The 56,936-nt window shown below is 60.3% G+C and carries 56 protein-coding genes and 1 tRNA gene (1 of these 57 running past the window's edge); 48 read left to right on the top strand and 9 right to left on the bottom strand.

Going from position 1 to position 56,936, the window contains the following annotated elements:
- The 3 genes from EDC26_RS18180 to EDC26_RS18170 form a co-directional block, all read right to left on the bottom strand.
- On the bottom strand, positions 1-159 hold the beginning of the coding sequence (locus EDC26_RS18180) for a cation:proton antiporter domain-containing protein (protein ID WP_132585422.1). Its footprint begins 2,418 nt before the window's first position; only the first 159 of its 2,577 coding nucleotides appear in the window; it begins with the start codon at positions 157-159; the stop codon falls past the left edge of the window.
- Between the two features lie 521 nt (positions 160-680).
- Complete coding sequence (gene rpoH / locus EDC26_RS18175; RefSeq protein WP_132585419.1) at positions 681-1,565, bottom strand: RNA polymerase sigma factor RpoH; 885 nt, start codon at positions 1,563-1,565, stop codon at positions 681-683.
- Between the two features lie 112 nt (positions 1,566-1,677).
- Positions 1,678-2,112, bottom strand: coding sequence for a MarR family winged helix-turn-helix transcriptional regulator (locus EDC26_RS18170; protein WP_132585416.1), 435 nt, complete (start codon positions 2,110-2,112; stop codon positions 1,678-1,680).
- Positions 2,113-2,317: 205 nt separating this feature from the next.
- Here EDC26_RS18170 and EDC26_RS18165 point away from each other — a divergent pair, with 205 nt between their 5' ends.
- The 11 genes from EDC26_RS18165 (at position 2,318) to EDC26_RS18115 (ending at position 15,752) form a co-directional block, all read left to right on the top strand.
- On the top strand, positions 2,318-4,519 hold the full coding sequence (locus tag EDC26_RS18165; protein WP_132585413.1) for an indolepyruvate ferredoxin oxidoreductase subunit alpha: 2,202 nt from the start codon (positions 2,318-2,320) through the stop codon (positions 4,517-4,519).
- Positions 4,520-4,528: 9 nt separating this feature from the next.
- Complete coding sequence (locus EDC26_RS18160; protein WP_132585410.1) at positions 4,529-6,067, top strand: indolepyruvate oxidoreductase subunit beta family protein; 1,539 nt, start codon at positions 4,529-4,531, stop codon at positions 6,065-6,067.
- Positions 6,064-7,041, top strand: coding sequence for a PDR/VanB family oxidoreductase (locus EDC26_RS18155; protein WP_132585407.1), 978 nt, complete (start codon positions 6,064-6,066; stop codon positions 7,039-7,041). Before EDC26_RS18160 ends, EDC26_RS18155 begins: the two co-directional genes overlap by 4 nt.
- Positions 7,042-7,050: 9 nt before the next feature.
- Entirely contained in the window at positions 7,051-8,373 is a 1,323-nt protein-coding gene (locus tag EDC26_RS18150; RefSeq protein ID WP_132585404.1) for an aromatic ring-hydroxylating dioxygenase subunit alpha, read from the top strand.
- Entirely contained in the window at positions 8,370-8,864 is a 495-nt protein-coding gene (locus EDC26_RS18145) for an aromatic-ring-hydroxylating dioxygenase subunit beta (protein ID WP_132585401.1), read from the top strand. The genes EDC26_RS18150 and EDC26_RS18145 overlap by 4 nt, the downstream gene beginning before the upstream one ends.
- 10 nt (positions 8,865-8,874) lie before the next feature.
- Positions 8,875-10,515 carry an AMP-binding protein gene (locus EDC26_RS18140; RefSeq protein WP_132585398.1) on the top strand — a complete coding sequence of 547 codons (1,641 nt, stop codon included), beginning with the start codon at positions 8,875-8,877 and terminating at the stop codon, positions 10,513-10,515.
- Positions 10,512-11,687, top strand: coding sequence for a thiolase family protein (locus EDC26_RS18135; protein ID WP_132585395.1), 1,176 nt, complete (start codon positions 10,512-10,514; stop codon positions 11,685-11,687). The genes EDC26_RS18140 and EDC26_RS18135 overlap by 4 nt, the downstream gene beginning before the upstream one ends.
- Positions 11,684-12,928 (top strand): SDR family NAD(P)-dependent oxidoreductase, encoded by a 1,245-nt coding sequence (locus EDC26_RS18130; RefSeq protein WP_132585392.1) that lies wholly within the window; start codon positions 11,684-11,686, stop codon positions 12,926-12,928. Before EDC26_RS18135 ends, EDC26_RS18130 begins: the two co-directional genes overlap by 4 nt.
- Before the next feature lie 13 nt (positions 12,929-12,941).
- Entirely contained in the window at positions 12,942-13,745 is an 804-nt protein-coding gene (locus EDC26_RS18125) for a cyclase family protein (RefSeq protein WP_132585389.1), read from the top strand.
- Complete coding sequence (locus tag EDC26_RS18120; protein WP_132585386.1) at positions 13,738-14,466, top strand: SDR family NAD(P)-dependent oxidoreductase; 729 nt, start codon at positions 13,738-13,740, stop codon at positions 14,464-14,466. The genes EDC26_RS18125 and EDC26_RS18120 overlap by 8 nt, the downstream gene beginning before the upstream one ends.
- A 137-nt stretch (positions 14,467-14,603) precedes the next feature.
- Complete coding sequence (locus EDC26_RS18115) at positions 14,604-15,752, top strand: ABC transporter substrate-binding protein (RefSeq protein ID WP_132585382.1); 1,149 nt, start codon at positions 14,604-14,606, stop codon at positions 15,750-15,752.
- Between the two features lie 483 nt (positions 15,753-16,235).
- Here the strand turns inward: EDC26_RS18115 and fghA are convergent, their stop codons facing one another.
- On the bottom strand, positions 16,236-17,093 hold the full coding sequence (gene fghA, locus EDC26_RS18110; RefSeq protein ID WP_132585379.1) for an S-formylglutathione hydrolase: 858 nt from the start codon (positions 17,091-17,093) through the stop codon (positions 16,236-16,238).
- Positions 17,093-18,199 carry an S-(hydroxymethyl)glutathione dehydrogenase/class III alcohol dehydrogenase gene (locus tag EDC26_RS18105; protein ID WP_132585376.1) on the bottom strand — a complete coding sequence of 369 codons (1,107 nt, stop codon included), beginning with the start codon at positions 18,197-18,199 and terminating at the stop codon, positions 17,093-17,095. Before EDC26_RS18105 ends, fghA begins: the two co-directional genes overlap by 1 nt.
- Positions 18,200-18,336: 137 nt before the next feature.
- Between EDC26_RS18105 and EDC26_RS18100 the strand changes: the two genes are divergently transcribed.
- The 26 genes from EDC26_RS18100 to tatC all read left to right on the top strand — a co-directional run bounded on the left by EDC26_RS18100 (position 18,337) and on the right by tatC (position 41,772).
- Positions 18,337-19,026: a hypothetical protein gene (locus EDC26_RS18100; protein ID WP_132585373.1), complete on the top strand. Its 690-nt coding sequence runs from the start codon at positions 18,337-18,339 to the stop codon at positions 19,024-19,026.
- A gap of 457 nt (positions 19,027-19,483) precedes the next feature.
- Entirely contained in the window at positions 19,484-24,211 is a 4,728-nt protein-coding gene (locus tag EDC26_RS18095) for a glutamate synthase-related protein (protein WP_132585370.1), read from the top strand.
- Positions 24,212-24,221: 10 nt separating this feature from the next.
- The gene (locus EDC26_RS18090; RefSeq protein WP_132585367.1) at positions 24,222-25,685 is read left to right on the top strand and encodes a glutamate synthase subunit beta; all 1,464 of its coding nucleotides are present in this window, start codon (positions 24,222-24,224) and stop codon (positions 25,683-25,685) included.
- 67 nt (positions 25,686-25,752) lie between these two features.
- Positions 25,753-26,328 (top strand): chromate transporter, encoded by a 576-nt coding sequence (locus EDC26_RS18085; RefSeq protein WP_132585364.1) that lies wholly within the window; start codon positions 25,753-25,755, stop codon positions 26,326-26,328.
- Positions 26,325-26,849: a chromate transporter gene (locus EDC26_RS18080; RefSeq protein WP_132585361.1), complete on the top strand. Its 525-nt coding sequence runs from the start codon at positions 26,325-26,327 to the stop codon at positions 26,847-26,849. The genes EDC26_RS18085 and EDC26_RS18080 overlap by 4 nt, the downstream gene beginning before the upstream one ends.
- A 326-nt stretch (positions 26,850-27,175) precedes the next feature.
- Positions 27,176-28,012, top strand: a complete 837-nt coding sequence (locus EDC26_RS18075) for an ABC transporter ATP-binding protein (RefSeq protein ID WP_132585358.1) — start codon at positions 27,176-27,178, stop codon at positions 28,010-28,012.
- Positions 28,009-28,797 carry a lipid asymmetry maintenance ABC transporter permease subunit MlaE gene (gene mlaE, locus EDC26_RS18070; protein WP_132585355.1) on the top strand — a complete coding sequence of 263 codons (789 nt, stop codon included), beginning with the start codon at positions 28,009-28,011 and terminating at the stop codon, positions 28,795-28,797. Before EDC26_RS18075 ends, mlaE begins: the two co-directional genes overlap by 4 nt.
- 18 nt (positions 28,798-28,815) lie before the next feature.
- A complete protein-coding gene (mlaD, locus tag EDC26_RS18065) occupies positions 28,816-29,349 on the top strand; it encodes an outer membrane lipid asymmetry maintenance protein MlaD (RefSeq protein WP_132585352.1) in 534 nt (177 codons plus the stop codon).
- A 37-nt stretch (positions 29,350-29,386) separates the two neighbouring features.
- Complete coding sequence (locus EDC26_RS18060) at positions 29,387-30,211, top strand: MlaA family lipoprotein (protein WP_132585349.1); 825 nt, start codon at positions 29,387-29,389, stop codon at positions 30,209-30,211.
- Positions 30,212-30,223: 12 nt separating this feature from the next.
- Positions 30,224-30,871 (top strand): MlaC/ttg2D family ABC transporter substrate-binding protein, encoded by a 648-nt coding sequence (locus EDC26_RS18055; protein WP_132585346.1) that lies wholly within the window; start codon positions 30,224-30,226, stop codon positions 30,869-30,871.
- A gap of 72 nt (positions 30,872-30,943) precedes the next feature.
- Positions 30,944-31,735, top strand: coding sequence for an ABC transporter ATP-binding protein (locus EDC26_RS18050; protein WP_132585344.1), 792 nt, complete (start codon positions 30,944-30,946; stop codon positions 31,733-31,735).
- On the top strand, positions 31,732-32,523 hold the full coding sequence (locus EDC26_RS18045) for an ABC transporter permease (RefSeq protein WP_132585341.1): 792 nt from the start codon (positions 31,732-31,734) through the stop codon (positions 32,521-32,523). Before EDC26_RS18050 ends, EDC26_RS18045 begins: the two co-directional genes overlap by 4 nt.
- A 4-nt stretch (positions 32,524-32,527) precedes the next feature.
- Positions 32,528-32,776 (top strand): BolA family protein, encoded by a 249-nt coding sequence (locus EDC26_RS18040; RefSeq protein ID WP_132585338.1) that lies wholly within the window; start codon positions 32,528-32,530, stop codon positions 32,774-32,776.
- Complete coding sequence (gene murA / locus EDC26_RS18035; RefSeq protein WP_132585335.1) at positions 32,769-34,037, top strand: UDP-N-acetylglucosamine 1-carboxyvinyltransferase; 1,269 nt, start codon at positions 32,769-32,771, stop codon at positions 34,035-34,037. Before EDC26_RS18040 ends, murA begins: the two co-directional genes overlap by 8 nt.
- The gene (hisG, locus tag EDC26_RS18030; protein WP_132585332.1) at positions 34,034-34,702 is read left to right on the top strand and encodes an ATP phosphoribosyltransferase; all 669 of its coding nucleotides are present in this window, start codon (positions 34,034-34,036) and stop codon (positions 34,700-34,702) included. Before murA ends, hisG begins: the two co-directional genes overlap by 4 nt.
- 32 nt (positions 34,703-34,734) lie before the next feature.
- Complete coding sequence (hisD, locus tag EDC26_RS18025; RefSeq protein WP_132585329.1) at positions 34,735-36,057, top strand: histidinol dehydrogenase; 1,323 nt, start codon at positions 34,735-34,737, stop codon at positions 36,055-36,057.
- Positions 36,058-36,059: 2 nt separating this feature from the next.
- Positions 36,060-36,647 (top strand): imidazoleglycerol-phosphate dehydratase HisB, encoded by a 588-nt coding sequence (gene hisB / locus EDC26_RS18020; protein WP_132585326.1) that lies wholly within the window; start codon positions 36,060-36,062, stop codon positions 36,645-36,647.
- An 18-nt stretch (positions 36,648-36,665) separates the two neighbouring features.
- Positions 36,666-37,319, top strand: a complete 654-nt coding sequence (hisH, locus tag EDC26_RS18015; RefSeq protein ID WP_132585323.1) for an imidazole glycerol phosphate synthase subunit HisH — start codon at positions 36,666-36,668, stop codon at positions 37,317-37,319.
- A gap of 44 nt (positions 37,320-37,363) precedes the next feature.
- A complete protein-coding gene (gene hisA, locus EDC26_RS18010; protein WP_132585320.1) occupies positions 37,364-38,107 on the top strand; it encodes a 1-(5-phosphoribosyl)-5-[(5-phosphoribosylamino)methylideneamino]imidazole-4-carboxamide isomerase in 744 nt (247 codons plus the stop codon).
- Entirely contained in the window at positions 38,104-38,910 is an 807-nt protein-coding gene (hisF, locus tag EDC26_RS18005) for an imidazole glycerol phosphate synthase subunit HisF (RefSeq protein WP_132585317.1), read from the top strand. Before hisA ends, hisF begins: the two co-directional genes overlap by 4 nt.
- Complete coding sequence (hisI, locus tag EDC26_RS18000; protein WP_132585314.1) at positions 38,907-39,311, top strand: phosphoribosyl-AMP cyclohydrolase; 405 nt, start codon at positions 38,907-38,909, stop codon at positions 39,309-39,311. Before hisF ends, hisI begins: the two co-directional genes overlap by 4 nt.
- Positions 39,308-39,661 (top strand): phosphoribosyl-ATP diphosphatase, encoded by a 354-nt coding sequence (locus EDC26_RS17995; RefSeq protein WP_132585311.1) that lies wholly within the window; start codon positions 39,308-39,310, stop codon positions 39,659-39,661. Before hisI ends, EDC26_RS17995 begins: the two co-directional genes overlap by 4 nt.
- A 15-nt stretch (positions 39,662-39,676) precedes the next feature.
- Positions 39,677-40,045, top strand: coding sequence for a histidine triad nucleotide-binding protein (locus EDC26_RS17990; RefSeq protein ID WP_132585308.1), 369 nt, complete (start codon positions 39,677-39,679; stop codon positions 40,043-40,045).
- 17 nt (positions 40,046-40,062) lie between these two features.
- Positions 40,063-40,293, top strand: coding sequence for a Sec-independent protein translocase subunit TatA (tatA, locus tag EDC26_RS17985; RefSeq protein WP_132585305.1), 231 nt, complete (start codon positions 40,063-40,065; stop codon positions 40,291-40,293).
- 58 nt (positions 40,294-40,351) lie between these two features.
- Positions 40,352-40,981: a Sec-independent protein translocase protein TatB gene (gene tatB, locus EDC26_RS17980; protein ID WP_132585302.1), complete on the top strand. Its 630-nt coding sequence runs from the start codon at positions 40,352-40,354 to the stop codon at positions 40,979-40,981.
- Complete coding sequence (gene tatC, locus EDC26_RS17975; protein WP_132585299.1) at positions 40,978-41,772, top strand: twin-arginine translocase subunit TatC; 795 nt, start codon at positions 40,978-40,980, stop codon at positions 41,770-41,772. Before tatB ends, tatC begins: the two co-directional genes overlap by 4 nt.
- A gap of 224 nt (positions 41,773-41,996) precedes the next feature.
- On the opposite strand, the gene EDC26_RS17970 is transcribed toward tatC, so the two are convergent.
- Positions 41,997-43,130: a S1C family serine protease gene (locus EDC26_RS17970; RefSeq protein WP_132585296.1), complete on the bottom strand. Its 1,134-nt coding sequence runs from the start codon at positions 43,128-43,130 to the stop codon at positions 41,997-41,999.
- Positions 43,131-43,147: 17 nt separating this feature from the next.
- Between EDC26_RS17970 and EDC26_RS17965 the strand changes: the two genes are divergently transcribed.
- Complete coding sequence (locus EDC26_RS17965) at positions 43,148-43,924, top strand: Nif3-like dinuclear metal center hexameric protein (protein WP_132585293.1); 777 nt, start codon at positions 43,148-43,150, stop codon at positions 43,922-43,924.
- Between the two features lie 112 nt (positions 43,925-44,036).
- On the opposite strand, the gene mscL is transcribed toward EDC26_RS17965, so the two are convergent.
- A complete protein-coding gene (gene mscL / locus EDC26_RS17960) occupies positions 44,037-44,486 on the bottom strand; it encodes a large conductance mechanosensitive channel protein MscL (protein ID WP_132585290.1) in 450 nt (149 codons plus the stop codon).
- Positions 44,487-44,610: 124 nt separating this feature from the next.
- Here mscL and petA point away from each other — a divergent pair, with 124 nt between their 5' ends.
- From petA to EDC26_RS17925, 7 genes are all read left to right on the top strand, one after another.
- The gene (gene petA / locus EDC26_RS17955; protein ID WP_132585287.1) at positions 44,611-45,255 is read left to right on the top strand and encodes a ubiquinol-cytochrome c reductase iron-sulfur subunit; all 645 of its coding nucleotides are present in this window, start codon (positions 44,611-44,613) and stop codon (positions 45,253-45,255) included.
- Positions 45,256-45,332: 77 nt separating this feature from the next.
- Positions 45,333-46,721 (top strand): cytochrome b, encoded by a 1,389-nt coding sequence (locus EDC26_RS17950; RefSeq protein WP_132585284.1) that lies wholly within the window; start codon positions 45,333-45,335, stop codon positions 46,719-46,721.
- A 23-nt stretch (positions 46,722-46,744) separates the two neighbouring features.
- Complete coding sequence (locus EDC26_RS17945; RefSeq protein WP_207915197.1) at positions 46,745-47,578, top strand: cytochrome c1; 834 nt, start codon at positions 46,745-46,747, stop codon at positions 47,576-47,578.
- A gap of 137 nt (positions 47,579-47,715) precedes the next feature.
- On the top strand, positions 47,716-48,324 hold the full coding sequence (locus EDC26_RS17940) for a glutathione S-transferase N-terminal domain-containing protein (protein ID WP_132585278.1): 609 nt from the start codon (positions 47,716-47,718) through the stop codon (positions 48,322-48,324).
- Positions 48,325-48,328: 4 nt separating this feature from the next.
- Entirely contained in the window at positions 48,329-48,763 is a 435-nt protein-coding gene (locus tag EDC26_RS17935) for a ClpXP protease specificity-enhancing factor (RefSeq protein WP_132585275.1), read from the top strand.
- A gap of 308 nt (positions 48,764-49,071) precedes the next feature.
- Positions 49,072-49,147: transfer RNA gene (locus tag EDC26_RS17930), tRNA-Thr, on the top strand.
- 158 nt (positions 49,148-49,305) lie between these two features.
- Positions 49,306-51,402, top strand: a complete 2,097-nt coding sequence (locus EDC26_RS17925) for an AsmA family protein (RefSeq protein ID WP_132585272.1) — start codon at positions 49,306-49,308, stop codon at positions 51,400-51,402.
- A gap of 140 nt (positions 51,403-51,542) precedes the next feature.
- On the opposite strand, the gene EDC26_RS17920 is transcribed toward EDC26_RS17925, so the two are convergent.
- Both EDC26_RS17920 and EDC26_RS17915 read right to left on the bottom strand, forming a co-directional pair.
- Complete coding sequence (locus EDC26_RS17920) at positions 51,543-52,751, bottom strand: NAD(P)/FAD-dependent oxidoreductase (RefSeq protein ID WP_132585269.1); 1,209 nt, start codon at positions 52,749-52,751, stop codon at positions 51,543-51,545.
- A 21-nt stretch (positions 52,752-52,772) separates the two neighbouring features.
- Positions 52,773-53,750, bottom strand: coding sequence for a Bug family tripartite tricarboxylate transporter substrate binding protein (locus EDC26_RS17915; RefSeq protein ID WP_132585266.1), 978 nt, complete (start codon positions 53,748-53,750; stop codon positions 52,773-52,775).
- Between the two features lie 185 nt (positions 53,751-53,935).
- Between EDC26_RS17915 and EDC26_RS17910 the strand changes: the two genes are divergently transcribed.
- Genes EDC26_RS17910 through EDC26_RS17900 form a run of 3 tightly spaced genes read left to right on the top strand, consistent with a single transcriptional unit; the run spans position 53,936 to position 56,623 of the window.
- Positions 53,936-54,943, top strand: coding sequence for a dipeptidase (locus tag EDC26_RS17910; protein ID WP_132585263.1), 1,008 nt, complete (start codon positions 53,936-53,938; stop codon positions 54,941-54,943).
- Positions 54,944-54,945: 2 nt separating this feature from the next.
- Complete coding sequence (locus EDC26_RS17905; protein WP_165931066.1) at positions 54,946-55,821, top strand: carbon-nitrogen hydrolase family protein; 876 nt, start codon at positions 54,946-54,948, stop codon at positions 55,819-55,821.
- A 1-nt stretch (position 55,822) separates the two neighbouring features.
- Positions 55,823-56,623, top strand: coding sequence for an IclR family transcriptional regulator (locus tag EDC26_RS17900; RefSeq protein WP_165931065.1), 801 nt, complete (start codon positions 55,823-55,825; stop codon positions 56,621-56,623).
- The last annotated feature ends 313 nt before the right edge of the window (positions 56,624-56,936 follow it).

Below are 56,936 nucleotides of genomic sequence, written 5' to 3'. Positions count from 1 at the left end.
CGGCGCCCAGGCATGGACGTGGACCACTAGGCCCAGGGCAAATCCCACAATGGCCAGCAATACCGAATAAGGCAGGCGCAGCCGGCCGGCCAGCGGCGGCATGAAGCACACCAGCGCCAGCAAGCCCGATAATCCGAATACCCAAAACCCTATCTGCATGATTCGATCCCTTAAGTCATGCGCCAGCGGCCCGACCGCACGCTCCTGTAGCGGTCCATCGCCTGAGACTTAGGATAGCGGGTTTTTGGCCAATTTTTTTGCCGCGGCGATATTTTTTTGTAGCGGGGATATTTTTTGCAATGGCGATTTTTTTGTAGCGGTCGTTTTTGTAGCAGCACCCCTTGTGGGTGCCATTTTCGATAAACAGTGTGCAGGTTATTGCGTAAACGGCAGCCACAAGGGCTGCCGCTACATAACGTGAAGATATCCCCAAAATCACGCAGGCAAAAAAAAGGGACTCGAGGCGAGTCCCGGGAACATCCGTTTCAAAAGGGAGGGGAAAAGAGGAGAAGCCGAAACGGACGACAAGAGCCTGAACCCGGCAACGGGTGCCAAATTCGCGGTCTATGGGGATTAGTCCGGCTGAGCTTTAATTAGTTCGCCATTTTGCATGGCGACCTTGTATCAAAATATGTCTAACGCAGATAACTCGAAAACAGCCTTAAAACACGGCTGGCGGCTTAAGCCGCCAGCGCCACCCGCATTTTCTTGAATGCGGCCACTTCAATCTGCCGCACTCGCTCGGCCGAAACGCCCAGCTCGGCGGCCAGTTCGTGCAAGGTCGCACCGCCTTCGTCCTGCAGCCAGCGCGCTTGGACGATGCGCCGCGAGCGTGCGTCCAGGCCGTCAAGGGCGGCAATCAGGCCAGGGCCTTGCAGGGCATCGTGCGCACGGCGCTCGAGCACCCTGGAGGGCTCCTGCTGGCCCTCATCGGACAGGTAGGCAATGGGCGCATAGGCGTCGTCATCGTCGCTTTGGCTATCTAAGGCCATCTCTCTGCCGGACAGGCGCACTTCCATTTCGCTGACGTCTTCGGGCCGCACATTCAGCTCTTGCGCAATCGCACTAACCTGGTCGGGATCAAGCGTCTGGCCGTCGGGACGCATCCTGCGCAAATTAAAGAACAGTTTGCGCTGAGCCTTGGTCGTGGCCACTTTCACCATACGCCAGTTACGTACGACATATTCGTGGATTTCGGCTTTTATCCAGTGCACGGCAAACGACACCAGGCGCACTCCCCGGTCGGGGTCAAAGCGCTTTACAGCCTTCATCAGGCCCACATTGCCTTCCTGAATCAGGTCGGCGTGCGCCAAACCATACCCCAGGTACTGGCGCGCCACGGATACCACCAGGCGCAAATGCGAAATAATCAGCTGGCGCGCCGCGCCCAGATCGGCGTCGTCGCGCAAGCGTCGGCCCAGCTCCGTTTCTTGCTCCTGGGTAAGCAGAGGCACGCGGTTGACGGCCGCAATATAGGCCTCGATCGTACCCAGAGCGCCAGGATTGGAGATGGCCATGGCCAAGGCGTTGTTGGACAAAGCCAACGACTGTGAATTTTGTGTCATCAGGCAGCAGACCCTTCAAGAAGAATAAGCACGGTTTCCATGTTAGCACTCTGGCAGCGAGAGTGCCAATATTAAGACGGCCTACGGGTGTAAAAGTTCCGTTTTGTCAGGATCAGGGGGCGATGATGGCGCGCAGCATGGCGACCAGGCGATCGGCGTGGTCGCCATCGAGCTTTTCAAGCACGCGCTGCTGGTGCTGCATGGCGCGGTCGCACAAACCACGAATCAGCCGGGTGCCCTTGGGGGTAATTCGAACCAGGGTCTGGCGCCGGTCGGCCCGCATGCTTTGCATGGTGACATAGCCCTGGGCGGCAAGCCGCGGCAACACCTTGCTAAGCGTAGGTTGTTTGGTTACCGCCAGCTCGGCCAGATCGCCCACGGTTTCACCCTCTCCCTCGATAAGGCTGCCCAGCACGCGCCATTCGGTCACGGTCAGGCCCGCCTTTTTGACCTCGACGTGAAATTCGGCCGAAATACGATGGCTCGCCCGGGCCAGCACCGAAGCCAGATAGCGATGTACAAAACGAGTCGGCTCTTGGGTCGCCATGAAAGTATCCTTGCTGCAGCAAAAAATCGTAGCCGATGCGCCTTTCCACGTCAATATAATGGTTTGCACGGATATTCAAATGACTGTTATCACTATTAAATTTTGCATATACATGAATTTTCATGTTTTTAATTGACAAGCCGGTGCTTCAACCCTAAAGTATTTAAAAACCGCCCGTGCGACATGGGCGCGCCCAGGAGGAACCATGGCCGAACGTTCATTTAAAAAAGAAGTTCAGCAACTACGCATCGGCGCGGGCGCCGAGTTTCGCGGAGAAGGCATCCTGGCCGTCACCAAGGGTCTGCTGCAATCCGGCGTGGCATACGTGGCGGGCTACCAGGGTTCGCCCATCTCCCACCTGATGGATGTGCTGGCCGATGCCCAGGACATCCTCGAAGAACTGGGCGTGCACTTCGAAGCCAGCGCTTCCGAAGCCGCCGCGGCGGCCAGCCTGGCGGCTTCGGTCATGTATCCGATACGCGGCGCCGTCACCTGGAAATCCACCGTGGGCACCAACGTGGCCTCGGATGCGCTGGCCAACCTGGCCTCGGGCGGGGTGACGGGCGGGGCGCTGGTGATCGTGGGCGAAGACTACGGCGAAGGCTCCTCGATCATGCAGGAACGCACCCACGCCTTTGCCATGAAGTCGCAAATCTGGCTGCTGGACCCGCGCCCCAATCTGGAGAGCATGGTCAAAGCCGTGGAGGACGGCTTCCAGCTCTCCGAAGCCAGCAACACGCCTGTCATCCTGCAGTTGCGCATTCGCGGCTGCCACGTGCACGGCCGCTTTACCGCCAAAGACAACCGGCGGCCCGCCGTCAGCCTGAAGGATGCGCTGGAAAACCCTGCGCGGGATGTCGATCGCATTGTGTTGCCTCCCGCATCGTTTCTGCATGAACAAGAAAAAATCAAGACTCGCTGGCCGGCCGCCGTCAAGTTCATCAAAGAGAAAAAACTCAACGAATTTTTCGCAGGCGAGGTCGCGGATCTGGGTCTGATCCTGCAGGGGGGCCTGTACAACGGCGTGATGCGCGCGCTGCAACTGCTGGGCCTGGCCGATCACTTCGGCAATAGCCGTATCCCGCTATATGTCATGAACGTCACCTACCCGGTGATCGACGATGAAATCAACGATTTCTGCCGGGATAAAAAAGCGGTGCTGCTGCTCGAAGAAGGCCAACCCAATTACCTGGAGCAAAATCTGAACACCATTTTGCGCCATGCGGGCATCGCCACCGTGCTGTCGGGTAAGGACCTGTTGCCCGTTGCCGGCGAGTACACCACCGCCGCCATGCGCGACGGCCTGCAAAGTTTCTTTGCCCGCCACCGCCCTGATGTCCTGCCGAAAATCGATGCCATGCCGGAACCGCCGCCCCCTCAAATGGAAATCAGCCAGGTGGCACGGCCCGTTAAAGAACAAGCCATTACTTTCCAGCGCCATGCCAAAGAGCTGGCCGATATCGTGCCGCCCCGGCCCGCGGGCTTTTGCACCGGCTGCCCCGAACGGCCCATTTTCTCGGCGTTGACCCTGGCGCAGGAAACATTGGGCGAACACCACATTGCCTGCGACATCGGCTGCCACCTGTTTTCAATTCTGCCGCCCTTCAATCTGGGCGCCACCACCATGGGCTACGGCCTGGGCGCATCGAGCACAGCGGCCTTCAACACGCCGTCTTCCAAACGGCCCATCTCCTTCATGGGCGACGGCGGCTTCTGGCACAACGGCCTGGCTTCGGGCATAGGCAACGCGGTCTTCAACAAACATGACGGCGTCATCGTCATTGTCGATAACTTTTACTCGGCTGCCACCGGGGGCCAAGACGTTTTGTCGTCGCGCGCGGAGAACGCCCGCCGATCCACCAACAACCCCATCGAAAACGCGGTGCGCGGCGTCGGGGTCAAGTGGATCCGCACCATCGACCACACCTACGATGTCGGCAAAATGCGCGCCACCATTGAAGAGGCATTGACCACGCCCGAATCCGGCCCCAAGGTCATCATCGCCCAATCCGAGTGCATGCTGAACAAGCAGCGCCGGGTCAGGCCCTTGTTCAACAAGGCCGTGAAAGAAGGCAAGCGCATGGTTAAAGAGCGCTTCGGCGTCGACCCCGATGTGTGCACCGGCGACCACGCCTGCATACGGCTTTCGGGCTGCCCATCGCTCACGGTAAAGGAAAGCGCCGATCCGCTGCGCGAAGACCCCATCGCCCATGTCGACAACAGCTGCGTGGGCTGCGGCCATTGCGGCGAAGTGTCGCACGCCGCGGTGCTTTGCCCCTCGTTTTACCGGGCCGACATCGTGCACAACCCCAGCCGCTGGGACCAGTTCAAGGCCCGAATGCGCACACGCGTCATCGGCTTCCTGCAAGGGCGGCGCGCCGCCCACTTGCGCCAATATTCCTTGTAGGCGACAGACATGAGCACTGTGTTTCATGCCGGCACGCCCATCAAGATCGCCATCCTGGCCATGGGAGGCCAAGGCGGCGGCGTGCTGGCCGACTGGATCGTCGATATGGCCGAGCAGGCCCACTGGTGGGCGCAGACCACCTCGGTCCCCGGCGTTGCGCAGCGCACCGGCGCGACCATTTATTATCTGGAGCTCTTGCCCGAATCGGCCGTGCAAGCGGCCGGCAGCCCACCCACGCTGGCCATGATGGCGACCCCGGGCGATGTGGATCTGGTGATTGCGGCCGAACTCATGGAGGGCGGGCGCGCCATTTATCGAGGCCTGGTCACGCCCGAGCGCACCGTGCTTATATCGTCTTCTCACCGCAGTTATGCGATCGGCGAAAAATCGGCGCGCGGCGACGGCATCGCCGACCCCAACAAGGTCATCGAAGCGGGCAAAGAAACGGCCAAGCGGTTCCTGTGTTTCGACCTGCAAGCCCTGGCCGACCAGGCCGGCAGCGTCATCAGCGCGAGCCTGTTTGGCGCCATTGCAGGCAGCGGCGCCTTGCCGTTTACGCGCGAGGATTACGAAGCCACTATTCGCCGCGCCGGCGTAGGCGTCAACGCCAGCCTGAAGGCCTTCGCCGCCGGTCTGGAGGCGGCCGCGCAGGCGCCCCAGGCGCCGGCGCGCATCGATACGCGCCGCCCGGTTCCCACCGTGCCGGCCACTGCGGCGCACCCCAAGGTGCGCCAGTTGCTGGAGGATATCAAGCAAAATTTTCCGGCACAAGCCCAGCCCATGCTGGTGGCGGGCTTGCGCCGTGCACTGGAATTTCAGGACCTGCGCTATGGCAAAGAATATCTGGAACACATGCGCGATCTTTGCAAGCTCGATGCGCAATTCGGCGGCGCGGCCAAGTCATGGGAGCTCACCTCGGCCGCCGCGCGTTATGTGGCCGTGGCCATGGCCTACGACGACGTAATACGCGTGGCCGACCTGAAAACCCGTGGCTCACGCTTTGAGCGTGTACGCCAGGAAGTGGGCGCACGCGACGACCAGTTGGTCTACACCACCGAGTACATGAACCCGCAAGTTGCCGAAATCTGCGGCACCCTGCCTGCGTTTCTGGGAAGGCGTATCGAAAATTCCAAAGGGCTGAGCCACTTCATCGGCCGCTTTTGCCGCAAGGGGCGATTCCTGCAAAGCGGCACCCTAAGCGGCTTCCTGATGCTGTATGCGCTTTCGGGCATGCGCCGTTTGCGGCGCAGCACGCTGCGCCACCAGATCGAAGCCGCCAGCCTGAACCACTGGCTCAAGCTTATTTCCGATACGGCGCATCATGATTACGACCTGGCGGTCGAAGTGGTGAACTGCCGCCGGCTGGTCAAAGGCTATAGCGACACTCATGCCCGCGGCACCAGCAAATACCAACGTCTGACCCTGGCAGCCAGTCATTTGCTGGGCCAGCCCGACGCTGCGGCGCGGCTGGCCAAATTACGCACGGCCGCCCTGGCTGACGATGACCAGGGCAGCCACCTCGACCAACTTCTAGGCTCCCTGTCGTGACCGCCCTGACCCTTACCGTATCGGCCGTACAGATCGAAACGCCGCTCATTCGATCCCTTGTCCTGACATCGCCGGGCGGAGAGGCATTGCCCGCCTTTACCGCCGGGTCGCATCTGAAAATCCATATCCCCGGAAAACAAGAGCCGCGCTGTTATTCGCTGGTCTGCCTGGAAACCGATCGCCTTCTGTTCGAGGCCCCCACGGCCTACAGGCTGGGCGTACGTATCGAGGACCCCAGCACCGGTGGGTCGCAATACATGCATCAGCTCAAAGTGGGTGACACGCTTGACGTGGAAGGGCCCAAAAACGACTTTCCGCTGCATGCTCCAGAGGCGAACGAAGACCCCATCATCCTGATCGCCGGCGGCATCGGCATTACCCCGGTAGCCTCCATGGCGGCTACGCTCAGGTTGCAACAACGGCTCTACGAGCTTCATTATTACGGGCGCAGCCGCGACCAGATGAGCTTTGTGCGCGAACTCGCCGCACAGCATGGCAGCGCCTTGCGCCTCCATGCCGATGACGATGCGGCCACCCTTCTGCCACTGCCCGCCTTGCTTACCCCGCTCACGCCCGAACAGCATTTATACGTCTGCGGGCCGAAAGGGCTGATCGACGCGGTAATCGAACAGTCCCACGGAAAACATTGGCCGCACTCGCACGTGCATTTCGAATTGTTTGCCAATGCCGCGCCACAGGCGGGGGACCAGGCCTTCGAGGTGGAGCTGCGCCAATCGGGCCGGACATTGCTTGTCCCGCCCGACAAAACCATACTTGAAGTCCTTGAAGACGCAGGCTGCGACCCGCTCTTCGATTGCAGGCGCGGCGAATGCGGCGTGTGCCAGGCAACCGTTCTGGAAGGCACGCCCGACCATCGCGACTATTACCTCTCCGATGACGAACGGGCCGGCGGCCAGGTCATGCAAATCTGCATCTCCCGCAGCCACTCGGCGCGTCTGGTTCTGGATCTATAGGTGACCTCCATGAGTTATCGCAACAACCCCACGGCCGTCCAGGCGCTGGTGCGCCCCGCCGAAGTCCACAAAGACCTGTTCATCGATGAGGAGATCTTCGCCCTGGAAATGGAGCACCTGTTTGCCAACACCTGGGTGTACGTCGGCCACGGCAGCCAGGTCCCCAACGCGGGCGACTTCATCACCACGACGATCGGCGATCAGCCCGTGATCATGGTCAGGCACACCGACAAGACGGTGCGCGTTTTGCACAACCGCTGCCCGCACAAGGGTGTGATGGTGGCCGGCGACACCTGCGGCAACACGGGCAAATTTTTTCGCTGTCCCTATCATGCCTGGACCTTCAAGACCGACGGCGCGCTGCTCTCGATACCGCTCAAGAAAGGCTACGATTCGGCCGTCCTGCAGCAGTGCGAGGCCAGCCACGGCATGGCGCCGGTTGAAAATGTGCGCGATTATCGGGATTTCATTTTTTGCCGCCTGAACCCCGAGGGGCTTTCGTTCGAGGAATTCTTCGGTGAATCGCTCTCGACCATCGACAACATGGTCGATCGATCACCCGAGGGCCGGCTAGAAGTGGCCGGCGGCGTGCTGCGCTATCTGCACGACTGCAACTGGAAAATGCTGGTCGACAACCAGACCGATACCTGTCACCCGATGGTGGCGCACGAATCGTCGGCCGGCACGGCAGTGCGGGTCTGGGAAGATGCCCCCGAGGGCACGCCCAAACCGATGGCGGTGGAACAGTTCGCGCCTTTTATTTCGCCCTACGAATTTTTTGAAGGAATGGGCATCCGCGTCTGGGAAAACGGCCACGGCCATACGGGCGTGCACAACTCGATCCACGCCGCCTATTCGTCCGTGCCGGGCTACATGGAGGCCATGGTCGCCGCCTACGGCGAAGAGCGCGCCCACCAAATCCTGGCCGACACGCGCCACAACACCATCTACTTTCCCAACATCATGGTCAAGGGGCCAATTCAAACCCTGCGCCTCTTCAAGCCGCTGGCGGCCAACCGGACGCTGGTCGAATCCTGGACTTTCCGCCTGGTGGGCGCACCGGACCTGCTGCTTGAGCGCACGCTGATGTACAACCGCCTGATCAATGCGCCCACCTCGGTGGTCGGCCACGACGATCACGAGGTCTACCAGCGCTCGCAGCGCGGGCTGCATTCACGCGGCCGCGACTGGGTCAACGTGGCGCGCCTTTACGAACCGACCGAACCGGAGCGCAAAAACGAAGCCGTCAACGGCACGAGCGAATGGCAAATGCGCAATCAGTATCAAGCCTGGGCACGGTTCACCACCGCCAGCATGAAGGAGCACGCATGAGCCCGTTCCAGCCTCAACAACTCATCGACTTCGTTTATGCCGAAGCACGGCTGCTCGACGAGCAGCAATTCGACGCGTGGCTCGCGCTCTTTACCGACGACGGCCATTACTGGATGCCGCTCACCCCAGGCCAGACCGACGCGCGCCTGCAGGCGTCGCTGATGTATGAAGACACGCTTTTGCTGAAAATCAGGGTCGAACGGCTGTCGGGCCAGCGCACCTATTCGCAACAACCCAAAAGCCGCAGCCATCATCTGCTGCAGCAGCCCACCATCGAAGCCCAGCATCCCTGGCACAATCCCGAACAAGGCCACTATGCAGTGCGCGCCGCCTTTCATTACGTAGAGACGCGCATCGACGAGCAGGCGCTGTATGCCGGCTGGGCCACCTACGAATTGATCGCGCAGGGGCAGGAGCTGCGCATCCGGCAAAAACGCGTCGACCTGGTCAACTGCGACTCGGCTTTGCGCAGTATTCAACTGTTTATGTAAGGGGCGGTTCTTGTCCAGCACATCCGACACCGTCTACGGAGCCTTTAGCGAAAGCGCGCAAAAATGGCCGCAACATTCCTTTCTGTGCGTCACGCCCGAAACGGCAGACATCTATCGGATCAAGGCCGGGGAAATCAGTTATCAGGACTTTCATGAGCGCATCGAACGGCTCAAGGCCGCCTACCAGGCGGCCGGCTATGGCCATGGACATCGCGCCGGCCTGCTGCTGGAAAATCGCCCCGCCTTTTTGCTGCACTGGTTTGCTCTGAACGCACTGGGCGTGTCGGTCGTGCCTATCAACGCCGACCTGCGCGCCGCCGAGCTTGAATACCTGATAGGCCACTCGGAAATCGAGATCGCGATTGCGCTCGAGAGCCATCATGACTCGCTTCACGCCGCCGCCCGTGCGGCGAACCGCTCTCTGGCGATCATCGGCCCCGACAGCCTGCCCGAGCCGGCCGCCAGCGCTGCTCCCCTGGTCCACCGAGCGATCGACAGCGCCACCGAATGCGCCCTGCTGTATACCTCGGGCACCACCGGCCGGCCCAAGGGCTGCATCATCCCCAACGAGTATTTTCTGCACGCCGGGCGCTGGTACGCCAAAATCGGCGGTCTCGCCGCCTTACGCAACGGCGCCGAACGCATGCTGACCCCGCTGCCCCTGGTTCACATGAACGCCATGGCCTATTCGGTGATGGCCATGGTGCTGACGGGTGGATGTCTGATCCCGGTCGACCGCTTCCATCCCAAAACCTGGTGGGACACCGTGCGCGCTTCAGGCGCGACAGTGCTGCACTATCTGGGGGTCATGCCCGCCATCCTGATGAAGGCCGAGCCCGGCAAAGAGGACACCGAGCACCAAGTGCGTTTCGGTTTCGGAGCAGGCATCGACCGAACATTGCACGCGCCCTTTGAAAAACGCTTCGGCTTCCCGCTGCTCGAAGCCTGGGCCATGACCGAAACCGGCGCGGGCGCCGTGATCATCGCCAATCGTGAGCCGCGTTTCATCGGCACCGGCTGTTTCGGACGGGAAGAGCCCGACGTGCTGGTGCGTCTTGTCAACGACGCGGGCGGCCCGGCCCAGAGCGGGGAAAATGGCGAGCTTCTGGTCAAACACAAGGGCGCCCACCCGCGCCTGGGGTTTTTTGCGGGCTACTTAAAAGACGAGGCGGCAACCACCGACGCCTGGCGGGACGGGTGGTTTCACACGGGCGATATCGTGCGCCGCGGCGAAGCCGGACATCTGCATTTTGTCGACCGCAAAAAGAATGTGATCCGGCGTAGCGGAGAAAACATCGCCGCGGTAGAAGTCGAAGGCGCGCTCGTGCAACATCCGGCCGTCAAAGCCGTTGCGGTCGCCGCCGTGCCCGACCCGGTGCGCGGCGACGAAGTCCTGGCCTGCGTGGTCTGCAATACACCGCCTACCCCCCACGACGCCACCGCCCTGGCGCAAGATATCGTTGCCTGGAGCCTGACGCAATTGGCTTACTATAAGGTGCCCGGTTATGTGGCCTTTGTCGAGGCCCTGCCGCTAACCGCCACCAACAAAATCCAGCGCGGAGAGTTGAAAAAACTTGCACTCACCCTACCCGGCACCCCTCTATGCATCAATACCTGCGCCATGAAAAGGCGCCAGGAGCTTCGCTCATGAAGCCGGCGCGGCGCGGCTACGAGGGCATTGTTGCAACGGCCCCCGTCACCATCCCTTATGTGCGCTACTCCATCTACAGCGCGCACTGGTGGCTGGGCAAGGCATTGGGCGCTCTGGTGCACAAGGCGGGCATCGCCAAAACCGATATCGACGGCCTGTGCGTCTCCAGCTTTACACTCGCGCCCGATACCGCAGTAGGCCTGACCCAGCATCTGGGCATGAGCCCACGGTGGCTCGATCACATCCCCATGGGCGGGGCCAGCGGCGTCATCGCGCTGCGCCGCGCGGCCCGGGCCGTACAGGCAGGCGACGCCGATATCGTTGCCTGCCTGGCCGGCGACACCAATCACGTGGACTCGTTCCGGCATACCCTGAGCCAGTTTTCACGCTTTGCCCAGGACGCCGTCTATCCCTACGGCGCGGGCGGCCCCAACGCCAGCTTTGCTCTGCTGACCAAAAACTACATGCGGCAAACGGGCGCGACCCGCGAAGATTTCGGCAAGCTGTGCGTGGCGCAGCGCGCCAACGCCTTGCGCTTTCCTCATGCGCTCATGAAAAAGCCCCTGAGCCTGCAGCAGTACCTCGATGCGCGGCCCATCACCGAGCCCATCCATCTGTTCGATTGCGTCATGCCCTGCGCGGGCGCCGATGCCTTCCTGGTGATGCGCGAGGAAAAAGCGCAGGCGCTCGAGCTGCCTTATGCGCGCATCCTCTCCACCATCGAACGGCACAATGCCTGGATCGACGACCCGATGCAGATGCGCGGCGGCTGGTCCGTAGACCGGGACGCGTTCTACGAGCATGCCCAAGTCAGTCCTGCCGATGTCGATTTTTTGCAGGCCTACGACGATTACCCGGTCATCAATATGATGCAGATCGAAGACCTGGGTTTTTGCGAAAAAGGCGCGGCGCCGCAATTCGTGCGCGAGCATACCTTCACCACCGACGGCAGCTTTCCGTTCAACACCAATGGCGGTCAACTGTCGGTGGGCCAGGCGGGCGCCGCGGGCGGCTACCTGGGCATGGTCGAAGCGCTGCGCCAGCTTACCGACCAGGCGGACGCAACCCAGGTCGCACACGCCCGGATCGGACTGGTGAGTGGCTTTGGCATGATCAATTACGACCGCGGCATCTGCACCGCGGCGGCCCTGCTTGCAAGGAGCCAGGCATGACCGAAGCCCTGCGCCGGCCGCCTAAAAAGAATCCGGTTGCACGCACGCGGCAGGTGACCTTGCCGCCCGGCACGCGCAGCCGTTGCGCGCTGGGCCTGACCGCGGCGGCGGCGCTCGGCCGGTTCGAACTCCAGGTCTGCCCGCAATGCCGGACCGTGCAATACCCGCCGCGCGAAGTATGCGGCCATTGCCTGTCCGACCAGCTTGCCTGGCGGGCCGTGAGCCCGCTGGGCACGCTGCTGGCTTCAACGGTTTTGCATCACAGCAACGATCTGTATTTCCGCGAGCGCCTTCCCTGGCGCATCGGCACGGTTCATTTGGCGGCCGGCCCGGCCATCGTGGCGCACGTGCATGGCGACTGCGTGGACGGCGACGCGGTCCGAATGACCCTTAAACTTGATCGTAGCGGCCAGGCCGTGATGATCGCTCTCCCCGAACAGGCGACCCCGAATATGGAAGACGACCGCACTTTGCGCGAAACATCCTGCAACCCCAGGCTTAGACGCGCCCTGGTCACCGACGGCAAAACGGCGCTGGGCATGGCCATGATTACGGCACTGCTCGACGCTGGCGCCGGCACGGTCTTCGCGGGCGACCCGGAAACCTGGAAAAAATCGGCGGAATTCAACGCGCTATGCAAAGACCCACGCATCCAGGTGCAAGCACTCAATGTCACCGACTCCGACTCGGTCGAACGCATCTCGCGTTCCATCGGCGGCAAGGTGGAAATTCTGGTGAACACAGCCGAATACGAACGCGACGGCGGCGTGCTGTTCAATCGCGATCTGAACCGCGCGCACGACGCGCTGGACGTCAACTGCATGGGCCTGTTGCGGCTGGCGCAGCATTTTGGCCCTGCCATGGCCGGCCGCGCCGCCGACGGCGTGAACAACGCCGTAGCCTGGGTCAACATTCTATCGATCTACGCCCACGTCAGCCTGCCCTCGCGCGGCATCTGGTCGGCCTCCAAGGCCGCCGCGCTATCGGTGGCGCAATGTCTGCGCAACGAGCTGCGCCCATCCGGGGTGCGGGTCATCAACGTCTTCCCCGGGCCTATCGACCAGGAGTGGGAGCAACTGACGCCGCCGCCGCGGATCAACCCCAAAGCCGTTGCCGGCGCCATCGTCAAAGCATTGCAAGAGGGCGTCGAGGACGTGTATGTGGGCGATGTGGCCCAGGAATTCATGGCCCGCCTGCGCGACAACCCCAAGGGGCTAGAGCGCGAGCTGGGAAATGCTTGAACAGGGAAACACCATGACCACACCAGTATTAGCCCAGTTCATGTCGGAACTGATATCGGGAAACATCAAGATCGTGGATCTGACCGAGACCCTGGCACCCGAGTTTCCCACCATCGTGCTGCCGCCGGAGTTTGGCCAGGCATGGCCCTTTCGCATCGAAGAGATTTCGCGCTACGACGAACGGGGGCCCGCCTGGTACTGGAACAATTTTTCCTGCTCGGAGCATACCGGCACGCACTTTGACGCGCCGGTGCATTGGGTCAGCGGCAAGGATCAGCCCAACAATACGGTGGACACCATCCCCATCGACGCCTTCATCGCCGAAGCCGCCGTCATCGATTGTTCGGCGCAGTCCCGCGACAACCCGGATTTTCTGCTGACCATCGATTTCGTCAAGCAATGGGAAGCCGAGCACGGCCGCATCAAGCCGCGCTCCTGGGTATTGATGCGTACCGATTGGTCGCGGCGCGCCAAGCCCGACGATTATCTGAACATGGACGACGAGGGCGCCCACTCACCCGGGCCGGACGCGCAAGTCGTGCCCTGGCTGATCAAAACACGTGACGTGCACGGATTCGGCACGGAATCGGTGGGCACGGATACGGGCCAGGCGCAGCACCTGGATCCGCCCTTCCCGTGTCACTACTTCATGCACGGCAATAATCGCTACGGGCTGCAATGCCTGACCAACCTGGACCAGTTGCCCGCCACCGGCACGGTGATCTTCGCCGCGCCGCTGAAGATCCGCAGCGGTTCGGGCAGCCCCTTGCGCGTGCTGGCCCTGGCCCCTCGCCTGGCGGAGGGCCGTCATGCCTGATTCATACACCGCCGTCGTCACCGGCGGCAGCGCCGGGATCGGCGCCGAAATCTGCCGCCAGATGCTCGATGCCGGCTACAGCGTAATTTCTATGGCCCGCCGCGCACCCGATTTCAGCCATCCCAAACTGCAGTCGGTCAACGTCGACCTGCTCGATGCCCGCGCCACCACGCAGGCCTGCGCCGAGGTGGCCGCAAAGCATGAGATTACGCACGTCATTCACAATGCGGGCGTGATCTGGCCGCACCTGCTGGCCGACGTCACACTCGACGAGTTGCAGGGCTTGACGCAAATCCATCTGGGTTCCGCGATTTCACTGGTACAGGCCTGCCTGCCGTCGATGCAGGCGCAAAAATTCGGCCGCATCGTCATGATGTCCTCGCGCGGCGCGCTGGGCCTGCAAACCCGCACGGCCTACTCGGCCACCAAGGCCGGCATGATAGGCATGGCGCGCACCTGGGCGCTGGAACTGGCCCCGCAAGGCATCACCGTAAACGTTGTGGCGCCCGGCCCCATACAGACCGATATGTTTTACGAGGTGATTCCCGCGGGCAGCGAGCGTGAACGGAACATTGCCAAAGGCATTCCGGTGCAGCGCCTGGGCCGCGCCGACGATGTTGCCCGCGCCGTCATGTTTTTTTCAAACCCGGCCAACGGCTTCATTACCGGCCAGACCCTGTATGTATGCGGCGGGGCCAGCATAGGCTCGATCACCATCTGATTTGCACCACGCTTTAAATTTGCCGCTTCATCGGCAAGCGCTCTTTTGTTTTAGATATAGACTATTTATACTTGAACCCGGCCGCGGCATGGCTGGACTCAACAGATAATTTTGCGACACTCATGGGAGACAACAATATGTTATTTAAAAAGCTTGCAACGGCCGTTGCCGTCGTTTCGGCGCTCGGCGCCGCACCCGCGATGGCCCAGGTCAAAATCGGCGTGGTTGCGTCATCCACCGGGCCCACCGCGCTCATCGGCATCCCGCAAAAGAACACGGTGCCACTACTGCCCAAAAAAATCGGTGACCTGTCGATCCAGTATATTTCGCTCGACGATGGCAGCGATCCGGCGCAAACCGTCACCAACTTCAAGAAACTGATTACCGAAGACAAAGTCGACGCAATCATCGGGCCTTCCGGGTCTCCCAACGCGATGGGTGTCATCCAGTTTGCGGCCGAATCAGGCACACCGATGCTCGCTCCGGTCGGGACGGCGGCCGTTGTCCTGCCCATGACGGATCAGAAGAAATGGGTTTTCAAAACCACCCAGAACACCGATATCATTGCCCGCGCGCTCGTCGGGCAAATGGTCAAAACCCATGTCAAGACCGCCGGCTTCATCGGCTTGAATGACGCCTATGGCGAAGACTGGCTGAAGGTCTTCACCCAGTTGGCCAAAGAGCACCATATCAAGATCGTCGCCACTGAGCGGTATCAACGTTCGGACAGCTCCGTCACCGGCCAGGCGCTGAAAGTGCTGGCCGCCAAACCCGATGCCGTGCTGATCGCCGGCACCGGCGCCGCCGCCGTTCTGCCCGAAGTCACATTAGCCAAACAAGGCTACAAAGGCACGTTTTACCAAACCCACGGCGCGGCGCTGCCGGCGTTCCTGAAGCTGGGCGGGAAAGACGTCAACGGCACCGTACTGGCCGCGAGCCTGATGCTGGTGCTGCCGGAGATTGCCGATAGCAATCCTTCGAAAAAAATCGCCGAGCACTATATAGACGAGTACAAAAAAATGTATGGCGAGAAACCGGCGACATTCGGCGCCAACGTCTATGACGCCGGGATGCTGCTGGAACGCGCCATCCCGATTGCCGAGAAATCGGCCAAGCCAGGCACCAAAGAGTTTCGCAGCGCTTTGCGCGATGCACTGGAAAAAACTCATGAGCTGATTGCCACCCAAGGCGTCTACAACATGAGCCCCGCCGACCACAGCGGCTTCGACGACCGCGGCCGCGAACTGATCACGGTCAAGGATGGGCAGTGGAGGTTGCTGAAGTAATTCGTAGCGGCTGCCTTTGTTTGTAACGGTACCCCTTTGTAGCGGCACCCCTTGTGGGTGCCATTCTTGCTATGGCGGCCATTGTTTATTTGCTTTTACCTGGGTTCTTGCCAAAACGGCGACGGCGGCCCAGGCGGGCAGGCTCACATCGTCCGGTCCTGGCGTTGCCAGGACTACCTGCGTCGAGTACCTGGCTTGGGGCGGTGCGCAAACTCGCAACTTGACCCGTCCACTGGACGGGTCAAAAGCCGTTGCTCAAACAGTGCGCCCCTTGCCTCCCCAATCCAGGCGCTCGACGCAGCGGACTCAAGCTCGCCCGCCCGCCTGGGCCGCCGTCGCCTTGGGTGGATTTGCGGCGCTGATTTTGTAGGTGCTGTCTTGTCTTTGCGGATTTTGGTAGCCACAAGGGCCGCCGCTACATGATTCACGGATACGTATTTGTAGCGGCAGCCCTTGTGGCTGCCATCCCCGCAAACACACCTCCTACGCCTTCAAACGCTCCGCGTGAAACGCAATATGGTCCTGGATAAAGCTGGCGATAAAATAATAGCCATGATCGTAGCCTTCATGGCGGCGCAGCGTTAGCGGTTGTTGCGCCTGGACGCAGGCGGCTTCGAAGACTTCCGGATACAGTTGCTCGGCCAGGAATCCATCGGCCAGGCCCTGATCGACCAATATGCCATCGGGAAACGGACAATGCGATGCGGCCATCAGACGCGATGCATCGTAAGCGGCCCAGCCTTCCTGATCCGGCCCCAGATAGCCGCCCAAAGCTTTCTTCCCCCATGGGCAAAGCGACGGCGCCGCGATGGGCGCAAACGCCGATACCGAACGGAACGTATCGCGGTGACGCTGCGCCAACACCAGGGCCCCATGACCGCCCATGGAGTGGCCGAAGATGCCTGCGCGCCGCGCGTCGCCCGGCAAGGTGCCGGTGCTTATCCTGAACAATTCGTCCGTGATGTAGCTTTCCATGCGATAGCGGGCGCTCCATGGCGCCTGCGTCGCGTCCAGATAGAATCCCGCCCCGGTGCCAAAATCCCAGCTATCGCCTTCACCGGCGATATCAGCGCCGCGCGGACTGGTGTCGGGGGCCACCAGCATCAGGCCATGTTCGGCCGCGAAGCGCTGCGCATTGGCCTTGACCATAAAGGTTTCTTCATTGCACGTCAGCCCTGCCAGGAAAAACAGAACCGGCACCCGCTGTTCTTCGGCCTGGGCAGGGATAAACACCGAGAAACGCATGGGCAAGCCAATCACCGTCGACGCATGGCGATAAAAACGCTGCCAGCCGCCGAAGCAGCGGTGCTCGCTTACGAGCTCAAGTAAACCGAGCGCCATCAGTACATCACCACTGAACGTATCGATTCGCCGCGCTGCATGAGGTCGAATCCATCGTTGATTTTTTCAAGCGGCAGGATATGCGTGATCAGGTCATCGATATTGAGCTTGCCATCCATATACCAGTCGACAATTTTAGGAACATCGGTGCGGCCGCGCGCGCCGCCAAACGCCGTACCCTTCCATTGCCGACCCGTTACCAGCTGGAACGGCCGGGTGGAAATTTCGGCGCCCGCGTCGGCCACCCCGATGATGATGGATTGCCCCCAGCCCTTGTGACAGCATTCCAGAGCCTGGCGCATGACCTTGGTATTGCCTATGCATTCAAACGAATAGTCCGCCCCCCCATCGGTGAGCTGAACGATATGGTCGACCACATTGTCGACTTCGGACGGGTTGATGAAGTGCGTCATGCCGAACTGACGCGCCAGCGCTTCGCGCCTGGGATTGAGATCAACGCCAATGATTTTATCGGCTCCGACCATCTTTGCACCCTGAATCACATTCAGGCCTATGCCCCCCAAACCGAACACCACCACATTGGCGCCGGCTTCGACCTTGGCCGTGAACACCACCGCGCCGACACCCGTCGTCACACCGCAGCCGATATAGCAAACCTTGTCGAACGGAGCATCATCGCGGATTTTCGCCAGGGCAATTTCCGGCACCACCACATGATTGGAGAACGTCGACGTCCCCATATAGTGGTGAACAGATTTACCGCCCACCGTGAAGCGCGACGTGCCATCCGGCATCAGGCCCTTGCCTTGCGTGGCGCGTATCGCCTGGCACAGATTGGTTTTGCGCGACAGACAGAACTTGCACTGCCGGCATTCGGGCGTATACAACGGAATGACATGATCCCCCGCCTTGATGCTCGTAACCCCCGAGCCGGTTTCCAGCACCACACCGGCACCTTCATGCCCCAGTATGGCCGGAAAAAGCCCTTCGGGATCGGCGCCCGACAAGGTGTAATAATCCGTATGGCAAATGCCCGTCGCCTTGATTTCGACCAGCACCTCGCCCGCCCGAGGGCCCGCCAGCTCCACCTCTTCAATCGTCAGCGGGGCACCCGCCTTCCAGGCTACTGCGGCTTTGGTTTTCATGTTGAGCTCCTAGTCTTGGATCAGGTATTGGGGCTTGCCGGCCGGGTTGGCCTAATTGGCATGGACAATCTCTATTATGCCGCAGCCGCCTGCGAGTAGAATCGAGACTCACTGCACTTGCTCTCCAAGCTAAAACCATGGCCAGATTGCCGCGCCTTTACGCCCCCCACATTCCGCAACTGGTACAAGCCCGCTTCGCGCAAACGCTGGCCGGGCCTGCAGACCCAAGCCCAGCCGCCGAACTCGACCAACTATTGACCTGGCTAAAAGAAAGCGCCACCGAGCACCAAGTTGCCGTGCACGGCTGGTCGCTCGTCAACGATCGCATTACCCTGCTCGCCACTCCGCCAGGCCAAGGCAATCTATCCAGGCTGATACAAGCCCTGGGGCGGCGCTTCGCCGCACACCGGCACGGCCGGGTTTTTGCGGAACGCTATCGCAGCACACTGGTCGAGCCAGGCCTATGGGTACTGCCCGTACTCATCTGGCTGGAATCACTGCCCGTGCACCTGTCCTACGTCGATCACGCCGAGCACTGGCCCTGGTCCTCGGCCGCCTACCATACGGGCACCAAGGCAACACCCGCCACATGGGTAAACGACCACCCCGACTACTGGAAAGACGGCAACACACCCTTCGACCGGCAAGCCCGCTATCGGGAACGACTGAATAGCGGCCTCTTGCTCAGCCAGCGCCAACAGATCGAGCAATCCCTCTTCGGCCAATGGGCACTGGGAAGCGCCTCATTTTTACAACAGCTGGAAACCCGAGCCAGCCGCCGCCTAGCCCCCGCAGCGCGAGGACGGCCGAGAAAAAACCCGGTCTAAACGGATGGCACCCACAAGGGGTGCCGTTATCTGAGCAGCGGGTACGTTTTTGTAGCGGCAGCCCTTGTGGCTGCCAAAATCTTTGATAATCGCGACCGTATTAGATATAGACGCCGATGGCAGCCACAAGGGCTGCCGCTACAAGCGATGGCCGCGTCAACCAAATTCACCAACGACCCCACAAACATCCACCACACGATGCGGGGCTAGAAGGTTCTGGGCAAGATCAAATTAATGCGAAAGGATGAATGCCACCCACAAGGGGTGGCGCTACAGGCCGCTGCAAAACGCTGTAATATCATACTCAAATCCGTCCCCTATTTAATTGAATAAATATAATAGTTAATAAATAAAGGGACGCACCCCTAATAATTTCCTTGCCAAGCCCGCCTGTCCGCAGTATGGTGTACCTTGCATCGCACCATTTCCACGGCGCAGAGTTCTGCGGAGTACATTTATGCCCTCTACCTCAATCCCCCCCAGCTCACCCGACATCGCGGCCACCACGGTGCGCACCGACCCGCCGCAGGCTCAAGGGCTGTACGACCCGCAAAACGAGCACGACTCCTGTGGCGTCGGGTTTGTCGCCCACATCAAAGGCCGCAAAAGCCACTCCATCATTCAGCAAGGGCTGAAGATTCTTGAAAACCTCGACCACCGGGGCGCAGTGGGTGCCGACGAGCTCATGGGCGATGGCGCCGGCATCCTCATCCAGATACCGGACGCCCTTTACCGCCAGGAACTCGCCGCCCAGGGCATCGAACTGCCCGAGCCCGACGAGTACGGCGTCGCCATGGTGTTTCTGCCCAAGGAAACCGCCTCCCGCCTGGCCTGCCAGCAAGAACTGGAACGCGCCGTGCGCGACGAAGGCCAGGTGGTCCTGGGCTGGCGCGACGTACCCGTAGACAACGACATGCCCATGTCGCCCACGGTGCGTGCCTGCAAGCCCGTCATACGCCAGCTCTTTATCGGCCGCGGGCCCGACATCATGGTGCCCGATGCCCTCGAACGCAAACTGTACGTAATACGCAAAACGGCCAGCCACGCCATTCAACACATGCACCTGGCCCACGGCCAGGAATATTTCGTGCCCTCGATCTCCGTGCGCACGGTCGTCTACAAAGGCCTGCTCCTGGCCAGCCAGGTGGGCAGCTATTACCGCGACCTGGCCGACACCCGCACTGTTTCGGCGCTGGCCATGGTGCACCAGCGCTTTTCCACCAACACCTTCCCGGCGTGGCCCCTCGCCCACCCCTATCGCATGATTGCGCACAACGGCGAAATCAACACGGTCAAAGGCAACTTCAACTGGCTGCGCGCCCGCGAAGGCGCCATGCAATCCGCTGTGCTGGGCTCAGACCTGCCCAAGCTCTACCCGATCGTGTACGAAGGGCAATCCGATACCGCCACCTTCGACAACTGCCTGGAACTGCTGGTCATGTCGGGCTATTCGCTCGCGCACGCCATGCTGATGATGATCCCCGAAGCGTGGGAGCAGCACACGCACATGGATGAACACCGCCGCGCCTTTTACGAATACCACGCGGCCATGATGGAACCCTGGGACGGCCCGGCGGCCATTGCCTTTACCGACGGCCGCCAAATCGGCGCCACGCTGGATCGCAACGGCCTGCGGCCGGCGCGCTACCTGATCACCGATGACGATTTGGTCGTACTGGCTTCGGAAGCCGGCACCCTGTCCATTCCGGAACATCGCATCGTCAAGAAATGGCGCCTGCAGCCGGGCAAAATGTTTCTCATCGACCTGCAGCAAGGCCGCATTATCGACGACGCCGAGATCAAGTCGCAGCTGGCCAACAGCCGGCCCTATCGCCAGTGGATCGAGCGCCTGCGCCTGAAGCTGGAGACATTGCCCGCACCCAAAGCCGAAAACCTCCCGATACCGACGGCCTCTTTGCTCGATCGTCAGCAGGCTTTCGGCTGGACTCAGGAGGACTTCAAGTTCATCCTTGAACCCATGGCCCGCAACGGCGAAGAGGTCATCGGGTCGATGGGCAACGATGCGCCGCTGGCCATCCTGTCCGATCGCTCCAAGCCCTTCTACAACTATTTCCGCCAGCTTTTCGCGCAGGTCACCAATCCGCCCATAGACCCCATCCGCGAACAACTGGTCATGTCGCTGGTTTCGTTCATCGGACCCAAGCCCAATCTGCTCGACATCAACAATGTCAACCCGCCGCTGCGCCTGGAAGTCGCCCAGCCGGTGCTGGACTTTGCCGCCATGGCGCAAATCCGCAATATCGGGCAGATCACTTCGCATAAATTCAAAAGCTTCGAGATCGACATCACCTACCCGGTCGCATGGGGCAGTGAGGGCATCGAAGCCTGCATCGCGGGCCTGTGCTCCAAAGCCACCGACGCCGTGCGCAGCGGCTACAACATATTGCTGATCTCCGACCGAAACATCGACAGCGAGCACGTGGCCATCCCGGCCCTGCTGGCCACCTCGGCCATACACCAACACCTGATTCTGGCCGGCCTTCGCACCAATACCGGCCTGATCGTTGAAACCGGATCGGCGCGCGAAGTGCACCATTTCGCATTGCTGGGCGGCTACGGCGCCGAAGCCATACACCCCTACCTGGCGCTGGAATCGCTGGCCGCCATGGACGACCCCGCGCATGCGATCAAAAACTACATCAAGGCCATCGACAAAGGCCTGAACAAGGTCATGTCCAAAATGGGCATCTCGACCTATATGTCGTACACCGGCGCGCAAATTTTCGAAGCGGTCGGGCTGCAGTCTTCGCTGATCAACAAATACTTCACCGGCACGTCCAGCCGAATTCAAGGCATAGACATCTTCCAGGTCGCCGAAGAAGCGCTGCGACTGCACAGGGCCGCGTTCGGCGACGATCCGGTGCTCAGCAACGCATTGGATGCCGGCGGCGATTACGCCTTCCGCATTCGCGGCGAACAGCATATGTGGACCCCGGACTCGATCGCCAAACTGCAACATGCGACCAAGGCCAACAATTACCGAACCTACAAAGAATACGCGCAGCTCATCAATGACCAGACCCGCCGCCACATGACCTTGCGCGGCCTGTTCGAGTTCAAGGTGGATCCGGCACGCGCCATCCCGCTCGACGAAGTGGAACCCGCCAAGGAAATCGTCAAGCGCTTCGTCACGGGCGCCATGTCGCTGGGCTCGATTTCAACGGAAGCGCATTCCGTCCTGGCGGTGGCCATGAACCGCATAGGCGGCAAATCGAACACCGGCGAAGGCGGTGAAGACGAGCTGCGCTATCGCGAAGAAATGCGCCAGGGCAAAAGCGCCATCAAGAAAGGCGACACGCTTGCCTCCTTCCTGGGCGAAGACCGCATTGCCGCCAACGTGCCTCTCGCGGCAGGCGACTCGTTGCGCTCGCGCATCAAGCAGGTTGCCTCGGGCCGCTTCGGCGTCTCGGCCGAATACCTGTCCAGCGCCGACCAGATCCAGATCAAAATGGCGCAAGGCGCCAAGCCCGGCGAAGGCGGCCAGTTGCCCGGGCACAAAGTGTCGGAGTACATCGCCAAGCTGCGCTATTCGGTGCCGGGCGTGGGCCTGATCTCGCCTCCCCCGCACCATGATATTTATTCCATTGAAGATCTGGCGCAACTGATCCATGACCTGAAAAACGTCAACCCTGCCGCTTCGGTATCGGTCAAGCTCGTGTCGGAAGTGGGTGTAGGTACCGTGGCCACCGGTGTTGCCAAGGCCAAGGCCGATCACGTTGTCATTGCCGGCCACGATGGCGGCACGGGCGCCTCGCCCGTAGCCTCGATCAAGCACGCAGGCACCCCCTGGGAGCTGGGCCTGGCCGAAACGCAGCAAACGCTGGTGTTGAACAACCTGCGCAGCCGGATTCGCGTACAGGCCGACGGGCAGATGAAGACCGGCCGCGACGTTGCCATTGGGGCATTGCTGGGCGCCGACGAGTTCGGCTTTGCCACCGCTCCGCTGGTGGTCGAAGGCTGCATCATGATGCGCAAATGCCACCTGAACACCTGTCCGGTGGGCGTGGCCACCCAGGACCCGCATCTGCGCAAGAAATTCCAGGGCAAGCCCGAACACGTCGTCAACTATTTCTTCTTCGTCGCCGAAGAAGTGCGCGAGATCATGGCTCAGCTAGGCCTGCGCAACTTCAACGAGCTGATAGGACGCGTCGATCTGCTTGACATGCGCACCGGCATCGAACACTGGAAGGCGCAGGGGCTCGACTTCTCCAAGGTGTTTTACCAAACCCCGTCCACCGCCGGCCGCTATCAGACCGACGAGCAGGATCACGGCCTGACCCATGCGCTGGATCATTTACTGATCGAACGCAGCAAGGCCGCCATCGAGCGCGCCGAGAAGGTGTCCTTCATCACGCCCGTGCGCAATCGCAACCGCACCATCGGCGCCATGCTCTCGGGCGAAGTGGCCAGGCATTACGGACATGACGGCCTGCCCGACGACACCATACACATCCAGTGCAATGGCGCTGCCGGCCAAAGCTTCGGCGCGTTCCTGGCCCACGGCATTACGCTGGATCTGGTGGGCGAAGCCAACGACTACGTCGGCAAAGGCCTCTCGGGCGGCCGCATTATCCTGCGCTCGCCCAATGATTTCCGCGGCTTCGGCCCAGACCACATCATCGCCGGCAATACTGTGCTGTATGGGGCGCTGGCGGGCGAGGCATATTTCAACGGCGTGACCGGCGAGCGGTTTGCCGTGCGCAACTCAGGCGCCACCGCCGTTGTCGAAGGCACGGGAGACCACGGATGCGAATACATGACCGGCGGCACGGTCGTCGTGCTGGGAGCAACCGGGCGCAATTTTGCCGCGGGCATGTCCGGCGGCGTGGCCTATGTGTGGGATCCGCACAATACTTTCCGTCAAAACTGCAATCTGTCCATGGTTGAACTCGAGCCCGTCATCAGTCACGCGCAACAAACCGAGGCCAACGGCGTCGACACCTGGCATAGCGTCGTACGCGGCGGCGAACGCGAGACCGACGAAACGATTCTGCGCCGCCTGATTGAAGACCATTATCGTTATACCGGCAGCTTCCGTTCACGCGAACTGCTGGGCGACTGGGAACGGGCCCGTGCCACCTTCGTCAAGGTGATACCTACCGACTATCGCCGCGCGCTGGGTGAAATGTGGCGCGCCAACAACCTACAACAAATCGCTGCCTGAGGAAGCAAACATGGGCAAAATTACTGGCTTCATGGAATTTTCGCGCGTCAAGGAAACCTACGACGCGCCACAGAAACGCCTGAAAAACTGGCGCGAGTTCGTCCATACCCTAACCGACGATCAAGCCAAGCAACAGGGTGCACGCTGCATGGATTGCGGCATTCCCTATTGCAGCAATGGGTGTCCGGTCAACAACGTCATTCCCGACTGGAACGACCTGGTCTACAAACAGCAATGGCGCAGCGCGCTGGACGTGCTGCAATCGACCAACAATTTTCCGGAGTTCACCGGGCGCATCTGTCCGGCGCCCTGCGAGGCGGCCTGTACGCTCAATATCAACGATGACGCAGTCGGCATCAAATCGATCGAACACGCCATTATTGACAAAGGCTGGGCCGAAGGCTGGGTTACGCCGCAGCTGCCGCTGAAAAAAACCGGCAAAAAAGTGGCCGTCGTGGGCTCCGGCCCGGCCGGCCTGGCCTGCGCGCAGCAACTGGCACGCGTCGGCCATGCGGTCACCGTATTTGAAAAGAGCAACCGCATCGGCGGCCTGTTGCGCTATGGCATCCCAGACTTCAAACTCGAAAAATCGCATATCGATCGCCGCCTGGCCCAAATGGAAGCCGAAGGGGTGGAGTTCTGCCCATCGACTTACGTCGGCGACGCCGCCAACGCCGAAGAGGGCCTGACAGTGCGTACGCCCGAGTCGCTGCAAGCCGAATTCGATGCCATCGTGTTGGCCGGCGGCGCGGAAAATCCGCGCGACCTGCCCGTTCCAGGCAGAGAACTCAAAGGCATCCATTTCGCCATGGACTTCCTGCGCCCGCAAAACAAAGTCAATGCAGGCGACCGGGTCGTCAAGCAGACGGTGGCCAAAGGCAAGCATGTGATCGTGATCGGCGGCGGCGACACCGGCTCCGATTGCGTGGGAACCAGCAACCGCCAGGGGGCGGCCTCCGTCACCCAGTTCGAACTCATGGGCAAGTTGCCCGACGAGGAGAACAAGAGTCTGACCTGGCCCTACTGGCCCGCCAAACTGCGCACCTCTTCCTCGCATGAAGAAGGCTGCGAACGCGATTGGGCCGTTACCACCAAATCGTTCGAGGGCAAGGGCGGCAAGGTCGAAAGGCTGGTCGCCGCGCGCCTTGAATGGTTCAAGGACGAAACCACCGGCCAGACCAAGATGCGCCAGATCGAAGGCTCGGAATTCGTTCTGCCCGCCGACCTGGTCCTACTGGCCATGGGTTTCGTCTCGCCCGTCAAAAATGTGCTCGACGCGTTTGGAGTGGGTTTGGACGCCCGCGGCAACGCGCACGCCGATACCGAGAATTACCGCAGCAATGTCGACAAAGTATTTGCCGCCGGCGACATGCGCCGCGGACAATCGCTCGTCGTCTGGGCAATACGGGAAGGACGTCAATGCGCCCGCTCGGTGGATGAACATTTGATGGGAACGAGTACACTACCTCGTTAGCAAACCACCCATCTGTTTGACGCCGGCTGCCCAAGGCAGCCGGCTTGTGTTTTTCCGGCGAAGAAACATGGCTACCGACACCGCTCAGCCCCACCCCGGCCTGTCCGAAATTTTCTGGGCCTTTTCGCGCATAGGAATGACCAGCTTCGGCGGCGGCTTGAGCGGCTGGATGATGCGCGAGTTCGTCCACCAGCGGCGCTGGATTTCCGAAGACGAATTCCTGAGCGGCCTGGCGCTCTCCCAAGCCTTCCCCGGGGTCAATGTCGTTAATCTGTCGATCTGGATCGGCTACAAGTTACACGGTGGCCGGGGTGTCCTGGCGGCAACCTTCGGCATAGTGATGCCGGCCATGATTTTTGCCATTATCCTGGCGGCCGTATTCGCCCGCGTGGCCCAATCGGAAAATATCCATCTGGCGTTGGCCGGCATTGCGGCGGCGGCCATCGGCCTGTCCCTGGAAATGGGCCTGCGAGCGGCCCGGCGGGCCGTAAATGGCCTGCTGCCCTTCCTAGTCCTGGCAGGCACATTTACCGCCATTTTCATCCTGAAGTTTTCGCTGGTCTGGGTGGTGCTGTGCGCCGCGCCCTGCTCGATTGCCATTGCCTACTTTCAAATCAAACGGCACGCGCAGAAATCCCGATGATCGATATTCTGCTCAGCCTGTTCAAAGTCTTTTTCCCTCTGTCCTTCCTGACGGTGGGCGGCGGCCAAAGCATTATTCCGGCCATCCACCACCAATCCGTCGAGGTCTACCACTGGATCAACAATAGCCAGTTCCTGGACCTGTTTGCCCTATCGCGCCTGATTCCGGGGCCAAAATCGCTGCTGATAACACTGATAGGCTGGCAAGCAGCAGGCATGGCGGGCGCCTTGGTTGCCTCGTTCGCCATTTTCGTGCCGGCCGCAACGCTGGTGTATTTTCTGGCCAGACTGTGGGCGCGTTACGAACATACCTTATTGATCAAGTCCATCGAGCAAGGCCTGATCCCCGTGGCCGCCGGCATGATCCTGGCGGCCACAGGAACCATACTCAACGCCTCCGAGGGCGGCCTCTGGGCCTGGGGAGTAGCCATCGTCTCCACTGTGGCGCTGCTTTATACGCGCGTCAGCCCATTCCTGTTGCTGGGCCTGGGGGCGGCGCTATTTTTGATAGTCCGCCCCTGATAGGCGGTTGGAAAAGATGTGGGCCGGCTCCGACGGGAAGATGGCACCCACAAGGGGTGCCGCTACAAAAACGCACCCGTGAATGGAAACGTACCCGTGAATCATGTAGCGGCAGCCCTTGTGGCTGCCAAAATCGTTGATAAGCGAGGCGATATTTATAGAACGCGATGGCAGCCACAAGGGCTGCCGCTACAAACACGTTGCAGGAACGGCATGCGCATTTCGCCGCGGCCTGCTACCATTTGTCCGGGATACAATGCACGGCTGTGAACTACCAACACGGCCGTGTCCATTTTTATTGCCCCACTTTTGTCGAGAACGGTTTTATGAGTTCAGAAACGGATGCCCATCCCGGCCAGCCGGCCCTGCTCTTTAGCGACGTGAGCCTCGGGTACGGAGACTTCACCGTACTGAGCAACGTCACCATGGAAGTTCGCCGCGGCCAGGTCGTCGCCATGATGGGCGGTTCCGGATCGGGTAAAACCACCCTGCTGCGCGGCGCCACAGGGCAACTGAGCCCCCAAGCGGGCGCCATACGCGTTTTCGGCGAAGACATCGCGCAGGCCAACGGCGACGGCGTGCGCAAATTGCGTCAGCGCATGGGGGTACTCTTTCAGCAAGGAGCGCTATTCACCGACCTGAACGTTTTCGAAAACGTAGCCTTCCCCTTGCGTGAGCACACAGAACAAACCGAAAGCGCCATCATCCAGACCGTACTCGACAAGCTGGACGCGGTGGGGCTGCGCGCCGCCGCGCACCTGAAGATTTCAGAAATCTCCGGCGGCATGGCGCGCCGCGTCGCGCTTGCCCGCGCCATCGTCCTGGAACCCGAACTGATTCTGTACGACGAACCCTTCGCAGGCCTCGATCCGATTTCACTGGGCATTACCGCCCAGCTCATCCGCACACTTACCGACCGGCTCAATTGCGCCTCGGTGCTGATTACCCATGACGTCGCCGAATCCTTTGCCATCGCCGACCAGGTCTACATGGTGGGCCAAGGGAAAATGATCGCCAGCGGCACGCCCGATGACCTCTCGCGCTCCCAAGACGCTTACGTCCGCCAATTTCTGGACGGTCAGCCCGACGGCCCCATTGCGTTTCACTACCCGCAAACCCCTGCATTCCAGCAATGGCTAGGGCAGCACGGAGGCCGCCCATGACTACACCAGCCGCCCTGATTTCCGCCCTGGGCGCCGGCATACGCTGCCGTATTACCGGCCTGGGCGCCTACGCCCGCCTGCTGGGCGCCATACTGTCCGGCACCGGTGCAATGTTCAAGCGCCCCCGCCTCGTCTCGCAGCAAGTACACTTTATCGGCAATTACTCGTTGCTGATCATTACCGTATCGGGCTTGTTTGTGGGCTTCGTGCTGGCGCTCCAGGGCTATTACACCCTTGAGCGCTACGGCTCCGAAGAGGCCCTGGGCCTGCTTGTGGCCCTGTCGCTGACACGCGAACTGGGGCCGGTGGTGACTGCGCTGCTCTTTGCCGGCCGCGCCGGCACATCGCTCACGGCCGAGATCGGCCTGATGAAAGCCGGTGAGCAGCTCGCCGCCATGGAGGTCATGGCCGTTGACCCGATACGCCGCGTGCTGGCGCCCAGATTCTGGGGCGGGGTCATCGCCATGCCTGTCCTCGCCGCCGTATTCTCCATGGTCGGCGTCATCGGCGGCTGGTTCGTAGGTGTGGTGCTCATCGGCATCGACTCCGGCGCCTTCTGGTCGCAAATGCAAAACGGCGTCGATGTCTTCAACGACATCGCCAACGGGGTGGTAAAAAGCGCGGTCTTCGGGGTTGCGGTCACACTGATCGCGCTCTATGAAGGCTGGAATGCCAAACCGACCCCCGAAGGGGTCGCCCGCGCCACGACACGCACAGTCGTCAGCAGCGCGCTGGTTGTATTGGGGCTGGACTTCCTGTTGACCGCCCTGATGTTTAGCCATTAAAGAAACGACGGAATCATCATGACTCGCGAAAAAACTGATTTTTGGGTTGGACTATTTGTTTTGCTGGGCGCCATCGCTCTGATTTTCCTCGCCCTGCGCGCGGGCAATCTGAGCTCATTTTCGTTTGCGCCCACTTATCAGGTCGAGGCCCATTTCGACAATCTGGGCGGTTTGAAAATACGCGCGCCGGTCAAAAGCAGCGGCGTGGTGGTGGGCCGCGTAGCCAAGATAGGCTTCGACAACAAGCGTTTTCAGGCCGTTGCAACACTCGATCTGGATAAGCAATACCAGTTTCCCGACGATAGCTCGGCCTCGATTCTCACCTCGGGCCTGCTGGGCGAACAATATGTTGGCCTGACTCCGGGCGGCAGCGAGAAAAACCTGACTCAGAACAGCCAGATCAAATTCACACAAAGCGCCGTCATTCTGGAAGAGCTGATCAGCAAATTCCTGTACAGTTCCGCCAATAAGGAAGGTTCCGCCAAAAAAGACGATTCCGCTAGTGCAGGCAACGCCACGGCGAAAACACCGTCCGATGCGCCAAAACCGTAAAATACCCAATACACACCAAAAACAGCAACCTACTTCAATGAACTCAATCATCCCGCCCGCCCAGGCCTTGCGGCTCGCCCGACTTGCCCCCGTCCTGGCCATCGCCGCCATCGCGGCGGGTTGCGCCAGCGTTCCCAACCCCAACCCCGCCGACCCCTGGGAAAGCTATAACCGCAGCATGTACCAGTTCAACGACACGGTCGACCGGGCGCTGCTCAAGCCCATCGCGTCGGGCTATGCGGCGCTTACGCCCAAGCCTGCCCAGACATGCATCCACAATGTGTTCAACAATGTCGCCGATGTGTGGTCGGCGTTCAACAGCTTTTTTCAGGGCCGCGGCGTCGATTTCTTCAACACGCTGGGTCGCGTGCTCTTTAATTCGACCATGGGTCTGGGCGGCTGCATCGATGTGGCGTCCATGAACGGCTCCAGGCGCATCTCCAACGATCTCGGGGTAACGCTGGGTGTCTGGGGCCTTAAATCGGGCCCTTACGTGGTTCTGCCTTTCCTGGGTTCCAGCACGCTGCGCGACGGTGCCGCCACCGCCAGCGAGTTCGCGGCCGGGGTCGGCGCCTATACGCCGATCGGCTTCATCGACAACGTTCCGTTACGTAATTCACTTCTTGGCATGGAAATTATCGATGCACGCGCTAACCTGCTGGAAGCGGACAAACTCGTAAGCGAAGTCGCTCTGGATCGCTATAGCTTTATTCGCGATGCGTACCTGCAACGGCGTAAAGCACTGATCAGAGGCAAAAAGATCCAAATAAATGGCGTACCCGACCAATCCGAGGACTCGCTACCCGACTATTCGGACGATACGGCTGTCCCCGCAAAGCCCGCCAAACAGGCGGGACAGTAAACCGGAGCCTTTATGAAATTCACTTTATTCCCTGTCGCATTGCGCTCGTTATCATGCCTGCTGGCGGCCGGCGTGCTGGGCATCGGGCTGGCGGGCACCGCCCACGCCGAAGATTCCGTCAACCCCAACGGCGCCCCGAGCGAGTTCGTCAAAGCGGTCGGCGACAATGCGCTCAACGCGATCAAACAATCGCCGCAGGCGCAAAAGGGCGATCTGAACACAATCAACCAGATCGTCAACCAATATGTGCTGCCCTACGTCAATCTGGAAAAAACCACCCGTCTGTCGGCGGGACGCTACTGGCGCCAGGCTACGCCCACCCAGCAGCAGGCCCTGGTGCAAGCCTTCAAGGGCACACTGATACGCACCTACAGCGGCGCCTTCACCAAGGTAACGCAGCAATCCGCGCTTTCAATCGCTCCTTTTCGCGGCGACCCCAAGGCCGACGATGTTGTCGTGCGCTCGACGCTGTCACAAGGCAATGGGCCCTCCGTCGGCGTCGACTACCGGCTGGAAAAGACGGCGCAAGGCTGGAAAATCTACGACCTCAATGTCGAAGGCATCTGGCTGATTCAGAACTATCGCAACCAGTTCGCCGATCAGATCGCCCGCAACGGCATCGACGGCCTGATCCAGGCCCTGAACCAGCGTAATCAGTAAGCGGTTCACGCCGGCGGCGCTTCACCTATAATACTCAGCTTGGCCCAATCACGGGCCAGGCTTTTTATTACTATGCCCGCCCTCACTCTCGATCACGTCTCAAAAATTTACCCTTCGCGTTCGCGAGGCTGGAAAAAATGGTTCTCCAACTCCGGGACGGATCACGGCTTCAAGGCGCTCGACAATGTCAGCCTGAGCGTTGAGCACGGCGAATTCTTCGGCCTGCTCGGCCCCAACGGCGCAGGCAAGACCACGCTGATCTCGATTCTGGCCGGGTTAGTGCGATCCACCTCGGGCAAAACCGAGGTGTGCGGCCATAATGTTGTAACAGACTATAAGCAAGCGCGCCGTTCGCTGGGCGTCGTGCCCCAGGAGATCGTCTACGATCCGTTTTTCACCGTGCGCGAAACCTTGCGCATTCAGTCGGGCTATTTCGGCCTGCGCAACAACGACGACTGGATCGACGAAGTCCTCAGCAACCTGGGCCTGTCCGACAAAGCCGATGCGAATATGCGCGCACTCTCGGGCGGCATGAAGCGGCGGGTGCTGGTCGCCCAGGCGCTGGTGCACCGCCCACCCGTCATTATTCTTGATGAGCCCACGGCGGGCGTCGACGTCGATCTGCGCCGCGCTCTGTGGGAATTCATTTCGCGCCTGAACAAGGCCGGACACACTATTTTGCTGACCACGCACTATCTGGAAGAGGCCGAAGCGCTATGCGGCCGCATCGCCATGCTCAAGGCGGGGCATATTGTGGCGCTCGACACCACCCAGGCGCTGCTGGCTCGCGTGGGCGGCGTCGACCTGGAGGACGCCTTCGTGCGCATTATGCATAACGACGACGCCCTGGAATTCACGCTATGACGCCGCCCGTACTGCTGCCGCGCACCGATTTGGGCTCGGGCTTTCCCACCCTGCTGCACAAGGAAATATCGCGTTTCTGGAAGGTCGGCTTTCAGACCGTTGCCGCGCCGGTATTGACGGCGCTGCTCTACCTGCTGGTGTTTGCGCATGTCCTGGAAGGGCGGGTCAATGTCTATGGCTCTGTGCCGTATACCTCGTTTTTGATCCCCGGCCTGATGATGATGAGCATGTTGCAAAACGCCTTTGCCAACCCATCTTCGTCGTTGATCCAAAGCCGGATCACCGGGAATCTGGTCTTCATCCTGCTGCCGCCGCTGTCGCATCGCGAAATTTTCAGCGCCTATGTGCTCGCCTCCATCGCCCGCGGCATATGCGTGGGCGCCTGTGTCTGGCTGGTGGCCCTGTTCTTCGTCCCGCTGCCTGCCCATAATATCGGTTGGCTGCTGGTATTTGCCCTGCTGTCCTGCGGCATCATGGCGACCTTGGGGATCATCGCGGGGCTGTGGTCCGAAAAATTCGACCACCTCGCGGCCTTCCAGAATTTTCTTATCATGCCCGCAACGTTTCTCTCGGGAGTGTTCTACTCCATACACAGCCTGCCGCCATTCTGGCAAGCCGTGTCGCGCTGGAACCCCATTTTCTATACCATTGACGGTTTCCGCTACGGCTTTTTTTCGGTCTCCGATGTATCGCCGTGGCACAGCCTTCTGGTCGTCAGCGGCGTATTCATTGCGCTGTGCTTTGGCGCCTTGCATCTTTTAGCCAAGGGCTACAAACTTCGGAATTAATCTTATGTTGCCTACCCCAGAACAGGTCCGCGAATACATCGCCCAAGGGCTGCCCTGCGAACACGTCGAAGTCGACGGCGACGGCGCTCACTTTGAAGCCCTTATCGTCAGCACCGCCTTTGATGGCAAGCGATTGATCGCGCGCCATCAATTGGTTTACGCCGCCCTGGGCGAGCGCATGAAGGCCGAAATCCATGCCCTGTCGATGCGCACGCTCACGCCCGACGAATACAAGGCGACCCTGAATGGATAAACTGTCCATTACAGGCGGCGCGCGTCTGGCGGGGGACGTGGCCGTCTCGGGCGCGAAAAACGCCGCCCTGCCCATTCTGTGCGCCAGCCTGCTGACCGCGGATACGATCACGCTGCACAACGTACCGGCGTTAAACGATATCGGCACAGCGCTTCGCCTTCTGGATCGCATGGGCGTACGCGCCGAACAGGGCCGCGACCACACCATCAGCCTGAACGCGGCCCAGGTCTCCAGCCTGGAAGCTCCCTACGAAATGGTCAAGACCATGCGCGCCTCGATCCTGGTGCTCGGCCCGTTGCTGACCCGGTTCGGCGAGGCCCGGGTCAGCCTGCCGGGCGGCTGCGCCATCGGCCAGCGCCCCGTCGATCAGCACATCAAGGGCCTGGCCGCCATGGGAGCCGACATCAAGATCGAACACGGCTTTGTCGTGGCCAAGGCCGCGCGCCTGAAGGGCGCCTCCATCCGCACCGACATGGTCACCGTCACGGGTACGGAAAACCTGCTCATGGCCGCCGTTCTGGCAAAGGGACAAACCATACTGGAGAATGCCGCGCGCGAGCCGGAAATATCCGACCTGGCCGAACTGCTGATCAAAATGGGCGCGCGTATCCAGGGCCACGGCACCGACCGCATCGTGATCGACGGCGTGGACGCCCTGCACGGGGCCAGTCACCGAGTGGTTGCCGACCGCATCGAAGCGGGCACTTTTCTATGCGCGGTGGGCGCGGCGGGCGGCGACATCATGCTGCGCCAGGCGGCCCCCGACACCATGGGGGCCTTGCTCGACAAGCTGCAGGAAGCGGGCATGACGATCGAGTGCGGCCCGGACTGGATTCGCGGCACGATGCGCGACCGCCCACGGGCGGTCGGCATACGGACTCACGAATATCCCGGCTTTCCAACCGACATGCAAGCGCAGTTGATGGCCCTGAACTGCATCGCCAGCGGCACGGCCGTCATGGTTGAAAATATTTTTGAAAACCGCTTCATGCACGTCCAGGAGCTGGGCCGCATGGGAGCGCAAATCGATATCGACGGGCATACCGCCGTCGTGACCGGTGTGCCCGCCTTGTCGGGCGCCACGGTCATGGCCACCGACTTGCGCGCTTCCGCCAGCCTGGTGATCGCCGGCCTGGCGGCCAAGGGCCACACCACCGTCGAACGCATCTATCATCTTGATCGCGGCTATGAGCATATGGAACAGAAATTGCGCGCCATCGGGGCCGATATTCAGCGCGTAAGTGATAAGGAAGCCGCATGAACCCCGCCAATCGGCCACCACTCACGCTTGCCCTGTCAAAGGGGCGAATTTTCGACGAGACCATGCCCTTGCTGGCGGCCGCCCAGGTTCACGTCACCGAGAACCCGGAATCCTCGCGCAAGCTTATCCTGCCCACGAGCGATCCGGGCCTGCGCCTTATCATCGTGCGCGCGTCGGACGTTCCCACTTACGTGCAGTACGGCGCGGCCGACTTCGGCATTGCCGGCAAGGACGTTTTGTTCGAACACGCAGCCCAACACCCCGGCGGGCTGTATCAGCCCATCGACCTGAATATCGCCAAATGCCGTTTGTGCGTGGCAGTGCGCGAAGGCTTCGATTATGCCGCCGCGGTGCGCCAGGGTTCACGCCTGCGAGTGGCCACCAAATACGTGCAGGCCGCGCGCGAACACTTCGCCGCGAAAGGCGTCTACGTCGATCTGATCAAGCTGTATGGCTCAATGGAGCTGGCGCCGCTGGTCGGGCTGGCCGACGCCATCGTCGACCTGGTATCCTCAGGCAATACGCTACGCGCCAACCATCTGGTGGCGGTCGAAGATATCGTCCCGATTTCTTCGCGCCTGATCGTCAACCAGGCTTCGCTTAAAACCCGATCGGCCCAGTTGCAACCTTTAATCGACGCCTTTGCGCGCGCCTCGCAAGCCTGAACGGCGAATCTCATTATCTTTCACCCTGTGCCATGTCCCTGATCAAACGTCTGAACACGCTCTCGAACGATTTCCGGCCCGCACTGCGCGGGCTCCTGGCCCTGGACGCAGCGCAGGATGAATCGATTGAGCGCACAAGCGCCGACATACTGAAAGACGTCCGCGCCCGTGGCGACGCAGCCGTGCTGGACTATACCCGGCGCTTCGATCATGTCGATGCGCCCGATATGGCTGCGCTCGAGATCCCCCGCCGGGAGTGGCAGGCGGCTCTTGATGCCTTACCGGGCGAGCAACGCAAGGCGCTTGACGCCGCAGCCGCCCGCGTGCGCAGCTACCACGAGCATCAGCAAGCCCAAACCTGGACCTACACCGAGGCCGACGGCACGGTGCTGGGCCAAAAAATTACGGCGCTCGACCGCGTCGGCCTTTACGTGCCTGGCGGCAAAGCGGCCTATCCCTCATCGGTCCTCATGAACGCCATTCCGGCCAAGGTCGCCGGCGTGTCCGAAGTAACCATGGTCACGCCCACACCGGGCGGCGTGCGCAACCCCATGGTGCTGGCCGCCGCGGCCATCGCCGGGGTAGACCGCATCTGGGCCATCGGCGGCGCGCAAGCCATCGCCGCCCTGGCCTACGGTACGGCGTCGATCAGCGCCGTCGACAAGATCGTGGGCCCGGGCAATGCCTATGTGGCAGCCGCCAAGCGCCGGGTTTACGGCACGGTCGGGATCGACATGATTGCCGGCCCCAGCGAAATCCTGGTCATCTGCGACGGCTCCACGCCCGCGGACTGGATCGCCATGGATCTGTTCTCGCAGGCCGAGCATGACGAACTGGCGCAAGCTATATTGCTATGCCCGGACGCGGTCTATCTGGACGGCGTCTACGCCGCCATCGAGCGTCTGCTTCCCGGCATGCCGCGCGCCGATATCATCCGTGCCAGCCTGGGCCGGCGCGGCGCGCTGATTCAGGTACGCGATCTGGACGAAGCCTGTGCCATCGCCAACGAAATATCGCCCGAGCATCTCGAAATCTCCACCGAACGCCCCGAAGAGTGGGCCGGAAAAATTCGCCATGCCGGGGCCATTTTCATGGGGCGTTACAGTTCCGAAGCGCTGGGAGATTATTGCGCCGGACCCAACCACGTCTTGCCCACTTCCCGCACCGCCCGGTTTTCCTCCCCGCTTGGGGTGTATGATTTCCAAAAGCGCTCCAGCCTGATCCAGGTCTCGCAGGCAGGCGCCCAGACACTGGGGCGCATCGCCTCCACCCTGGCGCTTGGCGAGGGCCTGCAAGCCCACGCCGCCAGCGCCCGGTACCGTATCGATCCCACTACAGAGAATACTCAGTCCTGACCATGCGTACTGCCGACATCACCCGCAATACCAACGAAACCCGCGTTCACGTGGCCATCAACCTCGACGGCACGGGCCGTCAAACCATCCACACCGGCGTTCCTTTCCTGGATCACATGCTCGACCAGATCGCGCGCCACGGCCTGATCGACATGGACATCCAGTGCGACGGCGATACCCAGATCGATGACCATCACACGGTCGAGGATGTGGGCATTACGCTGGGGCAAGCGATTGCGGCGGCGGTGGGCAACAAAGCCGGGCTGCGGCGTTACGGCCATTCCTACGTGCCGCTCGATGAAGCCCTGTCACGGGTGGCCATCGACTTTTCCGGACGCCCTGGGCTCGAATTCCACGTCCCGTTTACCCGTTCCCGCATCGGCCAGTTCGACGTCGACCTGACCCGCGAATTTTTCCAGGGCTTTGCCAATCATGCCCTGGTCACTTTGCATATCGACAACCTGCGCGGCAAGAACTCGCACCACCAATGCGAAACGGTATTCAAGGCATTCGGACGGGCGCTGCGCATGGCCACCGAACTCGATCCGCGCAATAGCGGCGTGGTTCCTTCAACCAAGGGCGTGCTCTAAGCTCGAAACGGACCCACTGTGAATACCATCGCCATCGTCGACTATGGCATGGGCAATTTTCATTCCGTTGCCCATGCGCTGCGCGCCGCCGAGCCTGCCGCCGACATCAGAATCTGCAACACCGCGCAGGAAATCGATCGCGCTTCCCGCGTGGTGTTCCCCGGCCAAGGGGCCATGCCCGATTGCATGCGCACCTTGAACGAATCGGGCTTGCGCGAAGCCGTGATCCGCGCCGCACGCAACAAACCCTTGCTTGGCGTGTGCGTGGGCGAACAGATGCTGTTTTCAAGCAGCGCGGAAGGCGAGACGCCCTGCCTGGATATTTTCGCAGGCCGGGTCGAGCGCTTTGCCGGGCCGCAATACGCGAGCGCCACGCCGGACGCCGGCGGCCTCGAGTTGCTGAAGGTGCCGCACATGGGCTGGAATCGTGTAAGCCAGACCAGGCCGCACGCACTCTGGGAGGGCATCGCCGATCAAAGCTACTTTTATTTTGTGCACAGTTACTATGCCCAACCCGCCGACCCGGCGCTGGCTGTCGGGGAAACCCATTACGGAGTAAGCTTTACCTGTGCGATTGCGGCGGTTAATATTTTTGCCGTACAGTTTCATCCAGAGAAAAGCGCGGACGACGGTTTGCGCCTGTATCGCAATTTTGCGCACTGGAACCCCTGAACCTCACCTTATCTTTTTCCAACTGCCTTTACCGACGACCGATTATGCTACTCATCCCCGCCATCGACCTCAAAGACGGGCGTTGCGTGCGCCTTCGCCAGGGTGATCTCGACGACGCAACCATTTTTTCCGAAGACCCTGCCGCCATTGCCGCGCAGTGGTTTGAACAAGGTGCCCGGCGACTGCATCTGGTCGACCTGAACGGCGCCGTCGCCGGCAAGCCCAAAAACGAAGCGGCAATCAAATCGATCATGCAGGCCGTGGGCGACGAAATACCGGTGCAGATCGGCGGGGGGATCCGCGATCTGAACACCATTGAACGTTATCTCGATAATGGCATCTCTTACGTCATCATCGGCACAGCGGCGGTCAAAGACCCGGGATTCCTGCGCGATGCCTGCAGCGCATTTCCAGGCAACATCATTGTCGGCCTGGATGCCCGCGACGGCAAAGTCGCCACCGACGGCTGGAGCAAGCTTACGCGCCACGACGTACTCGACCTGGCCCGCAAATTCGAAGACTATGGCTGCGAAGCCATCGTCTACACCGATATCGGCCGCGACGGGATGCTGTCAGGCGTCAATATCCAGGCAACCGTCCAGCTGGCGCAGCACGTGAAAATTCCGGTTATTGCCTCGGGCGGCGTGACCGACCTGAGAGATATCGAAGCCCTGTGCGCCGTCGAGGACCAAGGGGTCGAAGGCGCCATCCTGGGGCGCAGCCTCTACGAGGGCACGCTGGATTTCGAAGCCGCACAACGCCTGGCCGACGAACACGGCAAATCATGAGCCCGCAATGGGCAGCACCCGCCGACGCCTTGACCCGGCGCATCATCCCCTGCATGGATGTCACCGCAGGGCGAGTCGTCAAGGGCGTGAACTTCGTCGACCTGATCGATGCCGGCGACCCGGTCGAAATCGCCCGGCGCTATAACGAACAAGGCGCCGACGAACTGACCTTTCTGGACATTACCGCGACCAGCGACAACCGCGACCTGATCCTGCCCATTATCGAAGCCGTCGCCTCACAGGTTTTCATTCCGCTTACCGTGGGCGGGGGCGTACGCCAGGTCGCCGACATACAGCGCCTGCTCAACGCCGGCGCCGACAAGGTATCGATCAACAGCGCCGCCATCAGCAACCCCGATCTGATCCGGGCGGCGGCCGACTACCACGGCTCGCAGTGCATTGTGGTGGCCATTGACGCGCGCCGCAGCTCTGCGCCGGGCGCCCCCGCCAAATGGGAGATATTCACTCATGGCGGGCGCCGCGCCACCGGCATCGACGCCATCGAATGGGCCCGCAAAATGGCCGAATACGGCGCGGGCGAAATACTGCTCACCAGCATGGACCGCGACGGCACCAAATCGGGCTTCGACCTGGAATTGACGCGCGCCGTTTCCGACGCGGTGCCGGTACCGGTCATTGCCTCGGGCGGCGTGGGCAGCCTGCAAGACCTGGCCGACGGCGTCACCACCGGGCGGGCGAGCGCCGTCCTGGCCGCCAGCATCTTCCACTACGGACTGCACACCGTCAGACAGGCCAAGGAATTCATGGCGCAGCAGGGGATTAAGGTACGATTACCCCTATGAACCCAAATACCGACTGGATCGCCGCCGTGACGTTCGACGCCGACGGCCTGATCCCCGCCATAGCGCAAGATGCGAAAAGCGGCGCCATTTTGATGGTGGCCTGGATGAACGCCGAAGCGCTGTCCGAAACCGTGGCCAGCCGCCGCGCCGTGTACTGGTCGCGCTCGCGCAAGCGGCTGTGGCGCAAAGGCGAAGAATCAGGCCATGTGCAGACGGTCAGCGAAATCCGGCTGGACTGCGACGGCGACGTCATTCTGCTCAAAGTGGAACAACAAGGGGGCATCGCCTGTCATACTGGTAGGGAAAGCTGTTTCTTTCGACGCCTCGATGGCCAAGCGAACGACGCCCGATGGACCATTACCGACCCGGTGCTCAAAGACCCCAAGCTGATTTACAAATGACGACCCACACACCCTTCAATGCCGACATCCTGTCGCGCCTGGCCGACACGCTTGAATCGCGCCTGCCCAAAAACGGCGGCGATCCGGCCCGCTCGTACGCGGCCAAGCTGCTCGCGCGCGGCCCTGACGCCTTCTTGAAAAAAATCGGCGAAGAAGCCACCGAACTGGTCATGGCGGCCAAAGACAACGCGCCCGAGCATATCGTGGCAGAAACCGCCGACCTATGGTTTCACACGCTGGTGGCCCTGACACACTACAATCTGCGGCCTGAAGATGTACTGCGGGAATTGGCCCGCCGCGAAGGGGTTTCGGGCCTGGCCGAAAAAGCCAGCCGCATCGATTCAAATTAACGAGCTGCAATAATCATGAGCGAACACTGTTTATTCTGCAAAATCGCCAAGGGTGAAATCCCTTCGCAAAAAGCGTATGAAGACGAAGATATCTTTGTTTTCCACGATATCGATCCGGCGGCTCCGGTACACTTGCTACTTATCCCGAAACGCCATATTGTTTCAATGCAGGACATCGGGGCCAACGACGCCGCCTGGTTAGGTAGAATGATGACATTGATCCCCGGGTTGGCGCTCGATAACGGCTGCCGGCCCGGCCCCGAAGGCGGGTTCCGGCTGCTGGCCAACTCAGGAATCGACGGCGGCCAGGAAGTCGCCCATTTACATTTTCATATTATCGGGGGTCCGCGCCCCTGGCATAAAAGAGTGGCACCCGCCGCCTAACCGGAGAGAACACTATCATGGGTAGTTTTAGCATTTGGCACTGGCTGATCGTTCTGGTCATCGTCGCACTGGTCTTTGGCACCAAGAAGTTGCGCAACATCGGCGAAGATCTGGGCAACGCCGTCAAGGGCTTCAAGAAAGGCATGAACGACGCCGAAGGCGGCGCGCAGCCGGAGGCCGTCACGCAGAAACAGGTGAATGTCGGCGAAACCATCGACGTGCAAGCCAAAGAAAAAACCGACGCATAGCGGCCAGGTCACCTTGCCGCCGTGTCCCGTCTTCCCTCTTTAAGCGATTCGCCCAGCCATGTTCGATGTCAGCTTTAGTGAACTTGCCCTGATCGGGGTCGTCGCGCTCGTCGTGATCGGCCCCGAACGCCTGCCCAAAGTGGCCCGCACGGTGGGCCACCTGATAGGGCGCGCGCAGCGCTATGTCAACGACGTTAAAGGCGATATTCAGCGCGAAATGGATCTGGGCGACCTCAGCAACCTGAAAGGCCAAATGGAGGAGGCCGCGCGCAGCGTGCAAACATCCCTCAAGGAAGGCGCCCAAAGCCTGCAGGCTCCTCTGCAAGAGGCCAAAGACGCGCTGGCCAACGCAGCACACACCTTGCATGACACCGCCACAGGCAGCGCCGCCTCCACCGAAACGCCCGCGCCTCCCGCGGCCGCCCTCGATTCGCCCGCCACCGCGCCTGTAACGACGCCTCTTGCAGGTGCCGTCGAATCGCCAGCCACTGCATCCGTAACGGCACCGGCAGCTACATCTGTAGAGGCACCCCTTGTGGGTGCCATCGAATCCCCAGCGGCAACAGCCGCCCCCTCTACGGCGCTTCCCTCAGCGCCTGAACCCCAAAAGGATCTGCCCGGGTTTGCCGAAGCCAGCGCATTGGCCCAGCCCGTCCCTTCCAAACCATCTAGCGGGACGCCAACGTGACGCAGGACTCCCCCGCAAGCCCGGCAGAAGAAGACACCTTTATCTCGCATTTGATAGAACTGCGTTCGCGTCTGATACGCGCCGTCGTGTCTGTCCTGGTCATTTTCGTCGTCCTATTCATTTACCCAGGCCCGGGTAAAATTTACGACATTCTGGCCCAACCCATGCTGGCAACATTACCGCCCGGCTCACGCATGATCGCCGTCGGCGTCATTACCCCGTTCATGGTGCCCATCAAGGTAACCCTGCTGGCGGCGTTCGTGCTGGCGCTGCCCATCGTGCTGTATCAGGCCTGGGCTTTTGTGGCGCCGGGTCTGTACAAGAATGAAAAGCGGCTGGCCATGCCGCTCATCATCTCAAGCACCCTGCTCTTCCTGCTGGGCATGGCGTTTTGCTATTTCGTCGTGTTTCACATCGTTTTCCACTTCATCGCCACATTTGCGCCGCACTCGATCACGCCATCGCCCGACATCGAGGCCTATCTGAGCTTCGTCATGACGTTGTTTCTGGCGTTCGGCGTTGCCTTCGAAGTGCCCATTGTGGTCATTTTGCTGGTCAAGACCGGCATGGTCACCGTCGCAAAGCTGCGCTCGGTGCGCGGCTACGTGATCGTGGGCGCCTTCATCATCGCCGCCGTTGTCACGCCGCCCGACGCGCTTAGCCAGTTCACCCTGGCCTTCCCTTTGTGCGTGCTGTTTGAAATCGGCGTACTCGCAGCCAGCATGCTCGACAAGCGCAAAGCCCGCGCCGAAGAAGAAAAACCCGACACAACCGACGTTGATACGATGTAGCGGCACCCCTTGTGGGTGCCACAAACGCTGACGGCCAAAATGATGCTTGCATGGATGGGCCAAGGTTGCATCTTGCGTAGATGACAGGCACAAGGCCTGTCGCTACAAAATTCACGAGCACAAATTCACGCACACATTTTTGTAGCGGCACCCCTTGTGGGTGCCATCTCCAACGACGCGGCGACGATGGCGCCCACAAGGGGCGCCGCCACATGGGGCTGCATCTACGGCTTGGTGATGCGCGGCCGCACTCCCACTTGCACGGCAATCTCCAGCATGCGGCCACCACGCAAGAGGGTCAGGGTGACTTCCTGGCGCGGCGGCAAAGGCGCAATCTGGTTCAAGAAGCCTATCGTGTCGTACACCACCTGGCCGTTGAGCTTGAGCACAATGTCGCCCACCCGTATCCCGGCGCGCCCGGCCGGGCCGTTCTTGAGCACGCTGGCAATAATCACCCCGTCATCCTGGCGCAGATTGAATGCGCGGGCCAGATCGGGCGTAATATCCTGCGGCTCGATGCCCAGCCAGCCTCGGGTTACCGAACCCGTCGCAATGATTTGATCCATGATCTTGTGGGCCGCCGCCGCGGGAATGGCAAAACCGATTCCCAGCGAACCGCCGTTTTCAGAATAAATCGCCGTATTGATGCCCACCAGCCGGCCTGTCGTGTCAATCAGGGCGCCGCCTGAATTACCCGGATTGATCGCGGCATCGGTCTGAATGAAATTTTCGTAAATATTGATTCCCAGGCGATTGCGCCCCAGCGCCGAGACGATCCCCATCGTCGTGGTTTGCCCGACGCCAAACGGATTGCCGATCGCCAGCACCACATCGCCCACCTTCACCTGATGATCAACGCTGAAGGTAATGGCCGAGAGCCTGGGCAAATCGATCTTGAGCACCGCCAGATCGCTATCGGGGTCGGCCCCGACAAGTTTGGCCCGCGCTTGCCGGCCGTCGCTCAAGGCCACCTGAATCGAGTCGGCCGCCTCGATGACGTGGTAATTGGTCAGGACATAGCCGCTGGCGCTGACAATGACGCCGGAACCCAGATTAGTGGTCCGTTTGCGCCGGCTAAAGCCCGGCAGTTCGCGAAACAGGCGGTTAAGATCAGGGTCGCGCGGCAACGGCACCACCGGCACGCGCACCTGCTTGCTGGTATATATATTGACCACTGCCGGCGTCGCCAAAGCAACGGCGCGGGCGTACGAAACCTCGGCCGTTGCGGATGCCTGCGGCAGCGGCGGGGCAGCGACGGGCGAGGTATGCAGCCAATCGGGACGCAAAGTCGCCACGATGAATAAAATACCAAGGCACACCGTTACTGTTTGGGCAAATAGCAACCACAATCGACGCATGAGACAAAGGGTAAAAGATGAATCAGGTTTCCAGACAAGAACTCGGACATTGGCTCGATACTACGCTACAGGCGCAACGCTTCAGGGATTACTGTCCGAACGGACTCCAGGTCGAGGGCAAAGGCACGATCTCCCACATTATCGCCGGAGTTACTGCCTCTGAAGCGCTCATCCGCGCGGCCATCGAGAAAAAGGCCGATGCAATCCTGGTTCATCACGGCTGGTTCTGGAAAAATGAAGATCCGTGCATACGCGGACCCAAGCGCACCCGGCTCTCCTTGGCCCTGCAATACGAACTTAATTTGTGGGCCTACCACTTACCCCTGGACGCGCATCCAGTGCTGGGCAACAACGCTCAACTGGCGCGCGTGCTGGGGTTCGAGCCCGAACGCAACGAAGCGGGCGAACCGCTGACCTGCGGCCCCGACGGCCTGGTTTGGCTGGGCCGCCCGACTCGAGCCAAAACGCTGGGCAAACTGGGCGATGAAGTTTGCAATGCTTTACAACGCACGCCGCTGATTGTTGGAAATCTACAACAACCCATCGATCGCATTGCCTGGTGCACCGGCGGCGCGCAAGGCTTTATCGAGGCGGCGAGCGCCGCCGGTGCGCAGGTTTACATTACCGGCGAAGCCTCGGAACAGACGTTTCACTGGGCGCAGGAAACCGGTATAGGTTTTATCGCCGCCGGCCATCATGCGACCGAACGTTATGGCATACAGGCGCTGGGCGACGCCGTAGCCGCCCAATTTGGCATACAGGTGGAATTTATCGACGTGAACAACCCGATATAAGCGGGCCGGGAGGCCTCGGGGATTGATGGTGAGATACGCCAGCGTACGCGGACAAAGCGTAGCGCTGGCGTTAAAGAGGAGAACCAAGAAAAATAAAATCCTGCTTCAAACCCTACTTCTTAAGCAGATCCCGGATTTCCTGCAAAAGCAACACATCGGCAGGCGTGGGCGCAGGCGCCGCGGCCTCTTCCTTCATGAACTTCGTGCGCGCCTTATTGGCGGCCTTGACGATGCAAAACACAACTAAAGCCAACAAGAAAAAATTGATCAGTATGGTCAGGAAATTGCCCCATGCCAGAATGACCGCCCCAGCCTTGGACATATCGGCATAGGTATGCGGGCCCGTGTAATTGGCCGGTTGAGACAGCACCAGGAACAGATTGGTAAAGTCGACTCGGCCACCAAAGATGAAGCTGATGATCGGCATGATGACATCTTTCACCAGTGAATCGATAATCTTGCCGAAGGCCGCGCCAATAATCACACCGACGGCCAGATCGATCATGTTTCCTTTAACGGCAAACTCTCGAAATTCCGCCACGAATCCTTTCGTATTGCTCATATGATCATCCCTTGGTAATCCACCCAACAGCGGGCTAACGCTATAATACGCGGTTGTTAGGCTTTTACATACGATAAAACAGTGATTGGTATGCCCCTTCGCGGGCACGAATAAGGATACAAGAATGAGTCAGGACAAGTCGCAGCTCGACGATGCTGGTGCGGTTGACCCCAACCTCCCACCCGATCCCTCGCGCCGTTTCTGGGTAGCATCCGCCTGTGCGGTGGGTGGTGTAGCTGGTGTCGGCACGGCAATTCCTTTTGTCAGTTCTTTTGCGCCGTCCGAAAAGGCAAAAGCGGCGGGAGCCCCGGTCGAGGCCAATGTGTCCACCATCGCTCCCGGAACCATGCGCACCGTCGCATGGCGCGGAAAACCCGTATGGATTTTGCGTCGCACGCCAGAGCAAATCAAAGACCTGTCGAAAAACGATCCCATGCTGGCCGACCCGCACTCCGACCGGCCCGGCTATACGCCCGCGTTCGCCAAAAACGAATATCGCTCGCGCAAGCCCGAACTGCTGGTGTGCGTAGGCATTTGCACGCATCTGGGCTGCTCGCCCACGCCGCACTTCGATATGGGTGCCCAGCCTGGCTTGCCCGCCAGTTGGGAAGGCGGGTTTTTGTGCCCCTGCCACGGCTCTACTTACGATCTGGCCGGCCGGGTGTTCAAGAACATGCCCGCCCCCGACAACCTCGAAGTGCCGCCTTATGTGTTTTCAGCCGATGGGACCGAGGTCATCATCGGCGTTGACGAAACGCACAAGGCCTGATGGCCCTGAAAGCTTTTGCAAGATTAACAAGACATTGAATTTACACGCCTCGTAAGATAGAAATAAGGAGCCGTTTCATGGCTGGCGAGAAAACCGTCGATACGACAGGACTTTTAGGCTGGATAGACAAGCGCTTTCCGCTGACATCCACCTATAAAGCGCACTTGTCCGAATATTACGCACCCAAGAATTTCAATTTTTGGTACTTCTTTGGGTCGCTGGCACTGCTCGTGCTGGTCATCCAGATCGTGACCGGCATTTTCCTGGTCATGAGCTACAAGCCCGACGCCGCGCTCGCCTTCAACTCGGTCGAATACATCATGCGCGAAGTGCCGTGGGGCTGGCTCATCCGCTACATGCACTCGACCGGCGCTTCGATGTTCTTCGTGGTGGTTTACCTGCATATGCTGCGCGGCCTGTTTTACGGCTCGTACCGCAAGCCGCGCGAACTGGTGTGGGTGTTCGGCGTAGCCATTTTCCTCTGTCTGATGGGCGAGGCGTTCTTCGGCTACCTCTTGCCCTGGGGCCAAATGTCGTACTGGGGCGCGCAGGTTATCGTCAACCTGTTCTCGGCCATCCCCTTCATCGGGCCTGACCTTTCGCTGTGGATACGCGGCGACTACGTCGTCTCGGACGCAACGCTCAACCGCTTCTTCGCTTTCCACGTCATCGCCATACCATTGGTGCTGCTGGGCCTGGTCGTGGCGCACGTCATCGCGCTGCATGAAGTGGGCTCGAACAACCCCGACGGCGTCGAAATCAAGCAAGGCCCCAAAGACCGCAACGGACACCCCATGGATGGGATCCCCTTCCATCCGTACTACACCGTACACGACATCATGGGCGTGGCCGGGTTCCTGATGGTCTTCGCCGCCATCATTTTCTTCGGCCCGGAAATGGGGGGGTACTTCCTCGAGTACAACAACTTCATACCCGCCGACTCACTGAAAACGCCGCCGCACATTGCACCGGTCTGGTACTTCACGCCGTTCTATTCCATGTTGCGCGCCACGACCAGCGACTTCACCTGGGTATTTTCGGCCGGCGCCGTCATTGCCGCCATTGCGCTGTTCTTCAAAGGCAAGCTTTCGGGCCTGTGGCGCTTCGGGGTACCGATCGTCCTGCTGATCATCGCTGTCTTCATGAAAACCCTCGACGCCAAGTTCTGGGGCGTGGTGACCATGGGCGGCTCGGTCGTGATCCTGTTCTTCCTGCCCTGGCTTGATAAATGCCCGGTCAAATCGATACGCTATCGCCCTACCTGGCATAAATTCCTGTACGCCATATTTATTATCGATTTCGTGGTTCTGGGCTTTATAGGCACGCAGGCACCGACCCCGGCCCTTAATCTGATCAGCCAGATCGGTACCATGCTTTATCTGGGATTTTTCTTCCTGATGCCCGTCTGGAGCCGCCTGGGCACGTTCAAGCCGGTTCCTGACCGAGTCACGTTTCACGCTCACTAAGGCTGCCTTCAACACTGTACGGAATGATCATGATTAAAAAGCTGCTTGGTGCGATTGCGATATCCCTGACCTTTACGGCCGCCTTTGCGTCCGAGGGGGGATACACGCTAGATCACGCACCGGACCGAATCAACGATATGGCGGCGCTCCAAAACGGCGCAAAGCTGTTCGTCAACTATTGCCTGAATTGCCACAGCGCCAATTCCATGCGCTACAACGCACTGACTCAAATCGGGCTGACCGACGCAGAGATCAAAAAGAATCTGCTGTTTACCGGCGACCGGGTGGGCGACATGATGAACGTCGCCATGACGCCGGCCGACGGCAAAAAATGGTTTGGCACCGCGCCCCCCGATTTATCGGTGATGGCAAGGGCCAAGGGCACAGACTACATCTACACCTACCTGCGCACCTTCTACCGCGATACCTCCAAGCACACCGGTTGGGACAACCTGGTGTTCCCAAGCGTCGCCATGCCTAATCCCCTGTGGCAGTTGCAGGGCCCTCGCGAACTTACCCGCATTTCCATCCACGAGGCCGAAAGCCCTGATGGCAAGACGAAATGGGAGCGCACTACGGCCAAATACGATGCGCAAGGCTTCTCCGAGATCAAAACCGAGGCTCTGAGCAACTATCACGGCCCCGAAATCAGCAAGGATACCTTCCAGGCTGTCGATCAAAGCAAAATGGCCTCGTATGACAACAACGTCGCCGACCTTAGCAATTTCCTGGGCTGGATGGCCGAGCCCTCACAGCTATTTCGCAAAAAGCTGGGCGTTTGGGTCATGCTTTTCCTTGCCCTGTTCCTGCTCGTTGCGTGGCGCCTGAACGCCGCTTACTGGAAAGACGTCAAGTAGCAACGCCGCACCCGGCAGCCGTTAGCGGACCGCTTAAGCTGCCGGTCAAGAAATAGGCGTAATGTAAGACGCCTATTTCCCTTTTGAGCGAGGCATTCTTGCCTGCTCCTGTTTTCTTCTAAGACGGAACCCACGACATGATGGTGCTCTACTCCGGAACAACCTGCCCCTTTTCGCAACGCTGCCGCTTTGTGCTGTTCGAAAAAGGCATGGATTTCGAAATCCGCGATATCGACCTCTACAACAAGCCCGAAGACATTGCGGTCATGAACCCCTACGGCCAGGTGCCCATTCTGGTCGAGCGCGATCTGGTGTTGTACGAGTCGAGCATCATCAACGAATACATCGACGAGCGCTTCCCCCATCCGCAGCTCATGCCCGCCGATCCGGTGATGCGCGCCCGCACCCGGCTGTTTTTGTACAACTTCGAGAAAGAATTGTTTGTACATGTATCCGCTCTTGAAAACCGGGCACAAACCGACAGCAAGGTGCTGGACGTCGCACGCCACAACATCCGCGACCGCCTGGCCCAGCTCGCCCCCATGCTGCTGAAGAACAAATACATGCTGGGCGAAGAGTTCTCCATGCTCGACGTGGCCGTGGCGCCCCTTTTGTGGCGCCTGGACCACTACGGCATCGAATTGCCCAAGAACGCCGCCCCCATCCAAAAATATGCCGAGCGCATCTTTTCGCGCCCGGCCTACATTGAAGCGCTCACCCCTTCCGAAAAAGTGATGCGCCGATAAGCCCATGCCCGAATCCTCGACCAAACCCTACCTGATCCGAGCCTTGCACGAGTGGTGTACCGATAACGGCTACACCCCGCACATTGTCGTCACCGTCGACGCCAATACGGCGGTGCCCCGCGCCCACATCCGCGACGGCCAGATCACCTTGAACATCGGCGCGCTCGCCACCAATCAGCTTAAACTGGGTAACGAGTTCATCGAGTTCCAGGCTCGTTTCAGCGGCGCCACCGAACACATCTTCGTGCCCGTAGGCGCCGTATCAGCCATTTACGCGCGTGAAACCGGCGCCGGCATGGGGTTCGACGTGGAACCATCGCAAGCGCCTGCGGGCGACAACACGGCCGATAGCAAGACGGCCAAGCCCGCTGCGGCTACCGACAAGCCCGACTCGCCCGACAACGATCCCAAGCGCCCGCGCCTGACCGTCGTCAAGTAGATTGGCGGCACACCCGTAGCGCCACCCCTTGTGGGTGGCACCCATCCTCCCGCATTAATCCTATCTAGCCTAGAACGTTCTATCCCCGCATCGTGGGCGGTTAAGGTAGATCAGGCTCCGACGTGCCCGAGTCGCCTGCTCTACCTTAACCGCCCACGACGCTACGGCTGTTGGAAATGGCAGCCACAAGGGCTGCCGCTACATGATTCACGGGTATGTATTTGTTTACGGGTACGTATTTGTAGTGGCAGCCCTTGTGGCTGCCATTTCCCAACCGGAACGTAAAAATCTTGTAGAATGTCGCGTTCGCCGGTTTAGCTCAGTTGGTAGAGCAGCGCACTTGTAATGCGAAGGTCAGGAGTTCGACTCTTCTAACCGGCACCAATAAAATCAAACCTTTACGCCAACCTTCATGGGTTGGCGTTTTGTTTTCCAGTAACGCTTCACATCGTTACAGGTAGCTTCGCCCAATAGCGTTACATTTACAACGGAATCAAGATATTTCCTGAAGCGTTTCGGCTGAGCAAACCAAAGGAGCGACTGTGCCACGCTATGTCAAAATAATTCTTTGGGGATGCATCGCCCTCCTGGCAAGCCTTGTACTGTGCGTAGCGCTGGCCCTGACGATCGGCGTGGACTATGCCAAGCCATGGATCAACCGCCAGGCCAGCGCCATGGCGGGCCGGCCCATCGCCATACAGGGTGACCTGGTGCTCAACTGGGTCAAGCCGCAAAACCAGAATGGCTGGCACAACTGGATACCCTGGCCGCAAATTCATGCCGAACAACTTGTCGTCGGCAACCCGCCTTCAGGCCAAACCGGCGCAAACATGGCCGAAGTGAACAGCCTGACCGTGGCGCTGAACCCCTGGGCGCTGCTCGATCACACGGTTCAGATTTCCAACCTGGAAATTCGAGGCGCCAATCTGGCGCTCGAACGCCAGGCCGATCAACAAAACAACTGGACCTTTACCCAGGATAACGCCACAACGCCTTCGCCATGGACAGTCGATCTACAAAAACTGTCCTTGGAACACGTTGCATTGCAGGTAACCGATGCCGTCAGCCGGCTCGATCTGAAAGCCACTCTCGACAGCCTGCCCGAGGTTACGCCAGAGGGGTACGGCATAGCGTGGGCCGCAAGCGGCACCTATAACGGCGCGAAAATCAGCGGCAAAGGCCAGGCGGGAAAGATATTGTCATTGCAACAAAACAGTGCGCCCTTTCCGCTGCAAGGCGCCATCACCGTGGGCGCGACGACCATCAGCATCGAAGGGACGCTGACCAAGCCGCAGGCGCTGGCCGCTCTGGACGTACGCCTGAAACTGGCCGGAAACACAATGGCAGCGCTTTACCCGCTGATTGGAGTGGTGCTGCCCAACACCCCACCCTATCACACGCAAGGCCATCTGGTGGGCACCCTGGAAAAGGGCCACAGCAAGTGGCTGTACGAGAACTTCAAGGGCATCGTAGGCAAGAGCGACCTGGAAGGCACCCTGCAATACCAGATGCAAAAGCCGCGATCGCTGCTGACCGGGACGGTTGAATCAAAATTATTGAGGTTCAAAGATCTGGGACCGCTCATCGGCGCCGATACCAGCGACGCCAAGGCCAAAGACGCGCAAGCGCCCAAGGTGAAGCAACCTGCGGACAAGGTATTGCCCGTCGACCCCATCAGCACCGCCGCCTGGGGAGCCATGGATGCGGACGTTAAGTTCAGCGGACACAAGATCATTCGCAACAAAGATTTGCCTATCGACAATCTTTCCACGCATCTTGTGCTGAATGACAGGGTACTGTCACTCACGCCCCTGAATTTCGGGATGGCCGGAGGAACCCTGAGCAATACGATCAAGCTTGACGGGCGGGGCGGCCAGATCAAGGCCAATCTGGTGACCTCGGCCCGCCACCTTAAACTGAAAAAACTCTTCCCGGCGGCCGAAACGATGGATGCCAGCTTTGGAGAGCTTCATGGCGATGCGTCTTTATCCGCCGAGGGCACATCGGTGGCCACGCTGCTGGCGCATTCCAACGGCGAAATCAAAGCGCTGGTCAGCAAAGGCACCATCAGCAAGCTCCTGCTTGAAACCGCGGGGCTGAATGTGGCCAATATCATCATGGTCAAGCTCTTTGGCGATAAACAGATTGTGCTGAACTGCCTCGCCAGCGACTTCACCGTCTCCAAGGGCCTGATGCAGGCACGCGAATTCAAGCTCGACACGCAAGACGCCATTGTGGATGTCACGGGACAGATCAACCTTGCCACGGAGCAATTGAATCTGGATATCAATCCCGAAAATAAAACACTGCGCATGTTCACATTGCGCTCGCCGTTATATGTAAAGGGGACCTTCAAACACCCCGACGTGGGGGTCCAGAAAGGGCCGATCATCGTGCGGGCAGGCGCCGCTATCGCGCTGGGCGTGATCGCCACCCCATTTGCCGCGCTGCTGCCCCTGCTCAATACCGGGACGAACGACACCAATGACTGCGCCGCTTTGCTGGCGGCGGTTAGCAAAGCGCCCAAGGCGCCGCCCGCTGGGAAGACCCGAAAGGCCGAACCCGGTGCAAATTCGACCGCATCAAAAAACTCCAAACCTGCCATCCCTACCCCTGCGCGGCCCGGACCTGCACATTAATGTCGACGGCCCGTTTACCTGTAGCGGCAGCCCTTGTGGCTGCCATCAGCGCATTGACCGATAGCGTCTCCACTACCAACGATTTTGGCACCCACAAGGGCTGCCGCTACAGGACAAGGTACGAACAAAATATGACCGCCCTATAAATCGCCGGACATCTGGCTTGCGATCATATCGGCCGTACGCACCGAATCGGTCACACCCAAATGACCATGACCCACAGCCAGCCACAGGCCGTGGCGGCCGGCCACCGGGCCGATAACAGGCACGGAATCGGGCATGCAAGGGCGATGCCCCATCCATGTGGAAAAAGGTTGATCCCTGAGGCACTCGAAATTCTCGCGCGCGATACGCAGCAGCATATCGGCACGCCGTGGATTCGCGGGGGATTCCAGGCCGCCAATCTCGACAGTGCCGCCCACCCGCACCCCCTCTTCCATGGGGGTAACAAATACCTTGCGGTCCGCCAAAACCACCGTGCGCGAGACCGGCGATGCGGATCCCCGAAACTGAACGTGATAACCGCGCTGCGCTTCCAGCGCAAGCTTCACGCCCAGCGGGTCGAGCAGGCGGCGCGACCAGGCTCCGGCCGCCACCACCACCTGCCGAACCGCCTGCGGCCCCGCCGTCGTCTCGATCCGCCAGCCGCCCGCCACCGTTGGCTCAAGCGCCCGCACATCGGCACGCAAGACCCGGCCGCCTACCTCAAGGAATTTGTGCAATATGGCCTGCACATAACGAAAGGGATTCCTTACCGTGGCATGATCGGCCAGGAAAATGCCGACTCGATAACGGGAACTGACGACAGGCTCCAAGGCAAGAATGCCGTCGCGATCCAGACGTTCGAATTGAAAACCATGCTCTTTACGCAAGCGCCATCCCGCCGCATCTTTGGACAGCGCGCGTTCGTCCGGATACAGATGGAGATGCCCGCGTTGCAAGATCAGCTCGGGCACCCCCACTTCGCGCGCCAAAGCCACGTGGCGTTGCACCGCGCTTTCATGCAAGGCGGCCAAGCGGGTGGCTGCGGCTTCTACCGGCGCAGATCGCGCCGACCATACAAAGCGTGCCAGCCATGGCAGCGCCCGAGGTAAATAACGCCATGGCAAATACAAAGGACCATCGGCATCACCCAGCATGCCCGGCACCGCCGCCAACACGCCCGGCATCGCCAGCGGAACAACAGAACTGGGACTGAGCGCTCCCGAATTGCCAAAGCTGCAACCCCGGCCAGGCTCCCCACGATCAATCAGCAAAACGTCGGCGCCACGCTTGCGCAATTCGTAAGCCGTGCACACACCGACAATCCCGCCACCCACCACAACTACCGCACCCAATCCCTCAGACATCGCATCCAGCCAGATTATTGTTCATTGCGCCTTGATCCCCACCTTCGCGGCCAGGCTACGCCATTTCACTATCTCCGAATTGATGAATCCACGGAATTCGCTCGGAGAGTCGGCAGAGGGGACGATATTCAGATCGTCGAAGGCCTTTTTCAATTCAGGTGATGATAACGCCGCGCGCGTTTCGGCATTCAGGCGGTCGATAATGGGTTGGGGCGTGTGGGCCGGGGCAAGCAAACCAAACCAGGTGCCGCCGACAAACCCGGGCAAGCCGGCCTCGGCCATGGTTGGAATTGTCGGAGCGTTGGCCAGCCTTTCGTTTGCCGCTACCGCCAGGGCTCGCAGCCGGCCGGCTTTCACCTGACCCAGTGTCGCCGTAGCGGTATCGAAGGTGTATTGAACCTGGCCACCCATAAGGTCGGCAATGGATGGGCCACTGCCTTTATAAGGCACATGTGTCGCGCTGATATGGGCGGCCACTTTGAACTCTTCGCCCACCAGATGGTTGGATGTATTGGAACCAAAAGAGGAATAGTTCAGCTTGCCCGGATTAGCCTTGGCATAAGCGATCAGGTCGGCCAGGGTTTTGACCGGAAGTGAGGGATTGACGACCAGAACAAAGGTGACCTTGCCTACCAGCGAAATCGTCGCAAGGTCTTTGAGCGGATCATAGGGCATGTGCTTCATGGCAATCGGGGCAATGGACACCTCGGGCGAGGCCGCCAATAGCAAGGTGTAGCCGTCGGGCTTGGCGCGCGCGACATAAGCCGCGCCAATCGTGCCGCCCGCGCCCGGCCGATTCTCCACCAATACCTGTCGGCCAAGAGAGTTGCTTAAATATTTGGCCAGCAATCGACCGGCTGTGTCGGTGCTGCCTCCCGGCGAGTACCCGATGACCAGCTTGATCGGTTCTGTCGGCCAGGATGGCGTGCCGGCAAAGGCGCCGGCAGACAGCAATAGCGCAGACAGTGCTCCCAAAAGCAGATGGCGTCGATGCATCATCACAACTCCTTTGCAAAATAAGGCGAGGCCTGTAAACGTGCAAATGCTCGTTGACCCAAACCTTGCATGACGGCACTTTATCCGCTAGTATTTAAATTTGCAATACTATGTATTACATTTCAATACTTCACGCAGCTACCGGTATTACGCCCGCATATCGACCCGTAAAGGAAAGCGACTAAACCATGAGCAAGAAACCTCTGCGCCCAGCCCCGGTCATTGACGGCCTTGTCTACTTCTGCGACGGCAACCCCGCGCCGTTTCGCGCCGGCGGCGTTACGGCGGCGAATATTACCGTCACGCATATGCACTGGGGGCTGGAGGAAACCTTCACGGCACTCGGCCAATGGCACAAGCGCCTGGCCATGCCGGACTGCAACTGGCGTCTGGTGCGCACGGCCAGCGACATCCTGACAGCGCAGGAGGAAGGTCGCACGGGCCTGATCATGGGCTGGCAGAATTCACTGCCTTTCGGAGTTCAGATCGACCGGGTGGCGGCCTTCCACGCGATGGGCCTGCGTGTCGTACAGCTGACCTATAACGAGGCCAATGCGGTCGGCGACGGGTGCCTGGAAGAACGCGGCGGCGGCTTGACGCGTTTCGGCCTGGCGCTGGTGGCCGAGATGAACGACGTCGGCATCGCTATCGACCTATCGCATTGCGGCGATCGAACCACCATCGAAGCGGCAAAGGCGTCGCACAAGCCCGTGCTCGCCACGCATGCAAACGCAAAAGGGTTGGACGACCAAGTCCGCAACAAGTCGGACAAAGCCATCCGTGCCATTGCCAAAACCGGTGGCATTATCGGCGCGTCGATACACGGCTTTCTGAACTGGGACGGCAACCCCAAACACCCGCCCAGCCTGGCCAATTTCGTTCGGCACGTGCAATACATTGCGGATCTGGTCGGTGTCGAGCATATAGGCATAGGCACTGACTTCTCCGCGGTGCAAAACGAGCAAAGCGTACGATCGATACTGGAGCTCTCGAAAGGCGCCTATCCTGAAACCGGCGGAAAATACGCTCAAGCCTTCGGCAACGCATCCGCCGCCCGCTACCCGGCTCAAACTCCAACCCCCGCCGAGTTTCCACGGATTATCGAAGCACTTGGAAAAGGCGGGTTCAACTCACAGGAGGTCAATGCCATTGCGGGCGGCAACTTCCTGCGCGCATTTCAGCAGATTTGGGGCTAACCGTGACACGCAAACTTATTATCGCCGCAGCGCAAACGGGCAGCGTCGTCGAAAGCGGGTCGGCGGAAATCGAAGCGCTGGCTCATGCGCTGCTCGATGAAGCCGGCCGGCAATCGGTGCGCCTTCTCACGTTCTGCGAGCTGTTTCTTGCACCCTTTTTCGCGAATCGGCTTGAAAAGGATTTCGACAGCTACTTCATGACGGCGGACGATCCCGTTCTGCGCGGCCTGCGCGACAAGGCCAAAGCACTGAAAATCGCCCTGATACTTCCCCTGGCCGAACGCACGGCGGCCGGCTATTTCAATGCGGCGCAAATCATTGATGAGCACGGACAGCTCGTCGGCACTTACCGCAAAACCCATATTCCAGCCTATTTTCCCAATGCGCTGCCCGCAGGAACCGGAAGCTACGAGAAATTCTATTTCACGCCCGGTGACCGGCTGGACGTTTATACAGTGGCCGGCACTCGCGTCGGCATTCAGATTTGCAACGACAGGCTCTACCCGGAGGCATCGCGCGTACTGGCGTTAAAGGGCGCCGAGCTGATCGCCATACCGATCAGCTTTTCCACCTACTCCGATCCGGTTCATCGAGCGTCAATCTGGGAGGTACCCGTGCGTGCACGGGCTTACGAAAATGGCGTATTCGTACTGGCCTGCAATCGCGTGGGCACAGAAGGCGAACGGCATCATCTGGGCCGCAGCATGATTATCGATCCCAGAGGCATGCTTATTGCCCAGGCCGGCGCTGAGCAACCCGAACTGCTGGTCAGTGAAATCGATCTGGATGACGCGGTCTCCGCAAGAAAAGCGTTTCCCTGGTGGCGCGATCGGCGCCCCGATCTGTATGATCCTCTTATTCATGCCAACCCGGATTAAGATGGCCTCGCAACAGAACGAAACGCAACCAGACACCGAAAACCCGCTATTTGTCGGCTCGATAGGCAAGGGCTTTCGCGTACTCGAAGCGCTTAAACACGCGGCGCGACCCGTCGCGCTCACCGAACTGGCCCAACTCGCAGGACTGAACCGCAGCGTCGTGCAGCGAATCACACACACGCTAAAAACGCTGGGCTACCTGCGCCAGCATCCCGACACCCGGGCCTATACGCTGTCAAGCCGGCTATTGGAGTTTGGCCACACCGTGCTCGCCATGGATCGCCTGCGCGAGAAAGCTCACCCCCATATGGAAGCGCTCAACCGGCGCACGGGTGAAACGGTCAACTTAATGAAGCTCGAAGACGACGAGATCGTTTACATCGCGCGCTTTCCCAGCCTGCACGCCGTCAGCGTCGACCTGCACGTGGGCTCGCGCCTGCCCGCCTTCTGCACCGCTGCCGGCCGCGCCATCCTGTCGCGACTCGATCCGGCGACAGCGCGCGAACATCTGGCGCGATCCACGCGAAAGGCCATGACGCAACATACCGTCACCGAACTGCCTGGATTGCAGCAAGCCTTGGCCGATGCCCGGCGCCTGGGCTATGCGCTCAACGACCAGGAAGCGTTCATCGGCGACATCTCGATTGCAGCGCCGCTGATTGACCGGTTTGGAGCCCCCGTAGGCGCGGTCAATATCGCTGTACCCTCGCCGCGTTGGGGACTGGACGAAGTCCGTCGCACCCTGGCCCCGCAAGTCCTGGCAACGGCCCGCAGCATCAATTCCGAACTGGGCGACCTGTAATTTTTCTTGTTCGAGGATTTTGGCAGCCACAAGGGGTGCCACGAGCACGTTTCGTAGCGGCACCCCTTGTGGGTGCCATCGACGCAATGAGCTGCATCTCATTTATCAAAGATGGCACCCACAAGGGGTGCCGCTACATGAACAACGACCCCCCAAACATCCACAAAACGAGCATCGTGAGCGGTTAAGGCGGGGCGGGCGATTCGGGCGCGCCGCGCGCAGGGCCGGCTTCGGGGATCCAAGGCGTGCGCTGTTTGAGTGGGACGATTGCGAATAGCCCAGTGGGCTATTCGCCCCACGAGTTCGCACGCCG

It is taken from the genome of Paralcaligenes ureilyticus, from assembly GCF_004346225.1.
Classification (GTDB): Bacteria; Pseudomonadota; Gammaproteobacteria; order Burkholderiales; family Burkholderiaceae_B; genus Paralcaligenes; species Paralcaligenes ureilyticus.
The sequence above is the reverse complement of the archived record's forward strand: the minus strand, read 5'-3'. Positions and strand labels throughout refer to the sequence as shown.

What these genes read in the sequence shown, in the direction of transcription:
- rpoH (WP_132585419.1), bottom strand. Translation starts at nt 1,565, where the DNA reads ATGACACAAAATTCACAGTCGTTGGCTTTGTCCAACAACGCCTTGGCC.
- EDC26_RS18170 (WP_132585416.1), bottom strand. Translation starts at nt 2,112, where the DNA reads ATGGCGACCCAAGAGCCGACTCGTTTTGTACATCGCTATCTGGCTTCG.
- EDC26_RS18165 (WP_132585413.1), top strand. Translation starts at nt 2,318, where the DNA reads ATGGCCGAACGTTCATTTAAAAAAGAAGTTCAGCAACTACGCATCGGC.
- EDC26_RS18160 (WP_132585410.1), top strand. Translation starts at nt 4,529, where the DNA reads ATGAGCACTGTGTTTCATGCCGGCACGCCCATCAAGATCGCCATCCTG.
- EDC26_RS18150 (WP_132585404.1), top strand. Translation starts at nt 7,051, where the DNA reads ATGAGTTATCGCAACAACCCCACGGCCGTCCAGGCGCTGGTGCGCCCC.
- EDC26_RS18145 (WP_132585401.1), top strand. Translation starts at nt 8,370, where the DNA reads ATGAGCCCGTTCCAGCCTCAACAACTCATCGACTTCGTTTATGCCGAA.
- EDC26_RS18135 (WP_132585395.1), top strand. Translation starts at nt 10,512, where the DNA reads ATGAAGCCGGCGCGGCGCGGCTACGAGGGCATTGTTGCAACGGCCCCC.
- EDC26_RS18130 (WP_132585392.1), top strand. Translation starts at nt 11,684, where the DNA reads ATGACCGAAGCCCTGCGCCGGCCGCCTAAAAAGAATCCGGTTGCACGC.
- EDC26_RS18125 (WP_132585389.1), top strand. Translation starts at nt 12,942, where the DNA reads ATGACCACACCAGTATTAGCCCAGTTCATGTCGGAACTGATATCGGGA.
- EDC26_RS18120 (WP_132585386.1), top strand. Translation starts at nt 13,738, where the DNA reads ATGCCTGATTCATACACCGCCGTCGTCACCGGCGGCAGCGCCGGGATC.
- EDC26_RS18115 (WP_132585382.1), top strand. Translation starts at nt 14,604, where the DNA reads ATGTTATTTAAAAAGCTTGCAACGGCCGTTGCCGTCGTTTCGGCGCTC.
- fghA (WP_132585379.1), bottom strand. Translation starts at nt 17,093, where the DNA reads ATGGCGCTCGGTTTACTTGAGCTCGTAAGCGAGCACCGCTGCTTCGGC.
- EDC26_RS18105 (WP_132585376.1), bottom strand. Translation starts at nt 18,199, where the DNA reads ATGAAAACCAAAGCCGCAGTAGCCTGGAAGGCGGGTGCCCCGCTGACG.
- EDC26_RS18100 (WP_132585373.1), top strand. Translation starts at nt 18,337, where the DNA reads ATGGCCAGATTGCCGCGCCTTTACGCCCCCCACATTCCGCAACTGGTA.
- EDC26_RS18095 (WP_132585370.1), top strand. Translation starts at nt 19,484, where the DNA reads ATGCCCTCTACCTCAATCCCCCCCAGCTCACCCGACATCGCGGCCACC.
- EDC26_RS18090 (WP_132585367.1), top strand. Translation starts at nt 24,222, where the DNA reads ATGGGCAAAATTACTGGCTTCATGGAATTTTCGCGCGTCAAGGAAACC.
- EDC26_RS18085 (WP_132585364.1), top strand. Translation starts at nt 25,753, where the DNA reads ATGGCTACCGACACCGCTCAGCCCCACCCCGGCCTGTCCGAAATTTTC.
- EDC26_RS18080 (WP_132585361.1), top strand. Translation starts at nt 26,325, where the DNA reads ATGATCGATATTCTGCTCAGCCTGTTCAAAGTCTTTTTCCCTCTGTCC.
- EDC26_RS18075 (WP_132585358.1), top strand. Translation starts at nt 27,176, where the DNA reads ATGAGTTCAGAAACGGATGCCCATCCCGGCCAGCCGGCCCTGCTCTTT.
- mlaE (WP_132585355.1), top strand. Translation starts at nt 28,009, where the DNA reads ATGACTACACCAGCCGCCCTGATTTCCGCCCTGGGCGCCGGCATACGC.
- mlaD (WP_132585352.1), top strand. Translation starts at nt 28,816, where the DNA reads ATGACTCGCGAAAAAACTGATTTTTGGGTTGGACTATTTGTTTTGCTG.
- EDC26_RS18060 (WP_132585349.1), top strand. Translation starts at nt 29,387, where the DNA reads ATGAACTCAATCATCCCGCCCGCCCAGGCCTTGCGGCTCGCCCGACTT.
- EDC26_RS18055 (WP_132585346.1), top strand. Translation starts at nt 30,224, where the DNA reads ATGAAATTCACTTTATTCCCTGTCGCATTGCGCTCGTTATCATGCCTG.
- EDC26_RS18050 (WP_132585344.1), top strand. Translation starts at nt 30,944, where the DNA reads ATGCCCGCCCTCACTCTCGATCACGTCTCAAAAATTTACCCTTCGCGT.
- EDC26_RS18045 (WP_132585341.1), top strand. Translation starts at nt 31,732, where the DNA reads ATGACGCCGCCCGTACTGCTGCCGCGCACCGATTTGGGCTCGGGCTTT.
- EDC26_RS18040 (WP_132585338.1), top strand. Translation starts at nt 32,528, where the DNA reads ATGTTGCCTACCCCAGAACAGGTCCGCGAATACATCGCCCAAGGGCTG.
- murA (WP_132585335.1), top strand. Translation starts at nt 32,769, where the DNA reads ATGGATAAACTGTCCATTACAGGCGGCGCGCGTCTGGCGGGGGACGTG.
- hisG (WP_132585332.1), top strand. Translation starts at nt 34,034, where the DNA reads ATGAACCCCGCCAATCGGCCACCACTCACGCTTGCCCTGTCAAAGGGG.
- hisD (WP_132585329.1), top strand. Translation starts at nt 34,735, where the DNA reads ATGTCCCTGATCAAACGTCTGAACACGCTCTCGAACGATTTCCGGCCC.
- hisB (WP_132585326.1), top strand. Translation starts at nt 36,060, where the DNA reads ATGCGTACTGCCGACATCACCCGCAATACCAACGAAACCCGCGTTCAC.
- hisA (WP_132585320.1), top strand. Translation starts at nt 37,364, where the DNA reads ATGCTACTCATCCCCGCCATCGACCTCAAAGACGGGCGTTGCGTGCGC.
- hisF (WP_132585317.1), top strand. Translation starts at nt 38,104, where the DNA reads ATGAGCCCGCAATGGGCAGCACCCGCCGACGCCTTGACCCGGCGCATC.
- hisI (WP_132585314.1), top strand. Translation starts at nt 38,907, where the DNA reads ATGAACCCAAATACCGACTGGATCGCCGCCGTGACGTTCGACGCCGAC.
- EDC26_RS17995 (WP_132585311.1), top strand. Translation starts at nt 39,308, where the DNA reads ATGACGACCCACACACCCTTCAATGCCGACATCCTGTCGCGCCTGGCC.
- EDC26_RS17990 (WP_132585308.1), top strand. Translation starts at nt 39,677, where the DNA reads ATGAGCGAACACTGTTTATTCTGCAAAATCGCCAAGGGTGAAATCCCT.
- tatA (WP_132585305.1), top strand. Translation starts at nt 40,063, where the DNA reads ATGGGTAGTTTTAGCATTTGGCACTGGCTGATCGTTCTGGTCATCGTC.
- tatB (WP_132585302.1), top strand. Translation starts at nt 40,352, where the DNA reads ATGTTCGATGTCAGCTTTAGTGAACTTGCCCTGATCGGGGTCGTCGCG.
- EDC26_RS17970 (WP_132585296.1), bottom strand. Translation starts at nt 43,130, where the DNA reads ATGCGTCGATTGTGGTTGCTATTTGCCCAAACAGTAACGGTGTGCCTT.
- EDC26_RS17965 (WP_132585293.1), top strand. Translation starts at nt 43,148, where the DNA reads ATGAATCAGGTTTCCAGACAAGAACTCGGACATTGGCTCGATACTACG.
- mscL (WP_132585290.1), bottom strand. Translation starts at nt 44,486, where the DNA reads ATGAGCAATACGAAAGGATTCGTGGCGGAATTTCGAGAGTTTGCCGTT.
- petA (WP_132585287.1), top strand. Translation starts at nt 44,611, where the DNA reads ATGAGTCAGGACAAGTCGCAGCTCGACGATGCTGGTGCGGTTGACCCC.
- EDC26_RS17950 (WP_132585284.1), top strand. Translation starts at nt 45,333, where the DNA reads ATGGCTGGCGAGAAAACCGTCGATACGACAGGACTTTTAGGCTGGATA.
- EDC26_RS17945 (WP_207915197.1), top strand. Translation starts at nt 46,745, where the DNA reads ATGATCATGATTAAAAAGCTGCTTGGTGCGATTGCGATATCCCTGACC.
- EDC26_RS17940 (WP_132585278.1), top strand. Translation starts at nt 47,716, where the DNA reads ATGATGGTGCTCTACTCCGGAACAACCTGCCCCTTTTCGCAACGCTGC.
- EDC26_RS17935 (WP_132585275.1), top strand. Translation starts at nt 48,329, where the DNA reads ATGCCCGAATCCTCGACCAAACCCTACCTGATCCGAGCCTTGCACGAG.
- EDC26_RS17920 (WP_132585269.1), bottom strand. Translation starts at nt 52,751, where the DNA reads ATGTCTGAGGGATTGGGTGCGGTAGTTGTGGTGGGTGGCGGGATTGTC.
- EDC26_RS17915 (WP_132585266.1), bottom strand. Translation starts at nt 53,750, where the DNA reads ATGATGCATCGACGCCATCTGCTTTTGGGAGCACTGTCTGCGCTATTG.
- EDC26_RS17910 (WP_132585263.1), top strand. Translation starts at nt 53,936, where the DNA reads ATGAGCAAGAAACCTCTGCGCCCAGCCCCGGTCATTGACGGCCTTGTC.
- EDC26_RS17900 (WP_165931065.1), top strand. Translation starts at nt 55,823, where the DNA reads ATGGCCTCGCAACAGAACGAAACGCAACCAGACACCGAAAACCCGCTA.